Below are 56,898 nucleotides of genomic sequence, written 5' to 3'. Positions count from 1 at the left end.
CGGCGACCCATGCCGGGCAGGAAAGCGGTTGCCAGTACGCCTTCGGCGTAATGCAGCGCTTGCTCAACGGCTTTGGGCATTTCCAGGCCCTGGGCCAGCATCGCGGCGGCGGCCGTTGCCGCCACGCCGCCCGTGTCGGCGTTACGCTCCGGAGGAGCCTGCCAGGGCCAGCTGGCGGTCTGGCCGCCGGGGCCGAGCAGCACATTGGCGTGATGACCGGGACGCACCGGGGCCCCCAGCACCAGTACCCACTGGGCGCCGGCGGCGGCGAGGGCGTGCATGGGCGTGGCCGCCTCGCCCAGGTCAATCTCGCCATCGGCATGCCATTGCGCGAGCCGCATATGCTCGATTACCACCAGATCCGTCTGAGGCAGCACCAATTCCAGCGTGGCGGCCAACAGGTCTTGCGCATCGTCTTCGGCGGCGACGTCCTCGGCCACCAGGCCGCGCGGGCCCAGGTGCAGCACCAGCGGCACCTGACTATAGTCCGCGGCGATCTGAGCGACGACACTGGCGGTCTCGGCGGTGTAAATTCCACCGACTTTGATCGCCTGCACGGGCATGTCTTCGAGCAGGCAGCGCGCCTGGTCGTCGATCAGGTCGGGCGGCACGGGATGGATGTCCTCGATGGCGGCTGTGTCCTGCACGGTGAGGGCGGTCGCCGCGGCCAGGCCGTGGCAGCCCAGGCGGGCGCTGGTCACGGCATCGGCGGGTAGCCCGTCGGCGCCTGTGGGGTCAACCGGCCCGAAAATCAAGATAAGAGGGGGAGTCACGGAGTCACATGCTGCGGGTTGGGCGGTTTTTTTACCCGGCTGCGCGCGGCAAATCGGGCAACCGCTATTGGGTTTCGGTAAGATGACCCCATTCTAATGGATGCGACCTGCGGTTTGCCCGTCGCGGGCGGGTTGGGTCGCCACTTGATGTCATAGAGAATAGACAATTATGCGTACTTGGATGTGTTTGATTTGTGGTTGGGTCTACGACGAAGAGGCCGGCCTGCCGGATGAGGGGATCCCACCGGGCACCCGTTGGGAAGACGTACCGCCGAACTGGGTCTGTCCCGAGTGCGGCGCGCGCAAGGAAGACTTCGAACTGACGGAAATCTGATCGTGACGGCGGCTCTGCCGCCGCACATCACCCCTTGGGGGATGACATGACCGACGACAACACCGATTTCACGATGGACGACGCAAGCGACACGCCGTCCGAGGCGCCGGCCACGGATTTTTCCAATCAGTTCCTGATCGCCATGCCGCAGATGGTAGAGGGCAATCTGGCGGGCACCGTCATTTACATTTGCGAGCACACCCAGCGGGGCGCGTTGGGCCTGGTGATCAACCGGCCAACCGACCTTACGCTGGAGGGGCTGCTCGAGCGCATTGATCTCAAACTGGAAATCCAGCCCACCCGCGAAACCCCTGTGTTTTTCGGTGGGCCAGTTCAGACAGATCGCGGATTCGTGCTGCACGCGCCGGCCGGCGACTATACCTCCAGCATCAAGCTGGGCGATATGGCGCTCACCACCTCGCGCGACGTGCTGCAGGCCGTCGCCGAAGGGCGCGGCCCCGAACGTTTGCTGGTCACGCTGGGTTACGCCGGTTGGGGCGCGGGACAACTCGAGAGTGAGATGGCACAAAATGCCTGGCTTAACGTCAGCGCGGACGCCACCGTGATTTTCGATGTGCCGCCCGAAGACCGTTATCCCGCCGCGATGAAGCTGTTGGGAATCGACCCGGTCATGCTGGCCACTGGTGCGGGGCATGCCTGAGGAAACCCTGCTGGCCTTTGATTTCGGCGAGAAAAAAATCGGCATTGCCATCGGCAACACGCTGACCCGACAGGCACGCCCGTTGGAGATTATTTTCTCCGAGGAGCGCGCCGTGCGTTTCGGGCGCATCGCGGCGTTGCTCGAGGAATGGCATCCCCAGCGCGTCGTTGTCGGTCTGGCACTGGCCAGCGATGGCGGCGATCAGCCGGCGACCGCGCGTTGCCGGCGGTTTGCCAACCAGCTCAACGGTCGGTTCGGCCTGGATGTGGTGCTGGTCGACGAACGCGGCTCCAGCATGGAAGCGCAGGAGCTCCTGGGCACGAACGCGCCTGACGACGCCATGGCGGCGGCGGTCATCCTGCAACGGTATCTCGACGCGCTGCCCTGAAGGCAGCCGTCCCGGAGCCCTGAATTTGTCGTTATTAAAACTCCCGCTCATCCTCGTGCGCCTCGTGATCGTGGTGCTCTGGATTTTTAGCGGCCTGTTCTGTGTCGCGCTGATATTTCCCTTTATCTCCCGTCGCGCGCGCGCCCATATCAACCGTGCCTGGTCGCGTCGGCTGATGGCTTTTTGCGGCATCCGCATTCGTGTCAGTGGCCGACCGCTATTGACCGGCCCCGCGTTGTGGGTCGCCAATCACGTGTCGTGGATCGACATCTTCGTGCTGAACTCCGTGCGCGCGAATGCCTTTATCGCCAAGAGCGAAATCCGCCGCTGGCCGTTGATCGGCTGGCTGGTGGCGGGCGCGGGGACGTTGTTCATCGAGCGCGGCCAGCGCAACGCCGTGCAGGCCATGGCCGAGTTGGTGCGGGCGCGGTTCGACCAGGGCGAAGCTGTCGGCCTCTTTCCCGAGGGCACCACCAGCGAAGGCGAGACCGTACAGCCTTTCCATGCCAGTCTTTTTGAACCGGCGCGCGCCGCGGGTGTGCCCGTGCAGCCGGTGGTGTTGCGCTTTCTGCATCAAGGTCGACGCAGTGCGTTGGCCGCCTTTGTCGGCGAAGAAACGCTGGCCGCTAACCTGTGGCGCGTACTGGGTGCCACCGGACTGGCGGTCGAAGTCGAATTCATCGATCCGTTACCTATGCAACGCGCCGACGGCACGCCGCTGTCGCGGCCGGAACTGTCGCGGCATGCGCGTGAGGCGATCGTGGCACGGCTGTAATCACCCAGATCCCGGTGCGCCCCGGTCCTATGGGCGCACTCAGGTCGTACGGGTCGCCGGATATTTCCGCCTATTGACGTGACTTTTTATCCGCCAAAAGCCCGGTCAGAACCAGCCAGAATGCATTAATCAGCGAGCGGGTCGCGGGCTTGCTCGCACGTGATCTGCACGATCTTGCGATCCTGCAAGCGCATGGCGGTCAGCTGCCCGCCCCACACACATCCCGTATCCAGGCAGATGACGTCCGGGCGCACCGTCAACCCCAGGGTGGACCAGTGGCCGAACACCACCGTCACATCGCGTGTCTGCCGCTCCGGCACATCGAACCAAGGCACCAGACCCGCCGGCCAGGCGCCAGGGGCGACCTTGGTCTTGAATTCCATCTCGCCGTCGGGCTTGCACAGGCGCATGCGGGTCAACGCATTGATGATGACGCGCATGCGTTTGCCGCCTTTTAACTCGTCATCCCACTGCGCCGGCTCATTGCCGTACATTTTGTCCAGCGCCTTTTTCCATTTCGGGCCCCGCAGCCGGTTCTGGATTTCCTCGGCCAGCGCAAGGGTTTTGGCGACATCCCACTTGGGTAGCGCGCCGGCATGCACGAGCAGATGCCCCTGTTCGAAATGGGCAAGCGGCCGATGGCGCAGCCAGTCAATCAGTTCATCGGCATCGGGCGCGTTCAAAATGTCGTCGATGGTGTCCGATTTCGACGGCTTACGCACGCCGGCTACGACCGCCAGCAGATGCAGGTCATGATTGCCCAGCACCGACACGGCGCGGTCGCCCAGCGCCATGATGCGCCGCAGGCTCGCCAAGGAAGCGGGTCCACGATTGATCAGATCCCCCGCAAACCAGAACCGGGCCTCTGGCTCCGTGGCGATATCCGGGTGCGCCAATAACCGGTCCAACGGCGAGCAGCATCCCTGCACGTCGCCGATCATCCAAATACTGCTGCCTGCGCTCATACCGGGGTTTTCCTCCAGGGCCATCGTGTTTGTATCAGGCGCGAGGTGACGTGCCGATACTCCATCAGCGATAGCGCGCCCAGAGCGATCAACACCGCGCCGAGATTCGGACCCAAGGCCGTCAACCAGGCCGGCCAGCGGCTCAGCATCCCTACGTTCAGCGCCAGCTGATTCAGCATGAAAAAGCCTACGCCCAGCAATATGCCGATAAACACCTTGGCGCCCACGCCGCCACGCCGCGTCTGCATGAAGCTGATCGGCGCCGCGATCGTGATCATCACGAAAAGCGTAAAGGGATAGGCCACCTTGCGCCACAGCGCGACCACCTGCCGGCTGGCATCAAGCTGGTTGTGATGCAAATAATCGATGTAGTCGAGCAGCGTGCTGACCGACATGCGTTCCGGCGTCAGCACGCGCGCCATCAGCCGGCTGGCGCTCAACGTGGTATCCAGCTCGCGTTGAGGCAGTTTGGTCACCTCGGCCGGCGGTCGGGCCGGGGGCTTGGCATTGGCCAAGGCCTGTGCGGCTTCTTTATCCAGATGCGTTTCGGTGACGTCATGCAGGACGAGTTTGTCCTCGGTAAAGGTGCCGTTGGCCGCCGTCGACAGGCTCGCCAACGTCAAGCCGGGCTCGAATTCATATAGCGTGACACCCTCCACATTGCCATTGGCCAACAGCTTGGCGATGTTGATGATGCGCGTGCCATTATCCCGCGTCGGTTCCTTGAACCAATAGCCGCTATCCATCCGCGCGCCGCTGGCCTTGCCCCGGAACATCAGGCTGGCTTCGCCGCTTTTGATCTCGGCTGCCGGTGTCACGAATTCCGACAGTAGCGTCGCGCCTATGACCAGCGGGATGGTGACGATCCACAGCATGCCCAATAGCCGCATCCCGCTGACGCCGGACACGCGCAAGATCACCAGTTCATTACGCTGCGCCAACCCGGCCAGCGCCAGCACCGCGCCGATCAGCAATCCGATCGGCAGCAAATCATAGAGGCGGGTGGGCAACGCGAGCGCCTGCATATACAGCAGGGCAAGCATGCTGAACTTATCCCCCACATTGTCCAGGTCATCGACCAGCGCGAAGAACGTAAATAACCCCAGCAGGGCCAGCAGGACCACTGCACAGGAGCGATAGATTTCGCGGGCCAGATATCGGCGGGCTGTACGCATGAAAAAGTCGCGTGGCAAGGCGCGTAAACATGAAAGCTTACCAAAATCGACCGTGTACTAGACGCGGCGTCGCGATCGGTACGGCAAGCTTTCAGTGGGTTAGGGGATCTCGACCAGCTGCATGCGCCGGGTAAGGGTATGGGTACGCGAATTCAGGTAGCGGGTCGTGCGGTGCTTGTCGTAATAGCGCGGGTTAGGCAGCATCGCCGCCAGACGCGCCGCTTGCGAGGCGCTCAGCCCGCCGGCGTGGGTCTTATAGTAATGCCGCGCCGCCGCCTCGGCGCCGAACACGCCTTCGCCCCATTCCGCCACATTCAGATAGAGCTCCAGAATGCGCTGTTTGGACATGACATGCTCGATCATATAGGCCAGCACCAGTTCCTGCCCCTTGCGCAGATAGCTGCGCGAGCTCGACAGGAACAGGTTCTTCGCCAGCTGCTGCGTGATGGTCGAGCCGCCACGCATCTTGGATCCGCCGCTTTCGGAGGCGCGCTGGTTGTATTCCCAAGCCTTGCGAATCGCCGCCCACTCCACGCCGTCGTGCCCGACGAAATTGGAATCTTCCGAAGCCACCACCGCACGCTTGAGCGTGTTGCTGATCTTGTCGTAGGGCACCCACTGATATTGCAGTTGCGCATCGGGATTGGTTTCGCGCAGGCGCGACAGCTCCTGGCGCATGATGGCGCTGCTGCCCGGGTCGCGATAGGCGTACCAGACGACTTGGCAGAACAGCCACAGCTGGACCAGGATCAACAGGCACAGCAGGGCGAGCAGGCCGGCGCCAATCACCCGGCCCCAGCGTATCCGATGCAGCGTCGTGCTCCGTGTCGCCATTGGCGATCAGCCTTCGGCCAGCAGCGCCGCGCGCAACGTCGTCAATACCGGCGCGGGATCGGGTCGTACGCCGTGCCAGATCCAGAAGCTCTCCGCCGCCTGGGCGACCAGCATGCCCAGGCCATCGGCGGTACGGGCCGCGCCTTCGGCGCTGGCTTGCTGCATGAAAGGCGTGGGCATGGCCGCATACATCATGTCGTAGGCCAATGCGTCATAGGCATACAGTCCGCGCGGTAACTGTAGCGGCGCGCCCTGCAAGCTGCTCGCCGTCGCGTTGATGACGACATTCCAGCCGCCCTCGATCATGGCGTCATTCAACCCGCCTGCTGTTACACGGGTCGCGCTTTGCTTAGCGGCCGACCAGGTCGTCACCAGCTCCTCTGCGCGCGCCACGGTGCGGTTGATGATGTGGATGTGCGAGCACCCCTGTTCTGCCAGCGGCTGCAGCACCCCACGCGCAGCGCCGCCCGCGCCGATCAATAGCACGCGCGCGCCAGCGAGCGTCACGCCCAGGCGCTGCAAATCGCTCACCAACCCCACGCCATCCGTATTGCAGCCATGCCAGGCATTGTCTTGCCACCACAGCGTATTGACCGCGCCCGCCAGACGCGCGCGTTCGCTCAAGTGATCTCGCGCGAGCGCGTACGCTTCCGATTTAAAAGGCACCGTGACATTCATCCCCAGCCCGCCTTGTTCGCGAAACGCTTCGACGGTCGGAATAAACCCATCGATAGGCGCCAGCAGCGGCTCGTATTGCAAAGGCGTTCCCGTCTGCGCCGAAAACTGCGCGTGAATATACGGCGAGCGGCTATGGGCGACCGGATTGCCGATCACGGCATATCGGGGCAGCGAGCTGGTCGAAGTCATCTGGGATGTCCGAAGTGTTGGTTATGAGGCCCAAGCCCACGCACGCGCCAAGCCGGTCTGGCAGACCAGGCTCTGCGACCCTTACGCGGGCCCAACGATAGCTTACGAAAATATCATGGCGCCTGCGTCTGTAAACCGTCATTCACAAACTGCCAGGTCCGGGTAATTACTAATAAGTCGGTGTCTTTGACGATTTCAGGGGGCAATGGCGGGAAGGGCGCGGCCAGCTGAACGATACGCCGCGCGGCCTGATTGAGCACCGCATGCACCGAGGGCTGATCGATCGTCACCGATTCCACACTGCCATCCGGCCGTATCGCCACGGTCAGTTGCAGTGAACCATAGAGGCGTCCGCGTGCCTCTTCCGGGTAATGGCGCGTGCCCAGCGCTTCGATCCGCGCGCGCCAGCTATCCAGATAGGCCGCGTACGGCGAGGCCTGCGCCGAGGGCGCGACAAAAGTCTTGCGGGGCAGGGCGTTATAAGCCTGTACGCGCGCGGCCAGCGCGGCGATTTGCGCGTTTTGCACGATGCCGGGTTGCTCGTGCACGTCTTCGCCCTCCACGGTGGCATCCGGCCAGGGATAAACCGGCTGACGCTCTGTGCCGACCGTGGCCTGCGCCTGCAGCCGCGTCAATAGCCGCAATTGTTCCGCCTCCAATTGCGCCTGGCGCTTACGCATGGCCTGCAACACCACGGTCTCGGCCGACTCGCCGGTACGCGGCAGCGGGGTCGCGGCGATCCCTTGATCGGCGTTGCCGCCACCGTCGACCTGGTGTTGAGCGACGACTTGCGGTCGCGCGGGCGCGAGTGTCGTGCGCGCATTAACCAGGGTGATTTCCAGCGGCGCTGACGCCACCGGACGCGGAGCCGGATCACTCCAACGCAATGCCAGCACACCCGCGTGCACCAGCAGCGAGATCGCGATCGCGATCCGCAAATAATGCTGAGCGGGCGCGCTTATCCATCGCAGCCACCCGCCTCGCGTCGAGGGAAAATCATCCAGGCGTCGCACAGCCGCATTGTAGGTCAGGCCTGTTCGGCCAGACCCACATAACGGCAGTCCACCTCCAGCGCCAGCTCGTCAAACCCGAGCAGGTCCAGCTCCACCGCCGCGCCGCGTTCCAACTCCGGCAGGCCGCCCACGCGCGTCACCAGCGGCGCGTTGCTAAAGCGCACCAGATCATCACGCAGCACATGCGCGACCACGCGCGTAATGCCCTGTTGTTGCAGCCAGCGCAGGCACCAGTAACGCTCCATCGTGTTCTGGAAATCGTTCCATGCGGCATACTGGGCATCAAACGCCCCGATAATCGCGAACAGATCCGCGTCGCGCGGCTTGAACGGCGCCACCAGGCGCGCCGACACGCCATGTTCGACAGCCGCGATCAGCTGCCATTGATTGACCAGATCCACATACCGGCGCAGCGGCGACGTGCACCAGGCGTATTGCGGCACGCCGATGGCCTCGTGCGGCAAGGCTTGCGTGCTCATGCGCACGCGGCCAGCCTGCTGCGAGCGGTAAATACCCGGCACGCCGTGCTGGTGCAGCAAGCCGCCCCACAAATTGTTGGCCAGAATCATGTATTCGGCCACCAGGCGGTCCAACGGCGCATTGCGCTGGCGCGGCACCAGCCGCACCGGCGTGTCCGGATCGTCCGGGTTGCCGTCCAGATAGAAGCTGTACTCCACCCGGGTGTTGTTCTCGGCCTTGCCGCGCACCGCGTCGCGTTGTGCCGACAGCGACTTCGCCAGTTGCCACAGCGGACGCAGCCAGTCGCTATACGGCAATTCCGAGTCCGGGTCGTCCAACGCCGCCTCGGTCACCTGACCATCCAGATCGTTGTGGCGCAGGTTGGCTTTCAGCACCACGCGCTCGACCCGCGTCTCCGATTCGGCGATTTCGCCCGTCGCCGGATCGGCCGTCACATAAAGCGATAGCGCCGGCACTTCGCGGCCTGCGTCCAGAGAAAACGCCGCGATCACGTTATCCGGCTGCATCGGGATTTTTTCGCCCGGCATGTAGACGGTGGACAGCCGCGCGCGAGCCAGCTTATCCAGATCGCTCTCGCGTGTTACCGCAAGTCCCGGGGCGGCCACGTGAATCCCGACGCGGATGCGCCCATCGTCCAGGCGCTTGACCGACAAACCGTCGTCAATTTCCGTTGTGGTGATATCGTCGACCGAGTAAATCTCGGCGTCCGATAGCGGCAACTCGCGGTCCAGCGCGGGAATCTGCACGTCAGGAAAGCCCGTGCCACGCGGGAAATAGGTCGCCAGAAAGCGCCGTTTGTGCAAGGCCAACGCATGCGGCCAGGCGCCCAGCTCCAAGAGCAGCCGGTCCGGCGATTTGTGCAGCCGTGCGCAGGCGGCGTCCAGCGCCTTCCATTGCTGGCTGTTTTTATCCGGGCGGATCAACAGGCTCTCGGCCACCGCGGCGATTTCCTCGGGCAAGCGGCCTTCGGCCATCTCGTCGACCCAGCGTTGCTGCTGTTCGGCCTGCTTCTGCTTTTTCTCCAGGGCGGCCAGGGCCGCCTCCAGGATATCCGGAGGCGCCGGGCGATACATGCCTTTGCCGCGCCGATGGAAATAGGCCGGCGCGCTATGCAGGCGCATCAACACCGCCGTGCGCTCCACGGCGGTAGGCGTGTGCCCGTAGTAGTCGGCGGCCAGGGCCGCCGCGTCGAACTCTTCTTGCGGGGCGCATTCCCACAGAAACTGCAGATCCAGCGTCTCGGCGTCCGCGGCGGCTTGCGTCAGCAGCGCCGAAGGCGCGGGATCCGCGAAGGTAAACAGCACGTTCGCTCGCTTGAGCTTGCTGCGCTTGCCCGACTCGGCCTCGACCTGCAGGCTGGCGTCGGTCTCCGACAGGATGTGGCCAGCTTTGAAACCGCCGTCTTCTTCGTAAAGCACGTACATAAATTAGTCCATCGAGGGCGCGGCGTGCGCGCAGGGCATGTCGGTCAGGGTCTCCAAGCCGGCCTCGCGGCGGGCGGCGGCGGCAGAGGGCCTTTCTCTATTAGTGAGTGAATCGGGAACTTAGTTGGGGGCAGATTGAGCGAAATCCAGCACTTCGGGCAACCATTGCGCAAAATCGGACAGTCCGTGGTCGCTGCCAGGGATAATTCGCTGACGGCATCTGGCGAAACGATCCCGCATCTCGCGCCAATCCAGTACCTCGTCGCCCGTGGCGGCGATCAGGAAATACCGGTCAGGCTGCGTGACGGCAGGGACATAGGCCGCGCGCAGCTCATCCACATATTCCGGCCGAAACTCCATCGGCGTGTCGGAATGATACATGCGATGCGACCCGATCTGCGTGGCCAGATCGCGCGCGGCTTCAACGGCGGGATTCAATAGCACCGCTTTGCAACCCAGCTGCTCGGCCAGCCACGTCGCATAGAAGCCGCCGAGAGAAGAGCCAATCACCGTCAGTTCGCGCGGTGAGCTGGCCGTCTCGAGCTGACATCGCGCGAGCGTCATCGACAACTCGAGCGCCTCGCGCGGGCTGACTGGCAGTTGCGGGCATTGCCAATCGCGTTCGCCCGTCAATCCTTGGGCGGCCAGCGCCTCGGCCATCAGGCGCGCTTTAAAAGACTGCGGCGACGAGCGGAATCCATGTAAATACAAAATCATCGTGCGTTCTGTCCCGAGCCTTTCGCCTCGGTGTCCTTGCGTGCCAAGGCCTCCAGCAGTTTGCCGTGAACCCCGCCAAATCCGCCATTGCTCATCACCAGCACGTGGTCGCCCGGGCGGGCCAGCCGCGTGACCGCCGCCACCAGTGCGTCCAGATCATCATAGCAATCGACCCGATCGCCCAGCGGCGCCAGCACTTCGGCCGGATTCCAGCCCAGCGCGTGCTTGCCCGCCCGCGCGCCGAAGCAAAACACATGGTCGGCGGCGTTCAACGCGCCCGGCAATCGTGCCGCCATCGCGCCCAGCTTCATGGTGTTCGAACGCGGCTCCAGTACCGCCAGGATCCGCGCATCGCCCACCTGCCGGCGCAGACCCGCCAGCGTCGTCTCGATCGCGGTCGGGTGGTGAGCAAAATCGTCGTAAACCTTCACCCCATGTTCGGTGCCGCGCAGCTCCATCCGACGTTTCACCCCGCCAAAGCGGGTGAGCGCCTCGATGCCCACAGCCGGCTCGACGCCCGCATGCTCGGCCGCCGCCAGCGCCGCCAGGGCGTTGTCGCGATTGTGCTCGCCGGTGAGCGTCCAGCCTACGGTGCCTAGCGTTCGCCCCTGGCGGATGACCTCGAAATGACCCTCTTCATTCACGGGGCCCGCCTGCCACTCGCCCTCACGGCCAAAACTCACGGTTTCCGACCAGCATCCGCGCGCGATCACGCGATCCAGCGCCTCGGACTGCGCGGGACGTACGATCCGGCCCTGTCCGGGAATTGTGCGCACCAGGTGATGGAACTGCGTTTCGATTGCCGCCAGATCCGGAAAGATATCCGCGTGATCGTATTCCAGGTTATTCAATATGGCGGTGCGCGGACGATAGTGCACAAACTTCGATCGTTTATCGAAAAACGCCGTGTCATATTCATCGGCCTCGATCACGAACGGGCGTATCGCCGGGTCATAGCGCGCCGACACTTTTAGATCGTTGGCCACACCGCCAATCAGGAAGTTGGGCCGCAGGCCCGCCGCCTCGAGAATCCAGGCAAGCATCGAACTCGTCGTCGTCTTCCCATGCGTGCCCGCCACCGCCAGCACGTGCGCGCCCGGCAGGACGTTATCGCCCAGCCATTGCGGGCCCGACACATAGCGTGCGCCACTATTCAAAATGGCTTCCATCAGCGGGTTGCCGCGCGAGACCACATTGCCAATGACATAGAGATCGGGATTGAGCGACAACTGATCGGCATCGTATCCCTCGATCAAATCGATGCCTTGCTCGGCCAATTGGGTACTCATGGGTGGGTACACCGCGGTGTCGCAACCGGTGACGCGATGGCCCGCCGCACGCGCGATCAACGCCAGTCCGCCCATGAAAGTGCCGCAAATACCCAGAATGTGCAGGTGCATAGATGTTCTCCTGTCCGCATTGTAGAGGCTGCCCGCCCGATGTTTCCTCGCGAGGTTATGATCGCGTCATGAATCGTCGCCTCTTCCTCTATACAGGCGCCGCCGTCGTGGCGGCAGCGGCTGGCGGCCTGGCCTACCGCCGCACTCTTTCCCCCACGGACACTTCCGACGGGCAAACTTCGTCGCGCGTCTCGGCAGCCGATGCCGAGGCACTGCTGTGGAATCTGAAGCTGCCTGATCTGGACGGAGCCACCCAGCGACTGGATCAGTGGCGTGGACGCCCCGTGGTGATCAATTTTTGGGCAACCTGGTGCGCACCCTGCGTGAAAGAGATGCCAGAACTTCAATCCCTGCACGAAAAATATCCTTCTGTGCAGTTTGTCGGAATTGGCATCGATAAAGTCGAGAAAATGCGCGAATTCGTGCAGAAAATCCCAGTATCGTATCCATTGCTCGTCATGGGTTCCGACGGGATCGATACACTGCGTAAACTCGGCAACGCGGCGGGGGGCTTGCCATTTACCGTCATTTTGCAAGCAGATGGCGGCATTAGTCGCAAAATGCTGGGGCAGATCCAATATGAGGATTTAGATCGCAGTTTGCAATCACTCAGCACCTAATCGGCATGCCCGCACGGGATTGCCGGAAACCGCCTTATTCGCCGCGCCTATTGGACAAATACTAGGAATAAGCGTAAAAAGGCGGTTTATTGATCGTTTTGCCGACACATTGAGTGTCTGGTTTTTCGGCGCGACCCGATCCATGGCGCAACACATCCTGGTACTGCACGGCCCCAACCTGAACCTCTTGGGTTTACGCGAGCCTCATATTTACGGCAGTCTCACACTGGCGCAAATCAACCAGGAGCTGGAGTCTTTGGCTCGGGAGCTTGGCGTCGGACTCACCGCCTGGCAAAGCAATCACGAAGGCGCATTAGTTGATCGCATTCAGGCTGCACGCCAGGATGGAACCGACTTTATCGTCATCAATGCCGCTGCCTATACGCACACCAGCGTCGCCGTGCGCGATGCGCTGGCGGCAGTCGCGATCCCTTTTATTGAAGTACATTTGTCGAACCTGTATAAACGCGAACCTTTCCGGCAGCACTCTTATCTGTCAGATCTGGCTATCGGGCTTATCAGCGGCCTGGGCGCAGACGGCTATGCCGCTGCGGTACGCTACGCGGCCCGGCATTAGCGGGCTTTGCGGGCCGGGCTCGGCATGATGGCTTCGGTCTTTTATTTATCTCACTCATACACATGATGCAGCGCAGCTCTGATGTCGCGCTGCGAACATTAATCGGGAAGCAGCTTCTATGGATCTCCGAAAACTCAAGACCCTGATCGACCTGGTGGCTGAATCGGGCATCGCCGAGCTTGAAATTACCGAAGGCGAAGGCAAAGTTCGCATCGTTAAGTTCTCGCAAACGGTCCAGCCCGTGGCCTACCATGCGCCCGAGGCTGCTCCCGCAGCCGCGCCCGTGGCCGCGGCCCCCGCCGCTGCCCCCGCGCCGGAAGCCGCTCCGGTGGTGCAAGGCCATGTCGTCAAGGCCCCGATGGTCGGCACCTTCTACCGCTCGCCCAATCCGGGTGCTGCTCCCTTCGTGGACGTCGGCCAGACCGTCAAGGAAGGCGACGCCCTGTGCATCATCGAAGCGATGAAGCTCCTGAACGAAATCGAAGCCGATAAATCCGGCGTCATCAAAGAGATTCTCGTCGAGAATGGCGAGCCCGTCGAATACGGTCAACCGCTGTTCGTTATTGGCTAATTGCACCTATGTTTGAAAAAATCCTGATCGCCAACCGCGGCGAGATCGCGCTGCGCATTCAACGCGCTTGCCGCGAGCTCGGCATCAAGACGGTGGTCGTGCACTCCGAGGCCGATCGCGATGCGAAATACGTACGCCTGGCAGACGAGTCCGTGTGTATCGGGCCGGCTCCCTCGCGTGACAGCTACCTCAGCATGCCCGCCATCATCTCGGCGGCCGAAGTGACCGACGCCGAGGCCATTCACCCCGGCTACGGCTTCCTGTCGGAAAATGCTGATTTTGCGGACCGCGTCGAGAAAAGCGGCTTCGTGTTCATCGGCCCGCGTCCCGAAACCATCCGCCTGATGGGCGATAAGGTCAGTGCCAAGCGAGCCATGATCGAGGCCGGCGTGCCGGTCGTGCCCGGCTCGGAAGGCGCATTGCCTGACGATCCCAAGGAAATCGTGCGCATCGCGCGCGAGATCGGCTATCCGGTCATCATCAAAGCGGCAGGTGGTGGCGGTGGGCGTGGCATGCGCGTGGTCTATACCGAAGCCGCGCTCGTCAACGCCGTCACCATGACGCGATCCGAGGCAGGCGCGGCCTTTAATAACCCTGAAGTCTACATGGAGAAATTCCTCGAGAATCCTCGCCATGTGGAAATCCAGGTACTGGCAGATGGCGGCCGCAACGCCGTATGGCTGGGCGAGCGTGACTGCTCCATGCAGCGCCGTCACCAGAAAGTCATCGAGGAAGCCCCCGCACCCGGCATCGCGCGTCGCGCGATCGAGCGCATCGGTGACCGCTGCGCCGACGCTTGCCGCAAGATGGGCTACCGTGGCGCCGGCACCTTCGAGTTCCTGTACGAAAACGGTGAGTTCTATTTCATTGAAATGAACACCCGTATTCAGGTGGAACACCCGGTGACCGAGTTGATCACCGGCGTGGACTTGGTGCAGCAACAGATTCTCATCGCCGCGGGCGAAAAATTCCTGCTGCGTCAGCGCGATATCCAGTTCAAGGGCCATGCCATTGAGTGCCGGATCAACGCCGAGGATCCGTTCCGCTTCGTGCCCAGCCCTGGCCGTATCACCAACTGGCACACGCCGGGCGGCCCCGGTGTGCGTATCGATTCGCACGTGTTCAACGGCTATTTCGTGCCGCCTAACTACGACTCGATGATCGCCAAGGTCATCACGTATGGCGACACCCGTGAACAGGCGCTGGCTCGTATGCGCATCGCGCTGTCCGAGATGGTGGTCGAGGGTATCTCCACCAACATTCCGTTGCATCGCGAATTGCTGCAAGACGCCCGCTTCATCGAGGGCGGCACGAGCATTCATTACCTAGAGCACAAGCTGGCCCAGCGCCCTTGATGCCAGGCGGGCCCACGTGGCCCGCCTTTGCCGGAATCCATCGTCATGCGTGAACTCGTCCTACATTGTCTCGAGGCACAGGCCGAGACCCTCTCCGATGCGCTGCTCGAGGCGGGTGTGCTGTCGGTCTCCGTCGAGGATGCCGACTTCGGCACCGAGGCCGAACGACCCCTGTTCGGTGAGCCCGGCACTGAGCCCGAAGTTCAAGCCTGGGACCGCAATCGCGTCGTTGCGTTGCTGCCCGATGGTGCAGACCCCGCGCAAATCTACGAACAAGCGACCAGCCAGGCCGGCATCGACCCGATCGCCTTGGGTGGCTGGTCTTTACGTGATGTTCCTGACGCGGACTGGGTGCGCCTGACCCAATCCCAGTTCGGCCCGATTCACATCGGCCAGCGCATCTGGATCGTCCCCAGCTGGCACCGCGATGACCCCGATGTGTCCGCGGCGGAAACCCTGGCCGAGGACGCCGTGCATATCGAGCTCGACCCGGGTCTGGCGTTTGGTACGGGCAGTCATCCCACCACCCATCTCTGTCTGGCGTGGCTCGAAGCCGAGTTGCCCAAGGGCTCCACGGTCCTGGACTATGGTTGCGGCTCCGGCATTCTGGCCATCGCTGCCCAAAAGCTGGGTGCGGGCTCGACCGACGCGGTCGATATCGATCCTCAGGCCGTGCAAGCCACTATGGACAACGCCCAGGTAAACCGCGTGTCCGTGCAGGCCCTGTTGCCCGACGCGTTGGCCGACGGCACCTATCAGGTGGTCGTCGCGAATATTCTCTCCAATCCGTTGAAGGTGCTCGCGCCCATGCTGGCCGGTCGCGTGGCTCCGGGCGGCGATCTGGTGCTGTCGGGTGTGCTGGAACGGCAGGCCGAAGAAGTCGCCCTGGCCTATGCGCCATGGCTCAAAATGTCCGTCTGGCAAGCCCGTGACGGCTGGGTATGCCTGCACGGTCGTAAAACCTGATTGATACGCACCGGGATATCGCCATGGCCATGACGACCCGCTGCCCTCAGTGCGGCACCGCTTTCCGGGTGGTGCCGGATCAACTACGTGTCCGTAACGGTCTGGTCCGCTGCGGCGAGTGCGCCACCGTGTTCGACGGCCGCGCGTGCCTGACCGCACAGATCCCCGACGGATTCGGGTCGATCGAGATGGCGAGCAACAGCACCCGGCCCACGGCGGGAAGCCAGGCGGCGGCGCCTTTGGTGAGCCAGGGTTCAGTTGCGACGCCTGTACCGGCGTACGCGCCTGTCGCCGCACCTGCATTCGTACGTCCACCCGCGCCCGCGCCCCGGACAAGCTCATCCGTCGAGCCGACCCTTACACGCGAACCCGCGATCACGGCGGCGGATGTGCCAGCGGCCCCGGCCGTATTGCGTAATCGCTCCGCCATGTCACGGCAGGACCCTTATCTGGGTGACGCTGCCGTTTCCGACACGAGCTATCAGGACGACGACGAGGACTGGCGATCCGACACATCGGACCGCGAGCCGACGTTTGTTGCGCCCGATGAACTGCCCCCACGGCACGGGGCCGCCGCGCCTACGCTTTCCCACGCCTCCCATGCGGGCGAGCGATTCGCCGCTGAGCCGCGTTGGATTGATACGCCGGATGAACCTGTGATCCGCGTCGCCGATCCGGACGAGGACGACACGGACGAAATGGTCACGGCAGATCGCGCCTGGGACGGTCGCGCGGCGGCACGTGGATCCGCGTCGCTCGCAGACGAGTCGGATGAAGACACGCCCATCGTGGTGGGCGAGGCCCGTACGCGCTATCACGGCGCGACCGACGCTGGCCGTGCACCGCCCGAGTTTCTGGATGACGATAAACACGTACGGCGTGCTTTCTTGAGCAGCCTGTGGGGGTACGGCTGCGTGCTGGGCTTGATGCTGCTGGCCGCGCAAGCGATCTATCTCTATCGCACCACCCTTGCCGATTGGTCTCCCGCGATGCGTCCAATGCTCGAAAAAGCCTGCGCCTCGTTGGGTTGCGAGGTCGGCTATGCCCGCCATATCAATCGCATCGCCATTACTTCCTCATCGCTGCAGCCGCCCGCCGGCCAAGCGGCCGCCGAGAGCGGGAACACCACACGGCTGGTACTGCGTACGTCGCTGCGCAATCTCTACGATCAACCGCAGCCCTGGCCGGCATTACGTCTGGATCTGAGCGATCTGTCGGACACCGTGGTGATCCGCAAAATCATTCCGCCCGAGGCCTATCTCACGCCCGAGCAGGCGCAGCGTCCGTTCGCTGCGGGCGCCGAACTCAACATCGCCGTGCCCATCGAGGTCAGCGGCCCGATGGTCAACGGCTTCCAGCTTCATAAGTTTTTTCCCTGAAGGATACTCAGCATGACGGATTCTGTTCTGATTTGCGGCTCGATGGCATTCGACACCATCGCCGTGTTCGAGGGACGTTTCAAGGAACATATCCTTGCCGACCGCATCCAGTCACTCAGCGTGTCCTTTCTGGTTCCCACGATGCGCAAGGAATACGGCGGCTGCGCCGGCAACATCGCCTATAACCTGAAGCTGCTGGGTGGCAATCCCGTACCGGTCGCGACAGTGGGCGATGACGCGGGCGACTACATCGAACGCTTCAAGAGCATGCAGATCGAGACCTCGCGTCTGTGCGTCATTCCTGGCACCTATACCGCGCAATGCTTCATCACGACCGATCTGGATGACAACCAGATCACCGCGTTCCACCCGGGCGCGATGTCGTTCTCCGCACAAAACGATATCTCCGGCGCCAAAGCCGCCTGGGCCATCGTCGCGCCCGACGCCAAGGAAGGCATGTTCGCCCATGCCGAGCGCCTGCATGCCGCGGGTATCCCGTTTATCTTCGATCTGGGTCAAGCCATGCCGCTCTTTGATGGCGCGGACCTGCAACGCATGCTCGGCCTCGCACAGGCGCTCACGGTGAACGATTACGAGGCTGGGGTGGTCGAGCAACGCACTGGCATGAGCATGGCGCAAATCGCCGAGAAACTTCAAGCCGTCGTGGTGACGCGCGGCGGCGAGGGCGCCACCCTCTACACCGGCGGCGAGGCGCTGCACGTGGAACCGGTGGCAGCAGAGGCGGTCGTCGATCCCACGGGCTGCGGCGATTCGCACCGCGCCGGGCTGCTGTATGGCTTGACGCAAGGTTGGAGCTGGCTCGACAGCTGCCGGTTGGCCAATCTGATGGGCTCGATCAAAATCGCGTCGCGCGGCCCGCAGAATCACGCACCCAGCCGTGCCGAGATCGACGCGCAGCTGCGTGCGGCTTACGGCATTTCGCTCCCGGTGCAAGCGTCGTAAGATACGCCCTCATATTCCGGCATAGCGCTTGCATGGTGGCAAGCGTGACACGAGCGCACGCGGCCACGTGTGCGCACAGCGGTTGCAGGCTGTTTCTCAACGGTATCTTCTTGCCCGCGCCAGGGTATTATCTGTAGAGTAAATTAGTGGTTACCGATCAAGGAGTCCACATGAGTCAGACTTTTTCTACCTCCGTCGTTGCGTCCCGTACTGGCCGTTGGCTTGCGGTGGCCGCCGTCGTTACCTCGATGGCCGTGCTGGGCGGTTGCGCTAATCGCAGCGCCTCCAGCTCGGTCTATAGCTATGACCAAGCGCAGCGCGAGCAAATCGTGCGCAATGGCACGGTAACCAGCGTGCGTCCGATCACCATCGAAGAAAGCAAATCCAGTGGCGTCGGCATGGTTGCCGGTGGTGCATTGGGTGGTGTCGCCGGTAACGCCATCGGTGGCGGCACGGGACGCGCGATCGCCACCGTGGGCGGTGCGATCCTCGGCGCCTTGGCCGGTAACGCCGTCGAAAACCGTGCTGCGCGCGCCTCGGGCCTGGAAATCACCGTCCGTCTGGATAACGGCGAGACGCGTGTCGTGGCTCAGGAAGCCGATGTGCCCATCAGCGTGGGCCAGCGTGTGCAGGTCATCAGCGGCGCAGGCCCCACGCGCGTGACACCGTATTGATGAGGCCAAAGGCGAGTCGCGTGGCGACCGCCTTTTTAGCCTTTCAGCGTGCGGTGTGACTGCCGGTCCCCGCGCGGCTGCGACGGCTCTATCAAGAAAAACGCCCACCGAACCGGTGGGCGTTTTTCTTGCTGTCGTGGGACGCGACGATCAGACACCGCTGAGCATGAAGATCACCCGCGACAGCATCATCAAGACAATCTGCGCGAGGATAAACAGGACCAAGGGCGAGAGGTCGATACGCCAGTTCGGCAGAATCCGGCGAATGGGTTCAAGCAAGGGTGCCGTCAGCGTCTGCAGCAAGGGCATGAGCGGCGACATGGGATTGACCCACGACAGAATGGCTTGCAAGAACGTCAACCAAACGATGATGTTCAACGTCCATCGCGCCACCATCAATAACGAAGCGCCAAGCGCCGCCGGCAACAGGGCCGCCGGGATCAGCGTGTGCATCACCACCAGCCACGTCAGCACCAGATAAAGCATGGCCGTGAGCCATGCGGCTAATAAACTGGGCCAGTCCAGCACGCTGCCCGCCGGCACGATCTTGCGGATCGGCAGGACCAACCAGTTGGTGACTTGATAGATCCCGCGGCTCAAGGGGTTAAACGGATGCAGCCTCACCGCGTGAATCCACGCGCGCACGATCAGCGCCGCGCCGAACAGCATAAAGGTGATTTCGAGCAAGAAACGGAGAATATCGCCGAACATGAATACAGCCTGACAAAAATAGATCCTCGTCATTGTCGCACGCCGCATGCGGCTTGGCAGTGTGCATGCGCGCGGCGAACAGCAAAAAGCCGCCTGGCTTGCACCAGGCGGCTCTACGAGCACCGACCTTAACGGAACGGGCCAGAATTACGGGCGACCACCCGTGGGGAAGGGCCACGAAGCAGCCGGATTCACCGTGGTCTTGGCGCCTTGCGTGGCAGCCGCGGTCGGTTGCGCGGCAGGCTTCTTGGCAGCCGTTTTCTTAGCGGCAGGCTTTTTCGCTGCGGTCTTCTTGGCCGCGGCGGGTGCCTTCTTCACGGCTTTCGTGGTGGCAGCCTTGGTGGCCGATGCTTTGCGAGCGGTGGCCTTCTTGGCTACAGCTTTCTTGGCAACGGTTTTCTTAGCGGCCGATTTCTTGGCTACCGCTTTTTTGGCGGTGGCTTTCTTGGCGACCGATTTGGTTGCACTTTTAGCGGTGGTCTTTTTGGCGGCGGTTTTACGAGCCGTCGTTTTCTTGGCTACCGCTTTCTTGGCAACGGTCTTTTTCGCGGTGGTCTTTTTGGCTACCGTTTTCTTGGCGGTGGCTTTCTTGACCGTCGCTTTCTTCACTGCTTTTTTAGCGGTGGTTTTCTTCGCAGCCGTTTTCTTGGCGGCTACTTTTTTCGCGGCGACTTTCTTGGCTGCTACTTTCTTGGCCGCGACTTTCTTCACGGCGACTTTCTTCGCGGCCTTCTTGGCGGGGGCTTTCTTAGCCGCTGCCTTTTTCGCTGCTACTTTCTTTGCCGCCTTTTTAGCGGCCTTCTTGGCTGTTGCCATGGTTTTGCTCCTTAGGTTCAGAGGGGTCCCAGAACGTAAACCCATGCAATCCACCATCGATCGACGGCAGATGCCCGGGCTATTCATCGGCGCATGCCGCTGTCCCAATTCGGTGACAGCTACTACGGTTTGCGCTAATGAATTCGGCACAGCCATTTGATATGGCCCCCGCGATTCGTGCGAGCCATCTCAAATGGCGCCAGCAGGCAACCGGGTTAAGGGTTGCCTGCTGCTTGGTACTGCGTATTCGAATACCTGGCCGACGGAGCAATGTTCGGCGTCTCGAGCATCAAGGCACCGACGCCAAACGTTCACATCATTCCCAGCTCAGCGCACCGCCAGTCTGGTATTCGATCACGCGTGTTTCGAAAAAGTTGCGTTCCTTCTTCAGGTCTATCATCTCTGCCATCCACGGGAAGGGGTTTTCTTCCTGCGGGAACAGAGGCTCAATACCAATCTGTTGGCAACGACGGTTTGCAATGAAGCGTAGGTAGGATTTAAACATAGGCGCGTTCAATCCCAACACACCACGCGGCATTGTGTCTTCGGCGTAAGCGTACTCGAGTTCGACAGCCTTTTGGAACAAACCACGTATTTCTTCACGAAATTCCGGTGTCCAAAGGTGAGGATTCTCTAGTTTGATCGTATTGATGAGGTCGATGCCGAAATTGCAGTGCATGGATTCATCGCGCAAGATGTACATGTACTGCTCGGCCGCGCCCGTCATTTTGTTCTGACGACCCAGCGCCAGAATCTGCGTGAACCCGACATAGAAGAACAAGCCTTCCATCAAGCACGCGAAGACGATCAGCGACTTCAACAGCGTTTGGTCGGCCTCTGGCGTACCCGTCTTGAAGTTGGGATCGGCAATGGCGTCGATAAACGGAATCAGGAATTCGTCTTTGGCGCGAATGGACGGGATCTCGTTATACGCATTGAAGATCTCGGCTTCGTCCAGGTCCAGGCTTTCGACGATGTATTGATACGCGTGCGTGTGGATGGCTTCTTCGAAGGCCTGGCGCAACAAGAACTGGCGGCACTCGGGCGCCGTGATGTGGCGATAGGTGCCCAGCACGATGTTGTTGGCAGCCAGCGAATCGGCGGTGACAAAGAAACCGAGGTTGCGCTTGACGATGCGACGCTCGTCTTCGGTCAAGCCGTTCGGGTTCTTCCACAGCGCGATGTCACGCGACATGTTGATCTCTTGCGGCATCCAGTGGTTGGCGCAAGTGGCGAGGTATTTTTCCCACGCCCATTTGTATTTGAACGGCACCAGCTGGTTGACGTCGGTCTGGCCATTGATGATGCGCTTGTCCGCCATCTTGACGCGATGCGCCGCGGCTTGTGCATCGACGCTCGCCGCGGAGGCGGGTGCCGCCGGCGGCAAGGCCGAGTCGCCGAACACGCCGGTGGCGGCTCGAGTAGGTTGTCCCGCGCTGCCCGGCTGACCACCCGCGGAAGTCGCGGGAGTGTTGGCCGGTTGCGTTGCGAGGTTGTCGTCGTCCCAATTAAGCATGAATAAATTCTCCGGAGGCGGTGTGGATTACTGGCAGGCTTCGCACTCTTCGAATCCGGGATCGCCCGGACGCATGGTGCAAACCGCCCCGAGGACTTCGGGTTCCGGCAACGCAGGGGCTGCGGCTGCAGCGGCAACAGCAGCAGCGGTGTGGGTCGCGCTCACGGCGTTCAACTCGCCGCCACGGCCCGTGGATTTTTCTGCGCTGGTCGCACCCAGCGTGCGCAGGTAGTAGGTGGTCTTCAAGCCACGCTGCCATGCGAGTTTGTAGGTCTCATCGAGTTTCTTGCCCGAGGCGCCAGCCATATAGATGTTGAGCGACTGAGCTTGATCGATCCATTTCTGGCGACGCGATGCGCACTCGACCAACCAACGCGGCTCGACTTCGAATGCGGTGGCGTAGAGCTCGCGCATTTCGGCCGGTACGCGATCGATGCGAGACAGACTGCCATCGAAGTACTTCAGGTCAGCGACCATGACTTCGTCCCAGAGCCCGAGTTTCTTCAGGTCACGCACGAGGTAATCGTTAACGACCGTGAACTCGCCGGAGAGATTCGATTTGACGTACAAATTCTGGTAAGTGGGTTCGATGCACGCAGACACGCCAATGATATTGGAAATCGTCGCCGTTGGGGCAATCGCCACGCAGTTGGAGTTGCGCATGCCATGTTCTTTGATGCTTGCGCGCAACGACTCCCAATCGAGCGTGCTCGACTCATCGACTTCAACATGACCACCACGTTCTTCACGCAGCATCGCGATCGAGTCTTGCGGCAAGATGCCACGCGACCACAACGAGCCCTCATACGAAGGATAACGGCCACGTTCTTTAGCGAGTTGATTCGATGCCCAGTAAGCGTGATAGCAGATCGTTTCCATCGAACGGTCCGCGAACTCAACGGCCGATTGCGAGGCATACGGCACGCGCATCATGTGCAAGCAATCCTGGAAGCCCATGATGCCCATGCCCACCGGACGATGACGCTCGTTGGAGTCCTTCGCTTTCTTGACCGCGTAGTAGTTGATGTCGATCACGTTATCGAGCATGCGCATCGCAATGCTGACCGTGCGCTTGATCTTGTCGTGATCGAGTTCGTAGCCACCATCGGCGGTCGGTTTCATATGAGCGACCAGGTTCACCGAACCCAGATTGCACACCGCGATTTCCGACTCGTTGGTGTTCAACGTGATTTCCGTGCACAGGTTCGAGCTGTGAACCACGCCTACGTGCTGTTGCGGCGAGCGGATGTTGCACGGATCCTTGAACGTGATCCACGGATGGCCGGTTTCGAACAGCATGGACAGCATCTTGCGCCACAGCGAGACCGCAGGCATTTTCTTAAAGAGCTTGAGCTCGCCGCGCTGCGCTTTGGCTTCGTAGCCGAGATAGGCTTCTTCGAACGCCTTGCCATACTTGTCGTGCAAGTCGGGGCAATCCGACGGCGAGAACAAAGTCCATTCGCCGTTTTCCATGACGCGCTTCATGAACAAATCGGGAATCCAGTTCGCCGTGTTCATGTCGTGCGTGCGGCGACGTTCATCACCGGTGTTCTTGCGCAGTTCGAGGAATTCTTCAATATCCAAGTGCCACGTTTCGAGATAGGTGCACACCGCGCCCTTGCGCTTGCCACCCTGGTTCACGGCCACCGCGGTGTCGTTGACGACCTTCAGGAACGGCACCACGCCTTGGCTTTCACCATTGGTGCCCTTGATGTGACTGCGCAAGGCGCGTACCGGCGTCCAGTCATTGCCCAGACCACCCGCGTATTTCGCCAGCAGTGCGTTTTCTTTGATGGCGTCGTAGATGCCTTCCAGGTCATCGGAGACCGTGGTCAGATAGCACGACGACAATTGCGAGTGCAGCGTGCCCGAGTTAAACAGCGTGGGCGTCGAGCTCATGAAGTCGAACGACGACAGGATTTCGTAGAACTCGATGGCGCGTGCTTCGCGATCCGTTTCACGCAGCGCCAGACCCATGGCCACGCGCATGAAGAACACCTGCGGCAGCTCGATACGGCGGCCACCGATGTGCAGGAAGTAACGGTCGTACAGCGTTTGCAGGCCCAGATAGCTGAATTGCAGATCGCGCTTGTCATTGAGCGCGGCGCCAATGCGCGCGAGGTCGTATTCGCCCAGTTTCGGATCGAGCAAACCGCCTTCGATACCGCGTTGGATAAAGACAGGGAAGTATTCGGCATAGCGCGTTGCCATCGCGCCCTGCGCGACTTCTTCGCCCAGCACTTCCTTACGGATCGTATGCAGCAAGAGACGCGCGGTCACGCGGCTGTAGGCCGGGTCTTTTTCGACCAGCGAGCGGGCAGACAGAATCGCGGACTTGAACACTTCGTCAACAGGAATGCCGTCGTACAGGTTCTTGACCGTTTCTTTCAGGATGGCTTCGGTGTCGATGAATTCGGTCAGCCCTTCGCCGGCGGCTTCGATCGTGGCGCGCAGGGCGCTCAGATTCAGCGGGCTGCGTACGCCGTTTTCCACCACGTGCAGATTGCTTTGTTCTTGCGAGGGAGACGTCAGGCTGCTGCTGCCCTGGGCCGCGGCGCGCTCTTGCGCGCGTTTCTCACGGTACAGCACATAGGCGCGCGCCACGTCATGCTCGCCCGAACGCATCAGGGCCAGCTCGACCTGGTCCTGGATGTCTTCAATATGGAAGGTGCCGCCGTTGGGACGATTACGCACCAGCGCGCTGACGGCCTGATTGGTCAGCGATTCGACCAGCTCGCGCACACGCGCGGAAGCCGCGCCCTGACCGCCGTTGACGGCCAAGAACGCCTTGGTCATCGCGATGGCGATCTTGCTGGGCTCGAAACCCACTACCGAGCCGTTGCGTCGAATAACCTGATAACCCGCCCATTGCCCATTCTGGGCATCGGCGGAGGTTTCGTTGGTGTTAGGCGGCACGGCGGAGGGCCGAGTCACAGAGGCGATCGTCGTCTGCATGGAAGCTCCTGTGGAAAAGCGTAAAAAGACGCGGGCACGATATGTGCCCGTGCTGGAATTCTGTAGGGATGATGTCTAGCCGTGCCGAACGAGCGTCCAGGCACGTCGGCCGAAATCGCTCCAGCCGCTAGATGGCTACTATATGTAGTGCCAGGCCGCTACTATAGCACTAATTCTAGTAGCCGATGGGGCGGGGGACAAGTTAGGAAACCCTAGGGAAATCTCAATTAATCGTGACAAAATGCGCGGCGCCCCAAGGGCGCTGCCGAGCGGCGTAGTGCTTGCTCGCGGTCGCCATTTTACGCCGCTTTGCGGATCAAAACCGCGCGCCCGCGCCGAATAAACGTCTGTCGTGAGCTTGCGTAGTTTCTCATCCTGTTGCGTCCACACTGCAATATTGCAGCGGTGCATTGCAACAAGCGCGAGTGCTGTTTAGAGTCCCACCTGCAGTTGCGCAAGCCCGAGGCCGCCGAGCGGCGGCACGCTGCGCATGTGTATCGAGGATGTCATGATCAAAGCATGGTGGTATCGCGGGTTCGTCGTGTCTGGCGCGGCGAGTTTATTATTGGGTTGCTCCACACAGCATGCCCCGGTCGAACAAGTCGCGGTCGAGACGACACCCCCACGGCCGGTCAGTTGTAGCCCGGCGCCCGCCGGCAGCGCGCTGATAGGCCGCTGGTTGTCCAACACCCGGCCCAGCGGGGTGGCAGGTGACTTCCGGGCGCTGATCGTGCTCGAGGCCAATGGCACGATGACCTACGATACCCAATTGAAAGTCGGCAAACGAATCCGTCCCGGCCTGCGCGAAGCGGGCTGCTGGGAACTCGTAGACGGCGTGCTCACCCTGCAAACCGTCAAATCCAACGGCGAGGCCATCGACACGAACGATCCAATCTACCGGAACCAGTATCGGGTTGAAAAGGTCGAGTCGACACGCCTGAAGCTGCATGAGGTGCGCAAGGGCGGGCAATCGATCACCGCGCGCCGCATGCCCGCCTCCTACCGGCTGCCGGATTGAGCGCCGTGGGGCAGGACGCACACACAACTACCTCGGGCGCTCCGTATCGGGCCATTCTCTTGTTGGCGCTGGCCGCGTTCGTCAGCGCGAGCGCCTTCCGTATCTGCGATCCGATGCTGCCGCGTCTGGCCGCCGAGTTCGGGACCTCGACCGGGCAGGCGGGCGCGACGGTCACGGCGTTTGCGATCGCCTATGGGCTGTTGCAAATGTTCTTCGGACCCGTGGGGGATCGCTACGGCAAATTCCGGGTGGTGTCCATCGCGACCTTTGCCTGCGCGATCGGCAGCATGGGCGCGGTGCTCGCTCCGAATCTGGATGTGCTGATCCTATGTCGGGCCCTGTCGGGCGCGGCCGGTGCCGGTATCGTGCCGCTGTCGATGGCTTGGATCGGCGACAACGTGCGCTATGAAGAGCGTCAGGCGACGCTGGCGCGCTTTCTGACGGGGACGATCCTCGGGATGGCCGTCGGCCAGGTCGTCGGCGGCTGGTTTACCGACACCATCGGCTGGCGCTGGGCGTTCGGATTCCTGGTTGTGGGCTATGTGGTGGTAGGCACGCTGCTGATGCGCGAGGTCAAACGTATGGCCGCGCATCGCGCCACGGGCGCGGCGTCCGGCGACGGTGCGCAGGTACAGCGCCTGAGCTTTGTCGCACAAGTACGCACCGTGTTCGGCGTGCCCTGGGCGCGCATCGTGCTCGTGACGGTGTTCCTCGAGGGCCTGCTGGTTTTCGGTTCGCTGGCCTTTGCACCGGCTTATCTGCATGACCGCTTCGATTTGTCGCTCACCGCCTCGGGCGGCGTGGTGGCGGTGTATGCCCTGGGTGGACTGCTCTATACCCTGATTGCCGGGCGCATGGTCAACTGGCTGGGCGAACGCGGTTTGGTGACGTCGGGCGGCTTTGTGTTGAGCCTGTCCTTTCTGGCCTATTGGCTGGGCCCTTCATGGGTATGGGCGGTGGTGGCGAGCGTGCTGGCGGGCTTCGGCTATTACCTGTTGCATGCGACGCTGCAAACGAATGCCACGCAGATGGTGCCCTCCGCGCGCGGCACGGCGGTCGCGTGGTTTGCATCTTGCCTGTTTCTCGGACAGGCCGTGGGCGTGGCGCTGGCCGGCGTCTTTGTAGACGAGGCGGGCGCCGCGGTGCTGTTTGGCACGTCCGCCGTACTGCTGCCGGTACTGGGGATGAGCTTCGCCTGGGTGCTCAAGCGACGCGCGCAGCAATTGAATCGGGTGGCGCAAGCCTAGACCTGCGACAAGGGCAAGCGCAATATCCCTCGCGCTTGCCCATCAGCACGAATCAGATCGCCGCCAGTCGTTCTAGCACGACATCCTTGCCGATCAGCGCCAGGACAGCATCCACCGCGGGAGTCTGGGTTTGTCCCACGACGGCGACGCGCAGCGGGATAGCCAGCTGCGGCATCTTCATACCGCGATCGGCCAGCACGGCCTTGATCAATGCGGTGATCCCTTCGCGGGTCCATTCCGTATCGCGGGCGCGTTGTGCAAAATCGGCCAACGCCTCACGAGCCGTGGTCGTCAGGTGCTGCTCCACTAATTCAGCAGGCGCGGGGGCGTAGGGCTTGCAAAACAGCATCGCGGCTTCGGCCAGCTGCTCCAGCGTTTCCGCGCGATCTTTCAGCAGACCCATGGCCGCAACCAGATCGGTCGCTGCTGGGTTGCCGCCGCGCCGTTCGATACGCGGTGCGACTCGCGTGGCGAGTTCGGCGTTGTCCGTTTGTTTGATGTAGTGCGCGTTGACCCAGTTGAGCTTTTTCGGGTCCCATTGCGATGCCGACTTGGACAGATGGTCCGTGTCGAACCATTGCACCAATTGCTCGCGCGTGAAGAGCTCGTCGTCTCCGTGGCTCCACCCCAGGCGCGCCAGATAGTTGATCATCGCCTCGGGCAGGTAGCCCTGCGCATCGTAATCCATCACGTTGACCGCGCCGTGACGTTTAGACAGCTTTTCGCCATCGGGACCCAGAATCATCGGCACATGACCGTATTCTGGCACGGGCGCACCCAGCGCGCGCAGAATATTGATCTGACGCGGCGTGTTGTTCACATGGTCATCGCCGCGCAGGATATGCGTCATTTTCATATCCCAGTCATCGACCACCACGCAGAAGTTATACGTCGGCGTGCCGTCCGGGCGCGCGATGATCAGGTCGTCGAGCTCGCTATTGTCAAAGCTGATCGGACCCTTGACCATGTCGTTCCAGCTGGTCGTGCCCGTTTGCGGATTCTTGAAACGCACGACGGGTTTGCGGCCTTCTGGGATGGCCGGCAGCGTTTTGCCTGGCTCGGGGCGCCACGTGCCGTCATAACGCGGTTTTTCTCCACGCGCGCGAGCGGCCTCGCGCATCTGCTCGACTTCTTCGGGCGAGCTATAGCAATAATAGGCAGTGCCGGCCTCCAGCATTTGTGCGATGACTTCGCGATAGCGGTCCATGCGCTGCATCTGATAGAACGGGCCTTCGTCGGGCTGCATGCCGAGCCAGTCCATGCTGTCCAGGATCGCTTGCACCGCCTCCGGCGTGGAACGCTCCAGATCGGTGTCTTCGATGCGCAGCACGAAGACGCCCTGATGGTGACGGGCGAACGCCCACGAAAACAGTGCGGTGCGCGCGCCGCCCAAGTGAAGAAAGCCCGTAGGCGAGGGCGCAAAGCGCGTGCGGATAGGAGTCGAAGTCATAGTCAGCAGGTAAGGGCGTGGCACGCCGCCGCGAGGGGCGGTAAACATTGCGCGCCATCATGGCGATAGCGCGGCCGTCTTGTTACGATGGGGTTATTTTAGAGTAGCGCCGACCTGCCCATGCTGCGACACGTTCTTGCCCCGCTATTTGACCCTGGCTCGCTGGTGGTGGTGGCGGATCGTCCGTTGCCTGTCGTCGCCTCGCTGCGGGCCGATTTGCGGGCGCGTACAACGCTGGTGGACGTGGCGGCCGCGGTGGCGCCCGAGTTCCCCGAAGCCTGTCAAGGCATCGGCGCCGGACAGCGGCCAGATCTCGCGCTGGTCTGTGTGTCTCCGGCGGTGTTACCGGAAACCCTGCGCCGCATGACGCGATTGCGTCCTCGCGCGGTCATTGTTTTACCGCACGAAATCCCGGACCCTTGGCCCGGCGGCACGGTCGCGCTGTGCCGCCAGTGGGCCGAAGAAAACGATTGCGCGCTCCTGGGACCGCGAGCGTTTGGCGTGTTGCGCCCGCATGCGGGTCTGAATCTCAGTCAGCATCCCACGCTGGCGCGCCCGGGCCGGGTAGCTTTGGTCGCGCAATCGCGCTCCATTGCCGCCGCTGTCATGGACTGGGCAGATGATGCGCACATCGGCTTTTCAACGGTCGTCGCGTTGGGCGACGAAGCTTCGATCCGTGTCGCGCAGGTGCTCGATTTCCTGGCCAGTGATCCGCGTACGGACAGCATCGTGCTGTATCTGGAAGAGGTGGGCACGGCACGCGAATTCATGAGCGCGTTGCGGTCGGCCGCCAGTGTCAAGCCGGTCATTGTCTTGAAAGCCGGGCGCGATGGTCCTCCGGGCAGCGATGCGGCGCTGGATGCGGCCTTGCGCCGGGCGGGCGCCGTGCGGGTGCGCTACTTCGTGCAACTCTTCTCGGCGGTCAAGGTGCTGGGCTATGCGCGTCGTCCGCGGGGGCGGCGCGTAGCGATTTTGTCTAATGGCAGTGGCCCGCCGCAGCTAGCTTTGGATTTGATTGGCCCCAATCATCCCACCTTGCGTGCGGAGCTGGCGGCCACTACGCGGCGAGCGTTAGAGGCCTTGCTGGAACCCGATGCGGTCACCGAGAACCCTGTCATTACTTATGTGCCCATTACCGCCGAACGTATTCAGGCGGTGCTGGATCATCTGATTGATGACAACGGAGTCGATGGCGTGCTGGTCGTGCTGGCGCCGGACGCATTGTCCGATATGCGCGCGGTCGCGGGCCAGCTTGCGCAGTATGCCCCCAAGGCGCGCAAGCCCGTGGTGAGCTGCTTCATGGGCGACGCGGGCATGCGGCCCTTGCGCCGCATGCTGGACGACGCCGGCACCCCGGCATTTCGCACGCCCGAGTCCGCGGCCGATGCGTTCGGCGTGCTGGCGACGCACTACTACAACCAGCAGTTGCTGTTGCAAACCCTGCCGCCCGAGCCGCCAAGCCGCGTCCCGGATGTGGCGCGCGCGCGCGACGTGATCGAACGTGCGCGGGAAATGGGTCGTCTGGATCTCACTGCGGCAGAGTGCCGCGAAATTCTGGAGGCCTTCGATGTGCCGCTGCGGGACGTGCCCGCTGGCGTATTGCCCGGTGAACCCGAATCACGTCCCATGGCGATACGCGTGCGCCGCGATCCGAATTTCGGCCCGGTCATTCAGTTCGGTGCGGGTGGCGAGGATGCGTTATTGACCACGGGCGCCGATCGCGGCCGCGATTTGCCTCCCTTGAACGGCTACCTGGCGCGGCAACTCATCGAACGCAGCCGCGCCTGGCAGCGCGTGCTGGCTTCGCAACTGAGCGTGGCGGCCACTGAAGCCTTGCAGCATGCTTTGGTCCAAGTGTCGCAGGTCATTTCCGAATTGCCCGCCATAGACTCACTGGATATTGATCCCTTGTACGCGGGCCAGTCGCAACTGCGCGCCGCAGGCATGCGTGTCACGCTATGCGCGGATCCGGTCTGTGCTTCGCCGCAGACCGAGGGGTATCCGCATATGGCGATACACCCTTACCCCGCGCGCCTGGTACGGCACCGGGAGTTCGAAGACGGTACAGAATGGACCATTCGTCCTATCCGCCCCGAGGATGGCGAAACGCTGCAAGAGTTCATCCGCGGGCTGTCGGAACGCTCGCGCTATATGCGCTTTGTGTCCATGATGCGTGAACTGACGCCGCGCATGGTGGCCCGCTATACCCAGATCGACTATCACCGCGAACTGGCGCTGGTGGCCACGACCATGGTGCCGAATCTGGAGAATCGCGGCCATCCGCGCGAGATCATCATCGGGTTCGCGCACTATCTGCGTAACCCCGATGGGCGCGGCGCGGAATACGCGCTCGTCATAGGTGACGATTGGCAGCGGCGGCGTTTAGGCGGTCAGTTGATGCAAGCGCTGATCGATGCCGCGCGTGAACAGGGGCTCGAATATATCGACGGACTCGTGCTGGCGAATAACCGGCCGATGCTCACGCTGATGACACGCCTGGGGTTCACCAACGATCCGGATCCGGAAGACCCGACCATGCGGCGGGTATGGTTGAGCCTGCTGGATTGACCAGCTTGGACCAGCGTTCGTTCGGGCAAGATGGGATCAACGGCGTGGCCACGCATCCGGCAGCTTAACCGTCGAGTCCGCGTATGCTTCGTCAGCGCAAACGCGGACGAATCACGCGCTGGCGGCCAGGACTTCGCGCAGGAATCCCGCAATATCCTGGATTTCCGGCGCGCACACCGAGTGCGGCATGGGGTAGGTATGCCAGCGGACATCATGGCCCAACGATTGCAGCAACGCCAATGAGGCCTGCGCGCGCTCGAGCTGCACGACCGGATCGAATGTGCCATGCGCCAAAAAGATCGGCGTGTCGGCATTGGCCGTATGGCGTTCGCTGGTCGCGATGTCCAACAGCGGCAGATAGCCGGACAGTCCGATCATCCCCGCCAGCTTTTCTTCCAACCGCAAGCCGGTGTGCAAGGTCATCGCGCAGCCTTGCGAAAACCCGGCCAGCACGATGCGGGATGTCGGAATGCCGCGCTCGTTTTCGCGCTTGATCAGGGCGCGTACCGCCGCTTCGGATTGACGGATGCCGGCGGCGTCTTCGCGGCGCACCAGGTCAGTGACCAGGATGTCATACCAAGAGCGCATCGCCATCCCGCCATTGATCGTCACCGGTTGCACTGGCGCGTGCGGAAACACAAAACGCACCGCCGGGCTGCTGCCCAGTCGCAGCTCGGGCACGATGGGCGCAAAGTCATTGCCATCGGCGCCCAGGCCGTGCAGCCAGATCACGGCATGTGTCGGATTCGGGCCAGTCGGGATTTCCAGGCAATCGAGGAGGGCGGGCGTGGCAGTCATAGTGGCGAATGAATTCGGTGTAATAACGTCGGGTCGGCGTGCGCGCTGGATTCAACACGCGCGGCGAGTTCAGGTTCAGGCGGCGAGGTTTTTCAACGCTTGAAACAGCGCGCGATAGTGTTTGCGTTGCGGTTCCTGTCCAGGTTGCAGCGCGGCGTTGGCTTGAGCCTCTTTGCGCGCGGCGCGGATCGTCGCGCGCAATGCCTGCACGTCAGCGCCCGGATGCGCGTTGAGCAACTCGGTAAGCGCGTCATCGTCTTTCAGCAACTTGTCGCGCAGCAGCTCCAGCCGGTGCATGGCGGCGGTTTCTTCGCGCGAGCCGTTTTGCCAGATGTCGAGCTGTTGACGGATCTCATCGGCCGGCGCATCGCGCATCAGCTTGCCTACGAAGTGGGTTTGACGGCGCTTGCCCTCGCGGCTGGTGGTGCGCTGAGCCAGACGGATGGCCTCGTACAGGCGTTCGGCCAGCGGCAGCTGTTTGAGTTTGTCGTTCGGCAATTCGATCAATTGCTTGCCCAGGTCCAGTAGCGCGTGCATTTCGCGCTTGATCTGTGACTTGCTGGGACGGTCGTAGCCGTTTTCGTCGAACTCGTCGTCGGGAGTGGGATCGGAAATAGAGGAATTCATGGAGACCGCAATGAGGGAACTGCATTGACGCAGACTTAGCTATGATAACCGTCTCTGCTAATTGGACTGCAATGGTCAAGACTTCTAACTCCACTCTCCCCCTGGCCGCCAACCACGCGCGTTTCAGCGAACTCGTCGAGCAAGTACTGGCTTATGCGCGCCAGGTCGGCGCCAGCGATGCCGCCGCCGAGGTTTCCGAAAGCCTGGGTCTGTCCGTTTCCGTGCGTCGCGACGATATCGAAACGGTCGAACAGACCCGCGATCGTTCGCTGGATGTGACGGTCTACGCTGGTCAGAGCCGCGGCTCGGCCTCGACCTCCGATTTCTCCGAATCCGCGCTGCGTCAGACAGTTGAGGCGGCCTGGCATATTGCCCGACACACGGCAGCCGATCCTGCCGCCGGACTGCCCGATGCCGACCTGCTGGCCACGGACATTGCCGATTTAAAGCTGCACTATCCCTGGCCGGTCACCACCGAAGAGGCGGCCGAGCTGGCCTTGCGCGCCGAGCGCGCGGCCCGCGCGGTGGATCGACGCATCACCAATACCGATGGCGCAACGGTCGGCACTTACGAAGGCCAGTTTGTCATGGGCAACACCCGGGGCTTTCTGGGCGGATACCCGTATTCGCGCCACAGCCTGTCGGTCGCCCCGATTGCCGGGCGTGGCAACAACATGCAGCGCGACTATTGGTATAGCTCCGAACGCGATCCCGCGCGGCTGGCATCGCCCGAGGCGATTGGTCGCTACGCCGCCGAACGTACGCTATCGCGGTTGTCGGCCAAGCGCATCCGTACCGGCAAATTCCCCGTCCTGTTCGAGGCCCCGCTCGCGTTAGGGCTGCTCGGTGCTTTTACGCAGGCCACCAGCGGCGGCGCACTCTATCGCAAGGCCAGTTTCCTGGTCGATGCCCTGGGTAAACCGATATTCCCTGACCACATCGATATCGCCGAAGATCCGCACGTTCCAGGCGCCATGGGCAGTTCGCCGTTCGATGATGAGGGGGTGCGCACACAGGCTCGCAGCGTCGTCTCGGCGGGCGTTCTCGAAGGCTATTTCTTATCCAGCTACACGGCGCGCAAACTGGGCATGGTCACCACCGGCAATGCTGGCGGTTCGCACAACTTGACCATGTCGTCGCGTCTGACCGCGCCGGAAGACGATTTCGAAGCCATGCTGCGCAAGCTCGGCACGGGTCTCCTCGTGACAGAGCTCATCGGCCAAGGCGTGAACTACGTCACCGGTGACTATTCGCGCGGTGCCTTCGGCTACTGGGTCGAGAATGGTCAGATCCAGCACGCCGTGCAAGAGATCACCATCGCCGGCAACCTCGCCGATATGTTCCGTCAGATCGTCGCGATCGGCTCGGACACCATCGCGCGCGGCACGAAGCGCACCGGTTCTATCCTGATCGAACAAATGGCGATCGCGGGCATATAAGGCCGCATCGCTGGCGCTCGTCATGCGCGTGCCAGGCGCCGTCGTGCGCCCGGTGCTAACGTTCGGGACGTCACAGGGTGTAATATCCGCCACATAACGTGATATCCCTTTTCGAGTTGCCACCGAGGAGCTAACTACAATGCAACGTCGTTCCTTTTTGAAAAACGCCGGCCTGGGAGCCGTCGCCGGTAGCGCCGCGGTTGCCGCCCCGGTATTTGCCCAGGACGCGCCCACGCTGAACTGGCGCATGGCCTCCAGCTTTCCGCGCAGCCTCGATGCCTTGTTCGGCACGGGCGAAATCTTCTGCAAATTCGTCAGCGAGATGACCGGTGGCAAGTTCAACATCCGTCATTTCCCCGGTGGCGAAATCGTGCCTGCCCTGCAGGTCATGGACGCGGTGTCGAACAACACCATCGAGTGCGGCCACACCGTGTCGTACTACTACTATGGCAAGGACCCCGCGTTCTGCTTCGACGCCGCCGTGCCCTTTGGTCTGAATGCCCGTCAGATGAACGCCTGGATGTTCGATGGCGACGGCATGAAGCTCACGCGCGAAATGTTCAAGCCGTTCAAGATCGTCAACTTCCCGATGGGGAACACTGGCGTGCAGATGGGTGGCTGGTTCCGTAAGGAAATCAAGACGGTCGAGGACCTCAAGGGCCTGAAGATGCGCACCGCCGGTTTTGCGGGCGAAGTGCTCTCGCGTCTGGGCGTGGTGCCGCAGCAGCTGGCCGGTGGCGACGTTTATCCGTCGCTGGAAAAAGGCACGCTGGACGCCGTGGAATTCGTCGGACCCTTCGACGACGAAAAACTGGGCTTTAACAAGGTCGCCAAGTACTACTACTACCCGGGCTGGTGGGAAGGTGGTCCGCAGGTGTCGTTGTACCTGAACGAAGGCGCCTACGGCTCGCTGCCCAAGAACTACCAAACCATCATCGAGGCCGCCAGCCGCGTCGCGCACGTGGCCATGACCTCGCGCTACGACGCCAGCAACCCGGCCGCCTTGCGCCGCCTGATTGCCGCCGGTGCCGAGCTGCGTCCGTTCCCGCGCGCCGTCATGGATGCCTCCTACCAGGCTGCCCAGACCGTGTACAAGGAATTCTGCGACAAGTCGCCGCAGTTCAAGAACCTGTACGACAACTACATGGGCTTCCGCGACAGCGTGGTGCCATGGTTCCGTCTGGTTGAAGGTTCCTACGACAACTACCTGGGCGTCGTGATGTCCCAGAAGTCGTGATATCCAGGAAATAAGCATCTCTGCGCGCGGCCAAGGCCGCATCCGCGGGTGATGCCGCCCTGGCAAATAAGCGGGCCCTGCGCCCGCTTATTTTTTTGCGGTTCGCGCGCCTCATACGGGCAGCTAGGTGGCTCCGGCTGAGCAGAGTTTGCACAAATTTTGATCAATCGTGCTAGAATGATCAGCTTTCCTTTATTCCGGTTGGGGCACGGGCGGGTAATAACGCTTTGGCCAGCCGAAATCTCTATCCCTTGGGCCATGCCCGGATCGGGATGTCAGGCGCCGATGGAATGGAAAAAAGCTTGTCGGGCTGTTCCGGCAAGAACTCAATATTTACTAGGAACCAATCATGAAGACCTTTGTGGCCAAGCCGCATGAAGTCCAACGTGACTGGTTTGTGATCGACGCTAAGGGCAAAGTCCTGGGTCGTGTGGCCAGCGAAGTCGCACGCCGCCTGCGTGGTAAGCACAAACCTGAATTCACGCCGCACGTTGATACGGGCGATTACATCGTCATCATCAACGCTGCCGACATCGTTGTTACGGGTAACAAGACGCAAGACAAGAAGTACTTCCGTCACACCACCTACCCCGGTGGTATCCGTGAAACGAACTTCGAGAAACTGCAGCAGCGGTTTCCCGGCCGTGCCATCCAGAAGGCCGTCAAGGGCATGCTGCCCAAGGGTCCGCTGGGCTACGCCATGATCAAGAAACTCAAGGTGTACGCCGGTGCCGAGCACCCGCACACCGCTCAGCAGCCCAAGCCGCTGGATATCTAAGGAAACGCCATGATCGGTAACTGGAACTACGGAACCGGCCGTCGCAAAACCTCGGTGGCTCGTGTTTTCATCAAGAAGGGCACGGGCAAGATCGTTGTTAACGGCAAGCCCGTCGACGAATTCTTCGCTCGCGAAACTGGCCGCATGATCGTGCGTCAGCCGCTGGAACTCACCAGCCACCTCGAGTCGTTCGACATCAAAGTCAACGTGCACGGCGGCGGTGAAACCGGCCAAGCTGGTGCGATTCGTCACGGCATCACCCGCGCACTGATCGACTACGATGCGGCTCTGAAGCCCGCGTTGTCGCAAGCCGGCTTCGTGACCCGCGATGCCCGTGAAGTCGAACGTAAGAAGGTCGGCTTCCGCAAGGCACGTCGTCGCAAGCAGTTCAGCAAGCGTTAATCGCCTTGTTGGTCCGGATCGGTTCTCCGATCCGGCCGCAAACAAAGAGCTCCAGTGTTCATGCACCGGGGCTCTTTGTCTTTCTGCCTTTGGATTCACTCGCCGGCGCAGCGGTAGCCTGTGTTGCAATACGCCGTACTTGTCACCGCAAATCTGCCCCGCAGTTAGGGCTACAATCTTTCTTCGTCTTACGGATCACCTGAGCTATGGCCCACGCAACGAATTCCCGCATCAAGGTCGGCATTGTCGGCGGTACCGGTTACACCGGCGTCGAGTTGCTGCGCCTGCTGTCGCAACACCCCCATGTGGAACTCACCGCCATCACGTCGCGCAAGGAAGACGGGCTGCCGGTGGCCGACATGTATCCGAACCTGCGTGGCCGCGTGAACCTGGCGTTTTCCACGCCGGAAAAAGCCCCGCTGACCGATTGCGATGTGGTTTTCTTTGCGACGCCGCATGGCGTGGCCATGTCCCAGGCGCAGGAACTGCTTGCTGCCGGGACCCGCATCATCGACTTGGCGGCCGACTTTCGTTTGCAGAACACTGCCAATTTCGAGCGCTGGTACAAAATGCCGCACAGCTGCCCGGATATCCTTAAGGAATCCGCGTACGGTCTGGTCGAGCTTAACCGCGACGCCGTCGCCAAGGCGCGTGTGATCGGTAACCCTGGCTGCTATCCGACCACGGTGCTGCTGGGTCTCGCGCCCGTGCTGGAAAAGGGTTTGGTCAATACGCAGACGCTTATCGCCGATTGCAAATCCGGTGTCTCTGGCGCCGGTCGTAAAGCCGAGGTCGGATCGCTCTTCTCTGAAGCCAGCGATAACTTCAAGGCCTACGGCGTGGCGGGTCACCGCCATCACCCGGAGATTTCCGAGCAGCTCGATAAGCTTGCCGGCGAAAAAGTCGGCCTGACTTTCGTGCCGCATCTGGTCCCGATGATTCGTGGCATGTTCTCGACGCTGTACGCTCGTATCCGGCCCGAAGCCATGGACACGGACTTCCAGGCCTTGTACGAACAGCGCTACGCCGACGAGCCCTTTATCGATGTCCTGCCGGCGGGCCGCCTGCCCGAGACCCGCTCGGTGCGCGCCTCCAACACGCTGCGCATTGCTGTGCAGCGCCCGGAAAACAGCGACCTGCTCATCGTGCTGGTCGTGCAGGACAACCTGGTCAAGGGCGCATCCGGCCAAGCCATTCAGAACATGAACCTGATGTTCGGTCTGCCGGAATCGGCCGGCCTGGATCAGGTCGCGATTCTGCCCTAAGGCCATGAGCCGGTCTTCATCGACCGGCTCAGACCGCATTGATGTCCTCGGATCCCGCATCGCCGGTTCGCCCGGCTTCGTCCCGGCAGTGGTTTATAGCCATTGCCGCGTTCGTCATAGGCCTGGCAGGCGGCGCCTGGGGCGGATATGAATACGCCCGTCGCGCCGAGAATGCCACGCCCAAGGTGGTCATCACCGATGAACAGCTCGCCGCGCGCGATGCCGCGGTCCAGCAAAGTCAGGCCGAAAGCCGCTTTTTACGCGCGCAGCTGGACACCGCCGAAGGCGAAATGGCCGTCGAACGTGCCGCCCGGCTCGAGCTTGAGGCCCAACTGCGCGCTGCGCAAGAGGAGCTCGGCAGCGTAAGGGAGCGTTTGGCGTTCTTTGAGCAGCTGCTGCCGCCCGGGCCGGAAGGCACGGTAGACATCCGTGGCGCCGAAGTTTTGCGCGAGGGCGCAGGGCTGAAATACCGGGTGCTGCTGATGCGTAGCGGGCGACCCGGTAGCCCCTTTATCGGTAGCCTACAATTTCAAGCGACCGGGGTGCTGAAAGGCGAGGATGTGACGCTGGATCTCCTTCCGCTGCAGCGCAAAGCCGAGGGCACGCCACCCGTCGAGGAGGCCAGCGCCGACTCGGACCCCGCTGACGCACTGCCCGTGAAGTTCGATCAGTATCAGCGCAGCGAAGGCGTTCTCGACCTGCCGGAGGGATTTGTCCCCGAAACCGTCGTGGTCAACGTGCTCGAAGGGACCACCGTCCGCGCATCGCGCACGGTCAAGCTGCCACTTTGAAGCGCAGGCGCGTCTGCGCTACTATGACAGCATTGCGGCGAAAAATTCGCTGACGTTATACATACATTGGCCGCTTGTTCGGCCAGGAGTTCCACCATGAACGCAGTTACCGAAACCGTCGACCTGCAGGCGCCCCCGACGCCGCTGGTCTTCACCGATTCCGCCGCCGCGAAGGTCAAAGACCTGCTGCTGGAAGAAGGCAACCCCGAATTGAAATTGCGCGTGTTCGTGCAAGGCGGCGGCTGTTCTGGCTTTCAGTACGGCTTTACGTTCGACGAAGCTGTGAATGACGATGATACCGTGCTGGACAAGGATGGCGTCCAACTGCTGGTTGACCCCATGAGCTTTCAATACCTGGTCGGTGCCGAAATCGACTACAAGGAAGACCTCGAAGGCGCCCAGTTCGTAATTCGCAACCCGAACGCTACGACCACCTGCGGCTGCGGCTCGTCTTTCTCGGTGTAAACCGACTTAGTCCGGCCTGCGTGCCGGACTACGCTTAGCTCACTACCTATATCGCGCCACGACGAGTTCGTCGTGGCCGTTTGTCTTCGTGTGCCTGGATCGCGTGGGCGGTGCTAAGCCGGGTAGATCGCGCCCAATACGCGTGCGCCGCGAGCACCCGTGACTTCGGGCACGCCGGCAGGCAGCCGCTCCACGCAGGCATGTGCCAGCCACGCGAAGGCCATCGCTTCGACCCACTGTGCTGGGACACCCGCGGCATCCGTCGGTTGCAAAGGCCGCTGCAGGCAATCGGCCAGATCGCGCATCAAGCCTGCATTGCGGGCACCGCCACCACACACCAGCACATCCCGGCTCTCGGGAGCCGCGTCCCGCAAAGCGTCGGCTACCGTACGAGCAGTGAAGCGCTGCAGCGTCGCCTGTATGTCTTGCGCAGAGAGCAGGGAGACAACCGGGTACGTGCTTAAACGCGCGTCCAGCCATTGCGCATTGAATAGATCCCGTCCCGTGGACTTGGGCGGAGGCACTGCCAACCATGGTTCAGTGGCGACGAGATGTTCAAGCAGACCCGCATCCACGCGTCCACCTTGCGCCCAGGCGCCGTCTTTATCGTAAGCTTGCCCGGTATGACGCTGACACCACAAATCGAGCAGCACGTTCGCCGGACCCGTGTCGAATCCCCGGGGCGCCTTGCCTGGTGCCAGTAGCGTGATATTGGCGATACCGCCCAGATTCAACACCGCCCTGGGAAAGTCCGTGCCAAACATCGCGGCGTGAAAAGGCGGCACGAGCGGCGCGCCCTGACCACCGGCGGCCACATCGCGGCTGCGAAAATCCGCCACGACATCGATGCCAGTCAGTTCCGCGAGTAACGCTGGCGCATTGAGCTGCAGGGTATATCCCAGCTCGGGGCGATGCCGCACCGTCTGGCCGTGTGCGCCGATTGCGCGCACCGCCACGGCGGGCAGCTGCGCATCATCCAACAAGGTCTGCACCGTGCGCGCATAGAGCTTCGCCAGCTCCTGACTTGCCAGCGCGACACGATGCAGTTCGTCATCGCCGGCCCGATTCAGCGCATACATTTCGTCCCGCAGCGACGCAGGCATCGGCAGGGCCGCCGTGGCGAGCACCTCAGGCGGCTGCGATGTCCCTGGGGCGCCCAAGCGCACCAGGACGCCGTCAGCGCCATCCAGGCTAGTGCCGGACATCAATCCGATATAGAGATGTCCGGCATGGACCGAGAGCGGGCCAGAAAAATCAGGCATCACTGGTCCCGGCCGGTCGTGGCATCAACGACTCGCGAGCGTCGGGCCAGGCTCGAGCGCATCCTGTTGATACGCCGTCATCAGCGCGAGCTGCTGTTTATACGTCGCCGTCGCCGCCTGGAACTTGCGCGCCTCGTTCGCTTCGAGCGGGCGAGACACCGGCAAGTCGGCAGACAGCGGATCCACGGGCTTGTTGTCGATACGGAATTCGTAGTGCAGATGCGGTCCGGTCGACCATCCCGTCGAGCCCACGTAGCCAATCAACTGGCCCTGCGAGACCTTGGTGCCGACTTTGATATCGGAGACAATACGGCTCTGGTGCGCATACAACGTCGAAATCTTGCCGTGGTGCTTGATGATGACGACATTACCGTAGCCGTTCTGCCACCCTGCGAATTCGATCGTGCCATCCGCCGTGGCATGCACCGGCGTGCCCGTCGGCGCGGCGTAATCCACGCCCTTGTGGCCTGTCCACGTGCGATGAATCGGATGCATGCGTCCACCGAATGTCGAGCTGATCCGCGTGAACTTCAGTGCAGTGCGCAGGAACTCGCCGCGCAGGCTCACGCCGTCAAAGCTGTAGTAATTGCCCGTCTTGCCATCCGGGCTGAACCACACCGCGTTGTGCGCCTTGCCTTTGTTAATGAATTCCACCGCCAGCAGGCGTCCCGCACCGGCATAGCGGCCTTCGTGCGAGCGCACTTCATAGACCACACGGAACTGATCGCCCGGCTGCAGATCGCGCAGAAAGTCGATCTTCGCGCCCAGCACGTCGGCCATCTGTTGCGTGATGGAATCCGGAATGCCCGCCGCGTCCGTCGCGCCAAACAACGAGCTGCGTATGGTGCCCGCGGCGACCCGCGTTTGCAGATCCGTGTTCTCCGTGACTTCTTCGGCCTTGTACGTGTCGTCCGAGGGCGTCACGACGAGCATTTTGGTCGCCACCTGGCCATCGACTTCTTGGCCCGGCGTGTGGATATAGCGCAGCCAAAGCAGATTCCCTTCGGCATCGGTCGCCGCCTGGACAGAGCGCCCGGGGTAGAGCTTGTAAATGCTGCGCGCGCTGGGAGCATGAGTCAGGAACCGTTGCAGGCCCGGTGCATCCACGTCCAGACGCTGCAGCACGGTCGCCAGTGTGTCGCCGGAGCGAATACGCGTTTCACTGACATACGGAGCCTCGGCGCTCGCTTCGCTCACGCGAAGCTGATCGGCACCAAGCGACAGAACCGTCTGAATCTGACGAGATTCGGGGAGCTTGGCGTGATCCGGTTGCTGCACCATGCCCAGCGCAGCCGCGCCGGCAAACAATCCTACAGTGGTAACCAGTAATGTGCGACGAATCCAGCCGACGCGACGGGGAGACTCGGGGCGAGACAGGGCGGCAGTGCTGGGTGCGGAGCGATCAGCCGGGCTGTGGGAGCCACGATACATTGAGAAAACCTTTCAGGGGGTGCCAGTCCCAAGAAGCATGCGCGTAGATGTGGCCAGTCCACCAATATAGAGAAGGATATTGGCGGGGCGGCCTACGTCAGGCGTAGCCTCTGGTGAACAAAGGGGTTAAAGCGAGTTGCAACTGCAAAAAGAGCCGTGATGACAACAGTTGCGTATGATTAGCGTCGTATCCTATCCGATTCAGATAGAATTTTCGACTAATTTTCCGATACGTCGGAAAGTTTTACACGTTCGTCGCTATTATAAGGCTCACCGTAGCCCTCATCGTCGCATCTGGCCCTAATTATGTCCCAACCCGAAGCCCCCATCACCCCCGAAATCGAAGCAGATTTGCGCATCGCCAAACGCGGTTGCGACGAACTGCTCGTCGAGTCGGAATTCGCCCGCAAGCTGGCCAAGAGCCGCGCCACTGGCGTGCCGCTGCGCATCAAGCTCGGTTTGGACCCTACGGCTCCCGACATCCACCTGGGTCACACGGTGGTGCTCAATAAGATGCGCCAGTTGCAAGACCTCGGTCACAACGTCATCTTCCTGATCGGCGACTTCACCTCGACCATCGGTGACCCGAGCGGCCGCAACTCGACCCGTCCGCCCTTGACCCGCGAACAGATCGAGACCAACGCCAAAACCTACTACGCTCAGGCCAGCCTCGTGCTCGATCCCGAGCGTACCGAGATCCGCTACAACTCCGAATGGTGCGATCCGCTAGGCGCCCGGGGTCTGATACAGCTCGCCTCGCGCTATACCGTGGCGCGCATGATGGAGCGCGAGGACTTCACCAAGCGCTTCAAGGGCGGCGTGCCCATTGCCGTGCACGAATTTTTGTACCCCCTGATGCAGGGCTACGACTCCGTCGCGCTCAAATCCGACCTGGAGCTCGGTGGCACCGATCAGAAATTCAACCTTCTCGTCGGTCGCGAACTGCAGAAAGAATACGGCCAAGCCCCGCAGTGTGTGCTGACCATGCCGCTACTCGAGGGGACTGACGGCGTCGAGAAGATGTCCAAGTCCAAGGGCAACTACATCGGCATCTCCGAGTCGCCCGATTCCATGTTCGGCAAGCTGATGTCGATCTCGGACACGCTGATGTGGCGCTACTTCGAGCTGCTGTCCTTCCGTTCCATGGAAGACATCGCCGCCTTGAAAGCCGCCACCGAAGCCGGCGCCAACCCGCGCGACGCCAAAGTCGCCCTGGCGCAAGAAATCATCACCCGTTTCCACTCCGCCCGCGCAGCGGAAGAAGCGCTCGCGAACTTCCAGGCCCGTTTCCGCGACGGCGCAGTGCCCGACGACATGCCCGAAGTCAACGTATCTGGCGCACCGCTGGGCATCCTCAAGGTATTGCGCGAAGCTGGCTTGGTCGCCTCTGGTGCCGAGGCCCAACGCAATGTGGAACAAGGCGGAGTTCGTATCAATGGTGACCGCGTCGAAGACAAATCGTTGCAATTGACATCGGGGTCTTATGTGATTCAAGTGGGCAAGCGCAAGTTCGCCCGTGTTAACTTGGTCGGGTAGGCATACCCCCTCAGTTTCGCTGGAAGGAGTCCGACATGAAACTCTCGAGTTTGTCTTTTTCCGATAACGAGTCGATCCCGGAGCGCTACGCGTTCGGCAAGATCGACCCGCAGTCGCACATCGCTCTCGCGGACAACTGCAACCCTCAGTTCTCGTGGGACGACGTCCCAGACGGCACGCGTTCATTCGCCCTGATCTGCCACGATCCGGACGTGCCCTCCAAGCCCGACGACGTCAACCAGGAGGGTCGCAGCGTCTCCAAGACGCTGCCGCGCGTCGAGTTCTTTCACTGGGTACTCATTGACCTGGATCCGTCACTGCGCGAAATCGAAGAGGGCGCTTTTTCGAGCGGCATCACCCCGCGCGGCAAAGGCGGCCCCCTGGCCCCCAAAGAGGCCCGTCAAGGCATCAACGACTACACCAAATGGTTCGCCGCCGACCGCGATATGAGCGGCGACTATTTCGGCTACGACGGTCCATGCCCCCCCTGGAACGACGAGATCCCGCACCGTTACGTCTTCACCTTATACGCACTTGACGTGCCCAAGCTCGACGTACACGGCAACTTCAATGGCGAGGAGGCTCTGCGAGCCATGCAAGGCCACATCCTCGCTCAAGCCAGCGTGACCGGCATCTACACTCTCAACCCCGACTTGGCCCCGACCCAAATCGGTAGCCCGCAGGCAACGTAACCGCCAGCACGACAACGCCGCAGCCGTGACGACACGCCTGCGGCGTCGGACAAAAACTCCAACACGGCATCCAGGCCCTCGTCGGCCTAGCTCACAAGCACCCCTCACGCCGCCGCCCCCCGTACCCATCCTCTTGAACTACGTTTCTATGAGTCGCGGCCGGGCGCTGGGCTGTGGTGCCGGCCCGTTGAGCGGCGGGCAGTCCCCGAAGGGGACCGAGGCCCCTGCTCGTGGGCCGAGCCGCTGCGACAGGGCCGGCACCACAGCCCAGCGCCCGGCCGCGACGGCTAAAGAACCCAGCCTCCCGCAACACTCGCAGCCCTGCAGCCCAACACTCCAGAAATCGAGCTAGCGTCAACCGGCCACCCACCAACCGTCACCGAGCCGCTTATAAAAAAAAAACGCGCCCCAGCATGACTCCTTTTCACCCATAAGTTGAACCCTCCTCAACTTACTCCCCCCATCCCGCATTAAGCCCTAGATTTCCCAGCCATTCCCCAAAGCCCGCCCGTCCAAAGCGTTAAACTAACGGTCATCCACCCATCCCAGTTCCCTCATTACGCCAGGAAGCCCCATGTTTGACCGCAAACTGACCTTGTCCCAGGTTGACCCCGACGTCTGGGCCGCCATCGAGAAAGAAAACGTCCGCCAGGAACAGCACATCGAGCTGATCGCCTCGGAAAACTACGCCAGCCCCGCCGTCATCGAGGCTCAAGGCACCCAGCTCACCAACAAATACGCCGAAGGCTATCCCGGCAAGCGTTACTACGGTGGTTGCGAATACGTCGACGTGGTCGAGCAACTGGCCATCGACCGCCTGAAGGAAATCTTCGGCGCCGAAGCCGCCAACGTGCAGCCCAACTCCGGTTCCCAGGCCAACCAGGGCGTCTACATGGCCGTCCTCAAGCCGGGCGACACCGTGCTGGGCATGAGCCTGGCCGAAGGCGGCCACCTCACCCATGGCGCCTCCGTCAACGCCTCCGGCAAGCTCTACAACTTCGTTTCCTACGGCCTCGACGCCAACGAAGTCCTCGACTACGACCAAGTCGAAAAGCTCACCAAAGAACACAAACCCAAGCTCATCGTCGCTGGTGCCTCCGCCTACTCGCTGCGCATCGACTTCGAACGCATGGCTCGCATCGCCCATGAAAATGGCGCGTTGCTGATGGTCGACATCGCCCACTACGCCGGTCTGGTCGCGGGCGGCGCCTACCCGAACCCCGTGCCGCATGCTGACTTCGTCACCTCCACCACGCACAAATCCCTGCGTGGCCCGCGTGGCGGCGTCATCATGATGAAGGCCGAATACGAGAAGATCATCAACTCCGCGATCTTCCCCGGCATCCAAGGCGGCCCGCTGATGCACGTCATCGCCGCCAAGGCCGTCGCCTTCAAAGAAGCGCTGTCGCCCGAGTTCAAGCAATACGCCCAACAAGTCGTGAAAAACGCGGCGGTCCTGGCCGATACGCTCGTCAAGCGCGGCCTGCGCATCGTGTCCGGCCGTACCGAAAGCCACGTCATGCTGGTCGACCTGCGCTCCAAGGGCATCACCGGTAAAGAAGCCGAAGCCGTCCTCGGCCAAGCCCACATTACCGTCAACAAAAACGCCATCCCCAACGATCCGGAAAAACCCTTCGTGACCAGCGGCATCCGTCTGGGCACCCCGGCCATGACCACGCGCGGCTTCACCGAAGCCGATGCCGAACTCACCGCCAACCTGATCGCCGATGTGCTCGATAATCCGCGCGACGAAGCCAATATCGCCGCCGTGCGCGCCCGCGTCAACGAACTGACGTCCCGCTTGCCGGTTTACAGCAAGTAAATCGTCAATACGGCGGCGCGTCCACGCGACGCGCCGTCGCCCCCGCCCGATCCGTCACGGCGCCACGCGGCCCCGGCATCGTTACAATACGCCAACTGATATGGACAGGGGGCGCATTCATGAAATGCCCATTTTGCGGCAACGTCGATACCCAGGTGGCAGACAGCCGGGTATCTGAAGTGGGCGATACCATTCGCCGCCGTCGCCGCTGCCTGGCCTGCGACAAGCGTTTTACGACCTACGAACGCGTCGAGCTGGTCATGCCGACGCTGGTCAAGCGCAACGGTAACCGCAGCGAATACGATCCCGCCAAACTACGCGCCAGCCTGTCGCTCGCGCTGCGCAAACGCCCGGTCAGCACCGCCGAAGTCGACAGCGCCGTCGCGCGCATCGAGGAAACCCTGCTGGCCAGCGGGGATCGGGAAGTGCCTACCGAGCGCATCGGCGAGCTCGTCATGCTCGAACTCAAACGGCTCGACAAAATCGCCTACGTGCGGTTCGCATCGGTGTACAAGAACTTCGAAGACATCGGCGAATTCGTCGAAGCCATCCGCGAAATGCAAGGGCCTTTGTTGCCGGGCAAGTTGCCCCGCAAGTAGCCGCGATCGCGTGTAAGCGCCCTCGCACGCCGGTCGCCCGCACTCCCCCGATCGCGACCGCGCATACAATCTGTAGCGTGACTGCCATTACTGATACCGACGATATCCGCTGGATGCGCCATGCCTTGGCGCTTGCCCGCAGCGTGATGAATACCACTACGCCCAATCCCCGCGTGGGCTGCGTCATCGTGCGCGAGGGCCGCGTGATCGGAGAAGGCGCAACTCAGCCGCCCGGCGGCCCACATGCCGAGATCTGCGCCTTGCGAGACGCGAGCGCCCGAGGCGAGTCCGTGGCCGGTGCGACGATGTACGTGACCTTGGAGCCGTGCAGCCATTTTGGGCGCACCCCTCCTTGTGTCGATGCCGTGGTCGCCGCCCAGCCGGCGCGCGTGGTCGTCGCCATGGGCGATCCTAATCCCCAGGTCAATGGACGGGGTCTGGCCCGCCTGCGTGCCGCGGGCATTGCCGTCTCCACCAATGTCTGCGCCGATGAGGCGCTCGAAATCAACGCGGGCTTCATCGCGCGAATGAGCCGAGGTACGCCGTGGGCTTGGGTCAAAATGGCCACCTCGCTTGATGGCCGCAGCGCGTTGCATAACGGGGTGTCGCAATGGATTACCGGGCAGGCCGCGCGCGCGGACGGGCACGCATGGCGCGCGCGCAGCTGCATCGTGCTGACCGGCATGGGCACCATATTGAAAGACAATCCGCGTCTGAACGTGCGCGAGGTCGCTACGACGCGCGCGCCACGCCGCGCGGTGGTCGACGCCGCATTCGAGATCCCGGAAGACGCGCAACTATTCGAAAGCGCCCAGGCCGACGGCGTGGAGACCTTGATCTTCACCGCCAATACGGCGGCGGAACATTCCGATAAGGCCGCGCGCTTGGCGCAACGAAATGTGCGAGTCATTACGTTGCCTGAAGCGGAAGGGCCACGCGTAGATCTGCCAGCGATGATGCGCTGGCTGGGCAGTCACGATATCAACGAAGTGCATGTCGAGGCCGGTGCAGGGCTGGGTGGCGCGCTACTGTCAGCAGGATGTATAGATGAGCTGCTCGTCTATTTGGCCCCCGTGCTGTTGGGCGATGCCGCCGCGATGCTGCGTCTGCCCTTGATCGAGCACTTGGAGCATGCGCGCCGGTTTGAATTTGCCGATATGGTGCGCGTGGGCGCCGATTTGCGGCTGCGCGCGCGAGATGCGAATCGTTGGAATGCATTACGCCAAGCAATAACCTGCGCGGAAAATTAAACCTTTCTGTTTTTCAGCTTTTTCCGGGGCCTGGGCCCGAATTGAAGGAACACACACATGTTTACTGGTCTGGTCGCGGCAGTGGGCCGTATCTCTCATCTCGAACCGCTGGGTGATGACAAGCAGGGGGGCGTACGCTTGACGATAGACGCGGGCGATCTGGATCTGCGCGATGTCAGCATCGGGGATTCCATCGCCGTGCAAGGCGCCTGCATGACGGTCGTCGCGCTACAAGCTCAGCAATTCCAAGTCGATGTGTCTCGTGAGAGCCTCAACTTGACGGTGGGCCTGGATCGCACTGGCGAAGTCAATCTGGAAAAATCGTTGCGCGTGGGTGACCAGATCGGCGGTCATCTCGTATCGGGTCATGTCGATGGCATGGGCGAGGTCGTGAGCTTCGAACCGGTGGGGGAATCGCGTGAACTGGTGATCCGCGTGCCCGCGCATCTCGCCCGGTTCATGGCCTACAAAGGTTCCATTACCGTCAATGGCATCAGTCTCACCGTCAACCGCGTGATTGATCTGGACGCTGGGTGCAACATCAGCATCAACATCATCCCGCATACACAACTGGTCACGACATTGCGCAATGTGCGCGCCGGCGATCGCGTCAATCTCGAAGTCGACACGATTGCGCGCTATGTGGAACGGATGCTCGGCAGCAAAACCGCGGCGGCGTAAGCGACACAGACCGTTCAATCAATTCACCAAATGATGATTCTTTTACTTGATTGACGGAACTTGTTCCGCGATGCTATAGCCTAACTTAACACGGTCACGTTGATCCGCTCTCCAAACGCGTATGCCAAAAGCAACATATCGACATGACCCCGGGTTTTTCATGACGAGAAAGTTGTAGCGGCATTCGCGATTGGGGCACACAATGGGATGACGGACTTGTTAACCGACCATGCGATGTAGGAGGTTATCCGTGCATAACATCGTTGAAGGCTTCAAATCGCAGTATGCGCAGGATCAGGAAACCGAGCTGTCCCTAGAGGAGTATCTCGATCTCGTCAGAACTGATCCCATGGCTTATGCCAGCCCCGCGGAGCGGATGTTGGCAGCCATAGGAGAGCCGGAACTGATCGATACCCGCAATGACCCGCGGTTGTCTCGATTGTTCTCCAATCGCGTGGTGCGGCGTTATCCCGCATTCAAAGAGTTCTTCGGCCTCGAAGAGGTCATCGATCAGATCGTGGCTTTCTTCAAGCATGCCGCGCAGGGTCTGGAAGAACGCAAGCAAATCCTCTATCTGTTGGGCCCGGTAGGCGGGGGCAAGTCCTCCATTGCCGAACGTCTGAAAGTATTGATGGAGGCCTATCCCATTTATGCACTCAAGGGTTCCCCCATCAACGAATCGCCCTTGGGTCTGTTCCACCCCGATCGTTTTGGCGATACCTTGGAAAAGGAGTACGGGGTTCCCAAGCGCTATCTGAGCGGCATCATGTCGCCGTGGGCCGTCAAGCGCCTCAAGGAATTCGACGGCGATATCTCGAAGTTTCGCGTGGTGCGGCTGACGCCCTCGGTCCTGCGGCAAGTCGCTATCGCCAAGACCGAACCGGGCGATGAGAACAACCAGGATATCTCCTCGCTGGTTGGCAAGGTCGACATACGCAAGCTCGACCGGCACTCGCAAGACGACCCGGACGCCTACAGCTATTCGGGCGGCTTGTGCCTGGCCAACCAGGGCTTGCTCGAATTCGTCGAGATGTTCAAGGCGCCCATCAAGATGCTGCACCCGTTGCTCACGGCCACGCAGGAAGGCAACTTCAAGGGCACCGAGGGCTTCTCCGCGATCCCGTTCAACGGCCTGATTCTCGCGCACTCGAACGAATCGGAATGGCAGACCTTTCGCAACAACAAGCATAACGAAGCGTTCCTTGATCGTATCTATATCGTCAAGGTGCCGTACTGCTTGCAGGTCACCGAAGAGGTCGAGATCTACAAAAAGCTCTTGCGTAATAGTTCGCTGGCCAATGCACCTTGCGCGCCGGGCACGCTGGACATGATGGCGCAGTTCTCGGTGCTTACCCGCCTGAAGGAACCGGAGAACTCCAGCATCTACTCCAAGCTGCGCGTCTATGATGGCGAGTCGCTGAAAGATGTCGATCCCAAGGCAAAGGCGCTACAAGAGTACAAGGACTACGCGGGCACCGATGAAGGTATGACGGGCGTATCCACCCGGTTCGCCTATAAGATCCTGTCCAGCGTGTTCAATTACGATCAAACCGAGGTGGCGGCCAACCCCGTGCATTTGATGTACGTGCTTGAGCAACGCATCGGCCGCGAGGATTATCCCGAAGAGATCCGTCGGCGTTACCTGGATTTCATCAAGGGATATCTGGCCCCGCGTTACGCCGAATTCATCGGCAAGGAAATTCAGACTGCCTATCTGGAGTCGTATTCCGAGTACGGGCAGAACATCTTTGATCGGTATGTGACGTTCGCGGATTGCTGGATTCAAGACGAGGAATTCCGTGACCCCGAGACTGGCGAGAGCTTCGATCGCAGCGCGTTGAACGACGAGCTGGAAAAAATCGAAAAACCCGCTGGTATCGCCAACCCGAAAGACTTCCGCAACGAGATCGTCAATTTTGTTCTGCGGGCGCGGGCCAATAATGCCGGACGTAATCCGGCCTGGACCAGCTACGAGAAACTGCGCGAAGTGATCGAGAAGAAAATGTTCTCGAACACCGAGGATCTGCTGCCCGTGATCTCCTTCAACGCGAAAGCGTCGGCGGAAGATCGCACCAAGCATCAGAGTTTCGTCGATCGCATGGTGGAAAAGGGCTACACCGAGAAGCAGGTGCGTCTGTTGTGCGAATGGTATCTGCGCGTGAGGAAGTCATCCTGAGCGAGGTGAATCATGAATTCACTGATCGACCGGCGTTTGAATGGCCGCAACAAGAGTGCGGTCAACCGCGAACGCTTTCTCAGGCGATATAAAGACCAGATCCGCAAATCTGTACAGGATATGGTGCGCGAGCGGTCCATCGAAGACATGGACCAGGGCGGGGAAGTGAACCTGCCGGCTCGCGATATCTCTGAGCCGCATTTTCGGCACGGTCCCGGAGGCGATCGCGAGCTCGTCCATCCGGGTAACCGTGAGTTCGTCAAAGGCGACACATTCCAGCGGCCCAAAGGCGGGCAGGGCGCTGGCGGTTCCGAGCCTGGCGAGGGCGAGTCGGTGGATCAGTTCACCTTCAGCCTCTCGCGCGCGGAGTTCCTGACTCTGTTTTTCGAGGATCTTGAGCTGCCGCATTTGATTCGCATGCAACTCGGTGATGTCAACGAGAAGAAATGGCAGCGCGCGGGCTATACGACTACCGGTTCGCCCAGCTTGTTGAGCGTCAGTCGCACGCTCAAGGCGTCGCTTTCCCGGCGTGTCGCATTGACCGTGGCCGCACGCTCGGCGCTGGAAGCGGCACAAGCCAAACTCGATGCGGCGATCGCAGCCGGTGCGCCACGCGCCGAGGTGGATGCCCTGCGCGAGGAGGTCGAAGACTGTCGGCAACGCCTGGAAAACGTGCCGTTTCTCGACGATCTGGATCTTCGCTATCGCAACCGCATCGCTGTCACGCAACCCATGGCGCGCGCCGTCATGTTCTGCCTGATGGATGTGTCCGGTTCGATGGACGAGGGCAAAAAGGATCTCGCCAAGCGCTTCTTCACGCTGCTTTATCTGTTCCTCTCGCGCAAGTACGAACATGTCGAAGTCGTCTTCATCCGTCATACGGATAACGCCGAAGAAGTCGACGAGCAGACCTTCTTTTACGATCCCAAGAGTGGCGGCACCATCGTGCTTTCGGCGCTGGAGCTGATGAACGAGATTGTTCAGAAACGCTTTCCGCCCACCGCCTGGAACATCTATGGCGCTCAGGCCAGCGATGGCGATTCGTTCGGGGCCGATGCAGGCAAGAGTGCGCGCTATCTGGCTGAACACCTGTTGCCCGCGACCCGCTATTTCGCCTATATCGAGGTACCCGATTCCGCCGAGTCCCGTAAAAGCAGCCTGTGGGCGGAATACGAGCAGAAGAGCGCGCCGCATTTTGTGATGCGCAGGATCTGCGAACGCGGTGAGATCTATCCCGTGTTCCACGATCTGTTCAAGAAGGAGCCCGTATCATGAACGTCAACGCGCTCACCGGGGCCGACTTCCCGCGACAATCAACACCGTCGGCCAGACCGATCTCCGAAGGGTCGGAATGGACCTTCGAGCTCATTCAACGCTACGACGAGGCCATTGCCGAGGTGGCGCAGGAGTTCGGGCTCGATACCTATCCGAACCAGATCGAGGTCATTACTTCAGAACAGATGCTGGACGCGTATGCGTCGGGCGGCTTGCCCATCGGCTATCCGCATTGGTCATACGGCAAGGAATTCATCCGCAACGAGCAATACTATCGTCGCGGCATGCAGGGGCTGGCGTACGAGATCGTCATCAACTCGAACCCTTGCATTGCGTATCTGATGGAAGAAAACACCATGGCCATGCAGGCCTTGGTAATCGCGCACGCGTGCTATGGGCACAACTCGTTTTTCAAGGGCAACTATCTCTTTCGCCAATGGACCGATGCGGACAGCATCCTCGACTATCTGGTGTTTGCACGCAAGTACGTGATGGATTGTGAAAGCCGGTATGGGATCGATGCCGTCGAGGCCATCATCGACTCTTGCCATGCGTTGAGCCCGCATGGTGTTGATCGCTATAAACGCCCCATGCCGATCTCGTACAAAGAGGAAGCGCAGCGACAGGCTGAAAGAGAGGAACACGCGCGGCTGCAATACAACGACCTGTGGCGCACCTTGCCGCGCGTGGAACCCGACCTGGCGGCCGAGAAGCAACGCAGCGTCTTTCCGCCAGAGCCGGAAGAGAACCTGCTCTACTTCATCGAAAAGCATTCCCCCAAGCTGGAACCCTGGCAAAAGGAACTCGTGCGCATCGTGCGCAAGATCGCCCAGTATTTTTATCCGCAGGGGCAGACCAAGGTGATGAACGAGGGCTGGGCCACGTTCTGGCACTACACGATCTTGAACCGTCTGCACGAGAAAGGCTTGGTCAACGATGGCTTTATGATGGAGTTCCTGCAAAGCCATACCAATGTGGTCAGTCAACGCGGTTTCGACGAACGCGGTTACGGCGGGATCAATCCCTACGCGCTAGGCTTTGCGATGATGCAGGATATTCGTCGCATCTGCGAGGCTCCCACGGACGAAGACCGTAAATGGTTTCCGGATATCGCGGGTAGCGACTGGCGGCAAACGCTGGACTTCGCGATGAGAAACTTCAAGGATGAATCGTTCATCTCGCAATACCTGTCGCCCCGGTTAATACGCGAATTCCGCTTCTTTGCGATCGCGGACCATGAGGCCAAGCCCGTATTGGAGATCGCCGCGATTCACGACGACGAAGGCTACCGGCAAATCCGTAAACTGCTCGCCGAGCAGCACAACCGGGATAACCATGTCCCCGACATACAGATTGTGCGCTATCGCCGCGAGTCCGATCGTTCGCTGGTGCTGCGGCATCACCGAACGCGTGGCCGTCCCTTGGCCACCGAGGATGCGGATCAGGTGATGAAGCATCTGGGACGTCTATGGGGGTTCAAGGTGCGCCTGGAGGAGACCGAGGGCGATGGCAAGGTCATTGCGTATCGTGAGGTGAACGCCGCAGCCCCGTATCGCGAGGGCTTATAACGCCGTTGCCACGGTCGCCAGACAACTTGAGCGTATCGGCTCCGCCTATAATTCAGGCCACGTATCAGCCTCGCATCATGGCAGGGTGAAGATTGCTGTTGTTGTCTGTCCTGCGGAGTGGATATTGCCTGAACCCTTAGAAAACGTCGTATCCGCCGAGCTCGTGGCCGTCCTGGTTGCTGTGACCCGAGGCGAGCCGCGCGTCCTGGTGCGCTCGGGCGAAGGCAGTCTGGACACGAAGGTGAAATACGACGGCCTGCCATCGGGCGCGTTTCAACCCGGCCACCGCTCCCTGCAGGCCGGTATGCGCGCCTGGGTCGAGGCGCAGACGCATCACCCTCTAGGCTATGTCGAGCAGCTCTACACGTTTGCGGACCTGGATCGCTTTGACGAATCCGGGCCGCGTGCTATCTCGGTCAGCTATCTGGGCCTGACACGGGAAACCGATGCGTTAACCGGGTCGCGCGCCGTATGGCACGATTGGTATCGCTATTTCCCCTGGGAAGATCATCGCCGCCAGGAACCGGCTGTGCTCGCCGAGTTCATCGTGCCGCGGCTGCGCGCGTGGGTGAGTGGCACCAGCGATGCGACACTACGCGCCACGCGCGAGCAACGCCTGGCCGGTGTATTCGGGCTGGATGGCGCGCCGTGGAACGAGGACATGGTGCTGCAGCGTTATGAGCTGATGTATGAAGCCGGTTTGGTTCCAGAAGCCGAACGCCATACGCCCTCGGCCGCGCATGACGCGGTGCCGGGCGAGCCCATGCGCACCGATCATCGCCGTATTCTGGCCACCGGCATCGCGCGTCTGCGCGCCAAGATCAAATATCGTCCCGTAGTCTTCGAACTCATGCCGGCGGAGTTCACCTTGCTACAACTGCAGCAAACCGTCGAAGCGCTGGCGGGACGTGATTTGCATAAGCAAAATTTCCGGCGTCTGGTGGAACAACAGAATCTGGTCGAAGAAACCGGCGGCATGGCCGCAGCGGGTGCGGGCCGGCCGGCTAAGCTGTTCCGGTTCCGGGGCGATTTATTGACCGAGCGGGCGATTTCGGGAAGCAAGCTGCCCTTATCGCGACAGGCCTGAACACGCAGTTGATGCCTGCGGTGAAGGGGCGTTTTCCTGCAGCCTCGCATTGCACTGCATCATAAAAATTGCTTGACAGGTATTTATGCTCAAAATTAGCATAATCCTCACTTCGCCTGATGGCCATTTTTTTGACCGATAAATACTCAAAATGAGCATAACCACGATTTCGCCCGTCCCGCCGTTGCCGCGTGTGTTGTTGGAACCTCTGGTACGCGATGCACTACTCGAGGATCTGGGTCGAGCAGGTGACATCACTACCGATAGCATCGTGCCGGCCGACGCCATGGCGCAGACGCGTTTAGTCGCGCGCCAGGACGGTGTCTTGGCGGGTCTGGATCTCGCGCGCATCGCATTTGAACTGGTTGACCCGCGCATCGAGTTCCGTGGGCTGCTGGCCGATGGCGCGGTGTTGAAACCCGGCGTGGAGATCGCGACCATCAGCGGGCCCGCGCGTGGCATGTTGACGGCCGAGCGCGTGGCGCTGAATTTCCTGTGCCATTTGAGCGGCGTGGCCTCGGCCACCGCGTCTATTGTGCAGGCCATCCGCGAGTATCGGGCCAGGGTCACCTGCACGCGCAAGACCATCCCCGGTCTACGCGCCGTGCAAAAATATGCGGTGCGTGTCGGCGGTGGCAGCAACCATCGCTTCGGGCTGGACGACGCCGTGCTGATCAAGGACAACCACATCGCCATCGCCGGTGGCGTGCGTCAGGCCGTGGAGCGCGCACGCGCCGCGATTGGCCATCTGGTCAAGATCGAACTTGAAGTCGATACGCTCGAACAGCTGCGCACGGCGCTGGACCTCGGCGTGGAAGTCGTGCTGCTGGACAACATGGGCCCCGACATGCTGCGCGAAGCTGTCGCCATGGTCGATGGCCGCGCCATCACCGAAGCCTCTGGCCGGATTACGCCGGAAACCGCGCCCGCGATCGCGGCAACCGGCGTGGACCTGATGGCGATCGGCTGGCTTACGCATAGCGCCCGTGTCCTGGATATTGGTCTGGACAGCTGACTATCGCCTTGAACGGCTAAGCGAATAGCAATGCTTTTTGGCACACCGAAATGAACAAGCGCTCGTATTTCTTTCGTGGCATCCTGCTCGTGGTGGTCTCAGTGGTACTGGGTCTGATCGTGGTGTTCTCGCATACAGGCCATGTGTCCGCCAGCGCGAATTCGAGTTCGACCACGACGGCGTTTCCCACGCGTCCGCTCACAATCATCGTGACCTTTCCCCCGGGTGGCGGCACGGACCTGCTGGCGCGCAAGCTGGGAGCGCTGATTCAGCAGCGCCTGGGCCAGCCTGTGGTCGTCGAGAATCGCCCCGGTGCGAGTGGAAATATCGGCGCGCGCGCGGTGGCCGAGGCCCCGGCAGACGGCCATACGCTGCTGATGGTCAATAGCTCCTTTGCGATCAATCCGGGGGTTTACGGTCATCTCGGTTTCGATCCGAAAAAGGACTTTCAGGCGGTGATCAATGTCGCCTTTGTGCCCTCGGTGCTGATCGTGCCGGAAGCGTCGCGCTATCACTCGCTGGCGGATTGGATCCAGGCGGGGCAACAGCCTGGAGCCCACTTGGCGACGGCGTCCTGCGGCAACGGCACACCGCAACATCTGGCGATTGAAATGTTGATGTTGCGCGCCGACGTGCCGGTGCAGCATGTGCCGTATCGTGGTTGCGGGCCGGCGCTTACCGATGTGCTGACAGGGCAGGTACCTGCGGGCGTGGTCACCGCGTCCAGCGCGGCACCGTTTCTAGCGGCGGGCAAAGTGCGTGCCCTGGCGGTCACCTCGCCCCAACGTTCCACGCTGATGGCGGACGTGCCCACGGTGGCGGAGCAGGGCCTGCCCGGCTACGAGCTGGATCAGTGGCATGGCCTGCTCGTGCCCGCCGGCACGCCCGCCGAGGTCGTGGCCAAGCTGAACCGCACGGTCGCGCAGATCATGAAACAACCGGATGTGCGGCGCGATCTGTTGAAAATCGGCTTCAGTCCGACCACCAGCACGGCCGCGGAATTTCAGTCGCTGATCGGACAGGACATCGATCGCTTTGCCGCTCTGACCCAACGTATCGGGCTTAAGGCCGATTAAACCTCTCGGGCGCTACCGCAAGCGCGGCAATTCTGCTAGAATCGCGGATTCGCATTTGCCGTATGTGTGCCCGCCTGGGTCACAGGGCAGATCGTCCAGATCAGGACAGGTGGCCGAGTGGTTGAAGGCGCACGCCTGGAAAGCGTGTATACGTGATAAGCGTATCGGGGGTTCGAATCCCCCTCTGTCCGCCAAGAACATTTTTCCCCTCTACCCCATAAACGGGGGATGACCATTCAGGCTCTACCCCATAAACGGGGGATGAGCATTCATCAGCCCCGGTTAATCACACCGTTCCAACCGCACTGAGCCAAGACTCTCATGCGGTAGTTCTCAAAATTTCTGAACCCAAACGCCCGGCGCGAGAGCATTTCCATCTTCGTGTGAAAGCCCTCGGTAATCCCGTTGGATTTAGTGAACCGCCACATCCGCAC

The 56,898-nt window shown here is 61.5% G+C and carries 53 protein-coding genes and 1 tRNA gene (1 of these 54 only partly in view); 35 read left to right on the top strand and 19 right to left on the bottom strand.

The window, feature by feature from the left end; all coding sequences use genetic code 11:
• A protein-coding gene (locus tag GOQ25_RS17805) for a hydroxymethylpyrimidine/phosphomethylpyrimidine kinase (protein WP_370519987.1) crosses the window boundary here: on the bottom strand, positions 1-773 show its 5' portion. The gene continues 28 nt to the left of window position 1, outside the view; 773 of the gene's 801 nt are visible here — the first part of the coding sequence; the start codon lies at positions 771-773; the stop codon falls past the left edge of the window.
• A gap of 169 nt (positions 774-942) precedes the next feature.
• Here GOQ25_RS17805 and GOQ25_RS17800 point away from each other — a divergent pair, with 169 nt between their 5' ends.
• From GOQ25_RS17800 to GOQ25_RS17785, 4 genes are all read left to right on the top strand, one after another.
• Positions 943-1,107 carry a rubredoxin gene (locus GOQ25_RS17800; RefSeq protein ID WP_160351825.1) on the top strand — a complete coding sequence of 55 codons (165 nt, stop codon included), beginning with the start codon at positions 943-945 and terminating at the stop codon, positions 1,105-1,107.
• A gap of 73 nt (positions 1,108-1,180) precedes the next feature.
• A complete protein-coding gene (locus GOQ25_RS17795; protein WP_160351839.1) occupies positions 1,181-1,768 on the top strand; it encodes a YqgE/AlgH family protein in 588 nt (195 codons plus the stop codon).
• Positions 1,761-2,156, top strand: coding sequence for a Holliday junction resolvase RuvX (ruvX, locus tag GOQ25_RS17790; protein ID WP_160351824.1), 396 nt, complete (start codon positions 1,761-1,763; stop codon positions 2,154-2,156). The genes GOQ25_RS17795 and ruvX overlap by 8 nt, the downstream gene beginning before the upstream one ends.
• A 25-nt stretch (positions 2,157-2,181) precedes the next feature.
• Positions 2,182-2,931, top strand: coding sequence for a lysophospholipid acyltransferase family protein (locus tag GOQ25_RS17785; RefSeq protein ID WP_370519986.1), 750 nt, complete (start codon positions 2,182-2,184; stop codon positions 2,929-2,931).
• Between the two features lie 125 nt (positions 2,932-3,056).
• On the opposite strand, the gene GOQ25_RS17780 is transcribed toward GOQ25_RS17785, so the two are convergent.
• From GOQ25_RS17780 to mpl, 8 genes are all read right to left on the bottom strand, one after another.
• Positions 3,057-3,896 carry a symmetrical bis(5'-nucleosyl)-tetraphosphatase gene (locus tag GOQ25_RS17780; protein WP_202109526.1) on the bottom strand — a complete coding sequence of 280 codons (840 nt, stop codon included), beginning with the start codon at positions 3,894-3,896 and terminating at the stop codon, positions 3,057-3,059.
• The gene (gene lptG, locus GOQ25_RS17775) at positions 3,893-5,071 is read right to left on the bottom strand and encodes an LPS export ABC transporter permease LptG (protein WP_160351822.1); all 1,179 of its coding nucleotides are present in this window, start codon (positions 5,069-5,071) and stop codon (positions 3,893-3,895) included. Before lptG ends, GOQ25_RS17780 begins: the two co-directional genes overlap by 4 nt.
• 99 nt (positions 5,072-5,170) lie before the next feature.
• On the bottom strand, positions 5,171-5,905 hold the full coding sequence (mtgA, locus tag GOQ25_RS17770; RefSeq protein WP_160351821.1) for a monofunctional biosynthetic peptidoglycan transglycosylase: 735 nt from the start codon (positions 5,903-5,905) through the stop codon (positions 5,171-5,173).
• 6 nt (positions 5,906-5,911) lie between these two features.
• On the bottom strand, positions 5,912-6,772 hold the full coding sequence (gene aroE, locus GOQ25_RS17765; protein ID WP_160351820.1) for a shikimate dehydrogenase: 861 nt from the start codon (positions 6,770-6,772) through the stop codon (positions 5,912-5,914).
• A gap of 113 nt (positions 6,773-6,885) precedes the next feature.
• Positions 6,886-7,785: a TonB family protein gene (locus GOQ25_RS17760; protein WP_160351819.1), complete on the bottom strand. Its 900-nt coding sequence runs from the start codon at positions 7,783-7,785 to the stop codon at positions 6,886-6,888.
• A gap of 14 nt (positions 7,786-7,799) precedes the next feature.
• Positions 7,800-9,689 carry a ribonuclease catalytic domain-containing protein gene (locus GOQ25_RS17755; protein WP_160351818.1) on the bottom strand — a complete coding sequence of 630 codons (1,890 nt, stop codon included), beginning with the start codon at positions 9,687-9,689 and terminating at the stop codon, positions 7,800-7,802.
• Positions 9,690-9,809: 120 nt separating this feature from the next.
• Positions 9,810-10,406: a YqiA/YcfP family alpha/beta fold hydrolase gene (locus GOQ25_RS17750; protein WP_160351817.1), complete on the bottom strand. Its 597-nt coding sequence runs from the start codon at positions 10,404-10,406 to the stop codon at positions 9,810-9,812.
• Positions 10,403-11,806 (bottom strand): UDP-N-acetylmuramate:L-alanyl-gamma-D-glutamyl-meso-diaminopimelate ligase, encoded by a 1,404-nt coding sequence (gene mpl / locus GOQ25_RS17745; protein ID WP_160351816.1) that lies wholly within the window; start codon positions 11,804-11,806, stop codon positions 10,403-10,405. The genes GOQ25_RS17750 and mpl overlap by 4 nt, the downstream gene beginning before the upstream one ends.
• Before the next feature lie 68 nt (positions 11,807-11,874).
• Here mpl and GOQ25_RS17740 point away from each other — a divergent pair, with 68 nt between their 5' ends.
• From GOQ25_RS17740 to GOQ25_RS17705, 8 genes are all read left to right on the top strand, one after another.
• Complete coding sequence (locus GOQ25_RS17740; protein ID WP_160351815.1) at positions 11,875-12,426, top strand: TlpA disulfide reductase family protein; 552 nt, start codon at positions 11,875-11,877, stop codon at positions 12,424-12,426.
• Positions 12,427-12,568: 142 nt separating this feature from the next.
• Positions 12,569-13,003 (top strand): type II 3-dehydroquinate dehydratase, encoded by a 435-nt coding sequence (aroQ, locus tag GOQ25_RS17735; RefSeq protein WP_160351814.1) that lies wholly within the window; start codon positions 12,569-12,571, stop codon positions 13,001-13,003.
• A gap of 118 nt (positions 13,004-13,121) precedes the next feature.
• On the top strand, positions 13,122-13,574 hold the full coding sequence (gene accB / locus GOQ25_RS17730) for an acetyl-CoA carboxylase biotin carboxyl carrier protein (RefSeq protein ID WP_160351813.1): 453 nt from the start codon (positions 13,122-13,124) through the stop codon (positions 13,572-13,574).
• Positions 13,575-13,582: 8 nt separating this feature from the next.
• Positions 13,583-14,929 carry an acetyl-CoA carboxylase biotin carboxylase subunit gene (gene accC / locus GOQ25_RS17725; protein WP_160351812.1) on the top strand — a complete coding sequence of 449 codons (1,347 nt, stop codon included), beginning with the start codon at positions 13,583-13,585 and terminating at the stop codon, positions 14,927-14,929.
• A 45-nt stretch (positions 14,930-14,974) separates the two neighbouring features.
• On the top strand, positions 14,975-15,895 hold the full coding sequence (gene prmA, locus GOQ25_RS17720) for a 50S ribosomal protein L11 methyltransferase (RefSeq protein WP_160351811.1): 921 nt from the start codon (positions 14,975-14,977) through the stop codon (positions 15,893-15,895).
• A gap of 23 nt (positions 15,896-15,918) precedes the next feature.
• Positions 15,919-17,274 carry a DUF3426 domain-containing protein gene (locus tag GOQ25_RS17715; RefSeq protein WP_160351810.1) on the top strand — a complete coding sequence of 452 codons (1,356 nt, stop codon included), beginning with the start codon at positions 15,919-15,921 and terminating at the stop codon, positions 17,272-17,274.
• A gap of 12 nt (positions 17,275-17,286) precedes the next feature.
• Positions 17,287-18,237, top strand: coding sequence for a carbohydrate kinase family protein (locus GOQ25_RS17710; protein ID WP_160351809.1), 951 nt, complete (start codon positions 17,287-17,289; stop codon positions 18,235-18,237).
• Positions 18,238-18,407: 170 nt separating this feature from the next.
• The gene (locus GOQ25_RS17705) at positions 18,408-18,911 is read left to right on the top strand and encodes a glycine zipper 2TM domain-containing protein (protein WP_160351808.1); all 504 of its coding nucleotides are present in this window, start codon (positions 18,408-18,410) and stop codon (positions 18,909-18,911) included.
• A 150-nt stretch (positions 18,912-19,061) separates the two neighbouring features.
• Here the strand turns inward: GOQ25_RS17705 and GOQ25_RS17700 are convergent, their stop codons facing one another.
• The 4 genes from GOQ25_RS17700 to GOQ25_RS17685 form a co-directional block, all read right to left on the bottom strand.
• Positions 19,062-19,622 (bottom strand): YggT family protein, encoded by a 561-nt coding sequence (locus tag GOQ25_RS17700; protein WP_160351807.1) that lies wholly within the window; start codon positions 19,620-19,622, stop codon positions 19,062-19,064.
• Between the two features lie 147 nt (positions 19,623-19,769).
• Entirely contained in the window at positions 19,770-20,438 is a 669-nt protein-coding gene (locus GOQ25_RS17695) for a histone H1-like DNA-binding protein (protein WP_160351837.1), read from the bottom strand.
• A gap of 316 nt (positions 20,439-20,754) precedes the next feature.
• Entirely contained in the window at positions 20,755-21,954 is a 1,200-nt protein-coding gene (locus GOQ25_RS17690; RefSeq protein WP_160351806.1) for a ribonucleotide-diphosphate reductase subunit beta, read from the bottom strand.
• Positions 21,955-21,981: 27 nt separating this feature from the next.
• On the bottom strand, positions 21,982-24,909 hold the full coding sequence (locus tag GOQ25_RS17685) for a ribonucleoside-diphosphate reductase subunit alpha (protein WP_160351805.1): 2,928 nt from the start codon (positions 24,907-24,909) through the stop codon (positions 21,982-21,984).
• 508 nt (positions 24,910-25,417) lie between these two features.
• Between GOQ25_RS17685 and GOQ25_RS17680 the strand changes: the two genes are divergently transcribed.
• On the top strand, positions 25,418-25,927 hold the full coding sequence (locus GOQ25_RS17680) for a hypothetical protein (RefSeq protein ID WP_160351804.1): 510 nt from the start codon (positions 25,418-25,420) through the stop codon (positions 25,925-25,927).
• A 5-nt stretch (positions 25,928-25,932) separates the two neighbouring features.
• The gene (locus tag GOQ25_RS17675) at positions 25,933-27,174 is read left to right on the top strand and encodes an MFS transporter (protein ID WP_370519984.1); all 1,242 of its coding nucleotides are present in this window, start codon (positions 25,933-25,935) and stop codon (positions 27,172-27,174) included.
• A gap of 52 nt (positions 27,175-27,226) precedes the next feature.
• Here the strand turns inward: GOQ25_RS17675 and gltX are convergent, their stop codons facing one another.
• Entirely contained in the window at positions 27,227-28,624 is a 1,398-nt protein-coding gene (gene gltX / locus GOQ25_RS17670; protein WP_160351803.1) for a glutamate--tRNA ligase, read from the bottom strand.
• A gap of 120 nt (positions 28,625-28,744) precedes the next feature.
• Here gltX and GOQ25_RS17665 point away from each other — a divergent pair, with 120 nt between their 5' ends.
• Positions 28,745-31,192, top strand: a complete 2,448-nt coding sequence (locus tag GOQ25_RS17665) for a GNAT family N-acetyltransferase (RefSeq protein WP_160351802.1) — start codon at positions 28,745-28,747, stop codon at positions 31,190-31,192.
• Positions 31,193-31,303: 111 nt separating this feature from the next.
• On the opposite strand, the gene GOQ25_RS17660 is transcribed toward GOQ25_RS17665, so the two are convergent.
• Positions 31,304-31,990, bottom strand: coding sequence for an alpha/beta hydrolase (locus tag GOQ25_RS17660; protein ID WP_160351801.1), 687 nt, complete (start codon positions 31,988-31,990; stop codon positions 31,304-31,306).
• A gap of 75 nt (positions 31,991-32,065) precedes the next feature.
• The gene (gene yjgA, locus GOQ25_RS17655) at positions 32,066-32,617 is read right to left on the bottom strand and encodes a ribosome biogenesis factor YjgA (protein ID WP_160351800.1); all 552 of its coding nucleotides are present in this window, start codon (positions 32,615-32,617) and stop codon (positions 32,066-32,068) included.
• 71 nt (positions 32,618-32,688) lie between these two features.
• Here yjgA and pmbA point away from each other — a divergent pair, with 71 nt between their 5' ends.
• From pmbA to erpA, 7 genes are all read left to right on the top strand, one after another.
• On the top strand, positions 32,689-34,056 hold the full coding sequence (gene pmbA / locus GOQ25_RS17650; protein WP_160351799.1) for a metalloprotease PmbA: 1,368 nt from the start codon (positions 32,689-32,691) through the stop codon (positions 34,054-34,056).
• 139 nt (positions 34,057-34,195) lie between these two features.
• Positions 34,196-35,293 (top strand): TRAP transporter substrate-binding protein, encoded by a 1,098-nt coding sequence (locus tag GOQ25_RS17645; RefSeq protein WP_160351798.1) that lies wholly within the window; start codon positions 34,196-34,198, stop codon positions 35,291-35,293.
• 349 nt (positions 35,294-35,642) lie between these two features.
• Positions 35,643-36,071 (top strand): 50S ribosomal protein L13, encoded by a 429-nt coding sequence (gene rplM, locus GOQ25_RS17640; protein WP_160351797.1) that lies wholly within the window; start codon positions 35,643-35,645, stop codon positions 36,069-36,071.
• A gap of 9 nt (positions 36,072-36,080) precedes the next feature.
• Positions 36,081-36,473, top strand: a complete 393-nt coding sequence (gene rpsI, locus GOQ25_RS17635; protein ID WP_160351796.1) for a 30S ribosomal protein S9 — start codon at positions 36,081-36,083, stop codon at positions 36,471-36,473.
• Between the two features lie 206 nt (positions 36,474-36,679).
• Positions 36,680-37,738 carry an N-acetyl-gamma-glutamyl-phosphate reductase gene (gene argC / locus GOQ25_RS17630; protein ID WP_160351795.1) on the top strand — a complete coding sequence of 353 codons (1,059 nt, stop codon included), beginning with the start codon at positions 36,680-36,682 and terminating at the stop codon, positions 37,736-37,738.
• Between the two features lie 41 nt (positions 37,739-37,779).
• Positions 37,780-38,529 (top strand): DUF6776 family protein, encoded by a 750-nt coding sequence (locus GOQ25_RS17625; protein ID WP_160351794.1) that lies wholly within the window; start codon positions 37,780-37,782, stop codon positions 38,527-38,529.
• Positions 38,530-38,625: 96 nt separating this feature from the next.
• Entirely contained in the window at positions 38,626-38,994 is a 369-nt protein-coding gene (gene erpA, locus GOQ25_RS17620) for an iron-sulfur cluster insertion protein ErpA (protein WP_160351793.1), read from the top strand.
• A gap of 113 nt (positions 38,995-39,107) precedes the next feature.
• Here the strand turns inward: erpA and GOQ25_RS17615 are convergent, their stop codons facing one another.
• Together GOQ25_RS17615 and GOQ25_RS17610 are read right to left on the bottom strand one after the other, a co-directional pair.
• Positions 39,108-40,256 (bottom strand): anhydro-N-acetylmuramic acid kinase, encoded by a 1,149-nt coding sequence (locus GOQ25_RS17615; protein WP_160351792.1) that lies wholly within the window; start codon positions 40,254-40,256, stop codon positions 39,108-39,110.
• Positions 40,257-40,280: 24 nt separating this feature from the next.
• Entirely contained in the window at positions 40,281-41,687 is a 1,407-nt protein-coding gene (locus GOQ25_RS17610) for a M23 family metallopeptidase (protein ID WP_236844636.1), read from the bottom strand.
• A gap of 306 nt (positions 41,688-41,993) precedes the next feature.
• Here GOQ25_RS17610 and tyrS point away from each other — a divergent pair, with 306 nt between their 5' ends.
• The 13 genes from tyrS (at position 41,994) to GOQ25_RS17545 (ending at position 56,658) form a co-directional block, all read left to right on the top strand.
• Entirely contained in the window at positions 41,994-43,223 is a 1,230-nt protein-coding gene (gene tyrS / locus GOQ25_RS17605) for a tyrosine--tRNA ligase (RefSeq protein WP_160351791.1), read from the top strand.
• Between the two features lie 35 nt (positions 43,224-43,258).
• Positions 43,259-43,915, top strand: coding sequence for a YbhB/YbcL family Raf kinase inhibitor-like protein (locus GOQ25_RS17600; protein WP_160351790.1), 657 nt, complete (start codon positions 43,259-43,261; stop codon positions 43,913-43,915).
• 574 nt (positions 43,916-44,489) lie between these two features.
• A complete protein-coding gene (gene glyA, locus GOQ25_RS17595) occupies positions 44,490-45,737 on the top strand; it encodes a serine hydroxymethyltransferase (RefSeq protein WP_160351789.1) in 1,248 nt (415 codons plus the stop codon).
• Between the two features lie 119 nt (positions 45,738-45,856).
• Complete coding sequence (gene nrdR, locus GOQ25_RS17590) at positions 45,857-46,336, top strand: transcriptional regulator NrdR (protein WP_160351788.1); 480 nt, start codon at positions 45,857-45,859, stop codon at positions 46,334-46,336.
• A gap of 77 nt (positions 46,337-46,413) precedes the next feature.
• Positions 46,414-47,586, top strand: a complete 1,173-nt coding sequence (ribD, locus tag GOQ25_RS17585; RefSeq protein ID WP_370519983.1) for a bifunctional diaminohydroxyphosphoribosylaminopyrimidine deaminase/5-amino-6-(5-phosphoribosylamino)uracil reductase RibD — start codon at positions 46,414-46,416, stop codon at positions 47,584-47,586.
• Positions 47,587-47,643: 57 nt separating this feature from the next.
• Positions 47,644-48,267 (top strand): riboflavin synthase, encoded by a 624-nt coding sequence (locus GOQ25_RS17580; RefSeq protein ID WP_160351787.1) that lies wholly within the window; start codon positions 47,644-47,646, stop codon positions 48,265-48,267.
• A gap of 259 nt (positions 48,268-48,526) precedes the next feature.
• Positions 48,527-50,443, top strand: coding sequence for a PrkA family serine protein kinase (locus GOQ25_RS17575; RefSeq protein ID WP_370519988.1), 1,917 nt, complete (start codon positions 48,527-48,529; stop codon positions 50,441-50,443).
• A 12-nt stretch (positions 50,444-50,455) separates the two neighbouring features.
• A complete protein-coding gene (locus GOQ25_RS17570) occupies positions 50,456-51,718 on the top strand; it encodes a YeaH/YhbH family protein (protein WP_160351785.1) in 1,263 nt (420 codons plus the stop codon).
• Entirely contained in the window at positions 51,715-53,286 is a 1,572-nt protein-coding gene (locus tag GOQ25_RS17565) for a SpoVR family protein (protein ID WP_160351784.1), read from the top strand. The genes GOQ25_RS17570 and GOQ25_RS17565 overlap by 4 nt, the downstream gene beginning before the upstream one ends.
• A gap of 124 nt (positions 53,287-53,410) precedes the next feature.
• Entirely contained in the window at positions 53,411-54,373 is a 963-nt protein-coding gene (locus GOQ25_RS17560) for a hypothetical protein (RefSeq protein ID WP_160351783.1), read from the top strand.
• 151 nt (positions 54,374-54,524) lie between these two features.
• Positions 54,525-55,388, top strand: a complete 864-nt coding sequence (gene nadC, locus GOQ25_RS17555; protein ID WP_160351782.1) for a carboxylating nicotinate-nucleotide diphosphorylase — start codon at positions 54,525-54,527, stop codon at positions 55,386-55,388.
• Positions 55,389-55,438: 50 nt separating this feature from the next.
• Positions 55,439-56,464 carry a tripartite tricarboxylate transporter substrate binding protein gene (locus tag GOQ25_RS17550; RefSeq protein WP_160351781.1) on the top strand — a complete coding sequence of 342 codons (1,026 nt, stop codon included), beginning with the start codon at positions 55,439-55,441 and terminating at the stop codon, positions 56,462-56,464.
• A gap of 103 nt (positions 56,465-56,567) precedes the next feature.
• Positions 56,568-56,658 (top strand) — tRNA-Ser (locus GOQ25_RS17545).
• Positions 56,659-56,736: 78 nt separating this feature from the next.
• On the opposite strand, the gene GOQ25_RS17540 is transcribed toward GOQ25_RS17545, so the two are convergent.
• Positions 56,737-56,898: transposase (locus GOQ25_RS17540; protein ID WP_160351780.1), on the bottom strand; the 162-nt coding region annotated here is incomplete at its 5' end.

Source organism: Bordetella sp. 15P40C-2 (assembly GCF_009763235.1).
In the GTDB taxonomy this organism is placed as follows: Bacteria; Pseudomonadota; Gammaproteobacteria; order Burkholderiales; family Burkholderiaceae_B; genus Bordetella_A.
This window is presented reverse-complemented; position numbering and strand designations above follow the sequence as displayed.

What these genes read in the sequence shown, in the direction of transcription:
- GOQ25_RS17780 (WP_202109526.1), bottom strand. Translation starts at nt 3,896, where the DNA reads ATGAGCGCAGGCAGCAGTATTTGGATGATCGGCGACGTGCAGGGATGC.
- lptG (WP_160351822.1), bottom strand. Translation starts at nt 5,071, where the DNA reads ATGCGTACAGCCCGCCGATATCTGGCCCGCGAAATCTATCGCTCCTGT.
- GOQ25_RS17665 (WP_160351802.1), top strand. Translation starts at nt 28,745, where the DNA reads ATGCTGCGACACGTTCTTGCCCCGCTATTTGACCCTGGCTCGCTGGTG.
- aroQ (WP_160351814.1), top strand. Translation starts at nt 12,569, where the DNA reads ATGGCGCAACACATCCTGGTACTGCACGGCCCCAACCTGAACCTCTTG.
- argC (WP_160351795.1), top strand. Translation starts at nt 36,680, where the DNA reads ATGGCCCACGCAACGAATTCCCGCATCAAGGTCGGCATTGTCGGCGGT.
- GOQ25_RS17680 (WP_160351804.1), top strand. Translation starts at nt 25,418, where the DNA reads ATGATCAAAGCATGGTGGTATCGCGGGTTCGTCGTGTCTGGCGCGGCG.
- GOQ25_RS17625 (WP_160351794.1), top strand. Translation starts at nt 37,780, where the DNA reads ATGTCCTCGGATCCCGCATCGCCGGTTCGCCCGGCTTCGTCCCGGCAG.
- GOQ25_RS17565 (WP_160351784.1), top strand. Translation starts at nt 51,715, where the DNA reads ATGAACGTCAACGCGCTCACCGGGGCCGACTTCCCGCGACAATCAACA.
- ruvX (WP_160351824.1), top strand. Translation starts at nt 1,761, where the DNA reads ATGCCTGAGGAAACCCTGCTGGCCTTTGATTTCGGCGAGAAAAAAATC.
- accC (WP_160351812.1), top strand. Translation starts at nt 13,583, where the DNA reads ATGTTTGAAAAAATCCTGATCGCCAACCGCGGCGAGATCGCGCTGCGC.
- GOQ25_RS17755 (WP_160351818.1), bottom strand. Translation starts at nt 9,689, where the DNA reads ATGTACGTGCTTTACGAAGAAGACGGCGGTTTCAAAGCTGGCCACATC.
- GOQ25_RS17740 (WP_160351815.1), top strand. Translation starts at nt 11,875, where the DNA reads ATGAATCGTCGCCTCTTCCTCTATACAGGCGCCGCCGTCGTGGCGGCA.
- GOQ25_RS17645 (WP_160351798.1), top strand. Translation starts at nt 34,196, where the DNA reads ATGCAACGTCGTTCCTTTTTGAAAAACGCCGGCCTGGGAGCCGTCGCC.
- GOQ25_RS17705 (WP_160351808.1), top strand. Translation starts at nt 18,408, where the DNA reads ATGAGTCAGACTTTTTCTACCTCCGTCGTTGCGTCCCGTACTGGCCGT.
- GOQ25_RS17700 (WP_160351807.1), bottom strand. Translation starts at nt 19,622, where the DNA reads ATGTTCGGCGATATTCTCCGTTTCTTGCTCGAAATCACCTTTATGCTG.
- glyA (WP_160351789.1), top strand. Translation starts at nt 44,490, where the DNA reads ATGTTTGACCGCAAACTGACCTTGTCCCAGGTTGACCCCGACGTCTGG.
- GOQ25_RS17710 (WP_160351809.1), top strand. Translation starts at nt 17,287, where the DNA reads ATGACGGATTCTGTTCTGATTTGCGGCTCGATGGCATTCGACACCATC.
- GOQ25_RS17550 (WP_160351781.1), top strand. Translation starts at nt 55,439, where the DNA reads ATGAACAAGCGCTCGTATTTCTTTCGTGGCATCCTGCTCGTGGTGGTC.
- gltX (WP_160351803.1), bottom strand. Translation starts at nt 28,624, where the DNA reads ATGACTTCGACTCCTATCCGCACGCGCTTTGCGCCCTCGCCTACGGGC.
- tyrS (WP_160351791.1), top strand. Translation starts at nt 41,994, where the DNA reads ATGTCCCAACCCGAAGCCCCCATCACCCCCGAAATCGAAGCAGATTTG.
- GOQ25_RS17660 (WP_160351801.1), bottom strand. Translation starts at nt 31,990, where the DNA reads ATGACTGCCACGCCCGCCCTCCTCGATTGCCTGGAAATCCCGACTGGC.
- GOQ25_RS17570 (WP_160351785.1), top strand. Translation starts at nt 50,456, where the DNA reads ATGAATTCACTGATCGACCGGCGTTTGAATGGCCGCAACAAGAGTGCG.
- aroE (WP_160351820.1), bottom strand. Translation starts at nt 6,772, where the DNA reads ATGACTTCGACCAGCTCGCTGCCCCGATATGCCGTGATCGGCAATCCG.
- prmA (WP_160351811.1), top strand. Translation starts at nt 14,975, where the DNA reads ATGCGTGAACTCGTCCTACATTGTCTCGAGGCACAGGCCGAGACCCTC.
- mpl (WP_160351816.1), bottom strand. Translation starts at nt 11,806, where the DNA reads ATGCACCTGCACATTCTGGGTATTTGCGGCACTTTCATGGGCGGACTG.
- GOQ25_RS17610 (WP_236844636.1), bottom strand. Translation starts at nt 41,687, where the DNA reads ATGTATCGTGGCTCCCACAGCCCGGCTGATCGCTCCGCACCCAGCACT.
- GOQ25_RS17600 (WP_160351790.1), top strand. Translation starts at nt 43,259, where the DNA reads ATGAAACTCTCGAGTTTGTCTTTTTCCGATAACGAGTCGATCCCGGAG.
- rplM (WP_160351797.1), top strand. Translation starts at nt 35,643, where the DNA reads ATGAAGACCTTTGTGGCCAAGCCGCATGAAGTCCAACGTGACTGGTTT.
- GOQ25_RS17615 (WP_160351792.1), bottom strand. Translation starts at nt 40,256, where the DNA reads ATGCCTGATTTTTCTGGCCCGCTCTCGGTCCATGCCGGACATCTCTAT.
- GOQ25_RS17580 (WP_160351787.1), top strand. Translation starts at nt 47,644, where the DNA reads ATGTTTACTGGTCTGGTCGCGGCAGTGGGCCGTATCTCTCATCTCGAA.
- pmbA (WP_160351799.1), top strand. Translation starts at nt 32,689, where the DNA reads ATGGTCAAGACTTCTAACTCCACTCTCCCCCTGGCCGCCAACCACGCG.
- GOQ25_RS17715 (WP_160351810.1), top strand. Translation starts at nt 15,919, where the DNA reads ATGGCCATGACGACCCGCTGCCCTCAGTGCGGCACCGCTTTCCGGGTG.
- GOQ25_RS17795 (WP_160351839.1), top strand. Translation starts at nt 1,181, where the DNA reads ATGGACGACGCAAGCGACACGCCGTCCGAGGCGCCGGCCACGGATTTT.
- GOQ25_RS17685 (WP_160351805.1), bottom strand. Translation starts at nt 24,909, where the DNA reads ATGCAGACGACGATCGCCTCTGTGACTCGGCCCTCCGCCGTGCCGCCT.
- nrdR (WP_160351788.1), top strand. Translation starts at nt 45,857, where the DNA reads ATGAAATGCCCATTTTGCGGCAACGTCGATACCCAGGTGGCAGACAGC.
- GOQ25_RS17750 (WP_160351817.1), bottom strand. Translation starts at nt 10,406, where the DNA reads ATGATTTTGTATTTACATGGATTCCGCTCGTCGCCGCAGTCTTTTAAA.
- nadC (WP_160351782.1), top strand. Translation starts at nt 54,525, where the DNA reads ATGAGCATAACCACGATTTCGCCCGTCCCGCCGTTGCCGCGTGTGTTG.
- GOQ25_RS17690 (WP_160351806.1), bottom strand. Translation starts at nt 21,954, where the DNA reads ATGCTTAATTGGGACGACGACAACCTCGCAACGCAACCGGCCAACACT.
- accB (WP_160351813.1), top strand. Translation starts at nt 13,122, where the DNA reads ATGGATCTCCGAAAACTCAAGACCCTGATCGACCTGGTGGCTGAATCG.
- mtgA (WP_160351821.1), bottom strand. Translation starts at nt 5,905, where the DNA reads ATGGCGACACGGAGCACGACGCTGCATCGGATACGCTGGGGCCGGGTG.
- GOQ25_RS17695 (WP_160351837.1), bottom strand. Translation starts at nt 20,438, where the DNA reads ATGGCAACAGCCAAGAAGGCCGCTAAAAAGGCGGCAAAGAAAGTAGCA.
- GOQ25_RS17800 (WP_160351825.1), top strand. Translation starts at nt 943, where the DNA reads ATGCGTACTTGGATGTGTTTGATTTGTGGTTGGGTCTACGACGAAGAG.
- rpsI (WP_160351796.1), top strand. Translation starts at nt 36,081, where the DNA reads ATGATCGGTAACTGGAACTACGGAACCGGCCGTCGCAAAACCTCGGTG.
- erpA (WP_160351793.1), top strand. Translation starts at nt 38,626, where the DNA reads ATGAACGCAGTTACCGAAACCGTCGACCTGCAGGCGCCCCCGACGCCG.
- yjgA (WP_160351800.1), bottom strand. Translation starts at nt 32,617, where the DNA reads ATGAATTCCTCTATTTCCGATCCCACTCCCGACGACGAGTTCGACGAA.